Origin of the sequence: Noviherbaspirillum sp. (assembly GCF_035627455.1) — a bacterium.
Taxonomy (GTDB): domain Bacteria; phylum Pseudomonadota; class Gammaproteobacteria; order Burkholderiales; family Burkholderiaceae_D; genus Noviherbaspirillum.
This window is the reverse complement of record NZ_DASPLS010000022.1, coordinates 1-53,196: the sequence shown is the minus strand read 5'-3', so window position 1 is coordinate 53,196 and position 53,196 is coordinate 1. Positions and strand designations below refer to the sequence as shown.

Here is a 53,196-nt window from a genome sequence, read left to right as displayed (position 1 = left end):
TCCGTCATCCGCGCGCCAGCGGGTTCGGCGTCGGCTCCGCGATCTTCGTCAGCAGGTTGCGGTCGGTGTGGTGGAACGGCTCTTCCTTCCCGCGGATCATCAGTACCGTGTCCTCGTCGTAGCCCCAGCTGCCGTCGTCGTTGATCGTCACCTTGATGCGGAACTCGACGGTGCGGAACGCATGGTGCAGGAAGGGGTTGCTGCGGATGCCGGCATGTTCCGATTCCTCGCGCGCGACCAGCTCGAATTCCTTCGCATCCGCGCTCGCCCGTCCCGACGCCATCGCGATCATCCCGCGCGGGATTGCCAGCGTATGGATGACGCTGCCGCTGGCCGGCTCCCACAGCCAGTAGCCGACCTGCTCGTGGTAGGTCTTCACCTGCTCCGGTTTGGTGATGTGGGTGTGGTAGCGCAAGCCGTAGAACAGTTGCGGGCCGTTGGTGACCGGGTCGATCGGCTGCAGTTCGATGCGCTCGACGAAGGCCTGCTGGCGCGGGCCATCGGCCTTGGGCTTGACGTCCAGGCCGCGCGTGCCTTGCCAGACGCCGGCCATCGCGCGCAGCGGGCCGAGGTTGTCCAGGGTGTTGATGTCGAAGCCGGATGGTTCGGTGTAGATATCAGCGGGGAAGTTGCTCATCTGTTTGGGGCATAGGTCGTTATTGCCAGCCGGGATTGTAGAGCGAAATGCGGCGTGCCGCGAATCGGCGGCGTCACGCTTGCGCCGGCAAACCGTCCTGAATCGTCAAAACCGTGGAGAGCGCATAAGATGGCGGAAATGCCGTGCACGATCTGCAGAATCACGCCGGACGGTACCGTCACCACGGTCGCCGGGACGGCCGCGCAAACCGGCATCCGGCCGGGCAGCCTGCCGGGCAACCTGTGTACGGCCAGCGGCATGGCGTTCACCGGCCGGAACACGCTGACGATCAGCGCCGGCGGCGCGCTGCTGAACATCGTGTTGCCGTAACACCGCCGCTGGCCTTCCAGGGTCAACATTCTGGCCGCGCAGGACAAGCGGCCGCGCTTCGCATACGCATGCCGCAACCCTAACATCTGATACCTGAAGTTTCTGCATTAAAGAAACTTCCGGGCCGCAACTTTGTCTACCACCCGCTTCCTCGGGGGGGCGCAAGTGCTGCGCGTCCCGACTCCGTCTCATTGCCGAAATACGTCCATGTCCTGCCCTACCCGCAACAACATTCCACTCTCCGCGCTTGTGCTGCTGTCCACCGTCCTTGCGCTCGCCGCCTGCGGCGGCGGGGGCGGCGGCGCGCCGGCCCCGGAATCCCTGTCAAATGCACCGACGAATGCCGCGCCCGATACGCCGATCGCGACCGAATCCGCGCCGAAAGGCGCTACCGTCGACCTGAAGCCGCTGAACCTGCTCCCGCTGGATTCGGACCAGGCAAGATGGGAATACGACATTACCGATGCACTCGGCCGTTACCTGTACGCGGGCGTGCGCCAGGTCGCAAAACCCGCATCGAACGCCGGCTATTCGGCGCTGCTTTCCGAAACCGAAAGCACGCAGACCGACAGCTCGCGCCTGATCGCGCGCGATGACGGCATCTATGTCGACTACGCATCCGATCCGGAACTGCCGCCGCAGGCGGCGCGCCAGATCGGCCAGGTGCGCGAGTTCGCCTATGCGGCATATGCCGTAGACGAGCCGCGCGTGGTGCTGCGCCAGGGGGTATGGGACCAGGATCTCGACGGCGACGGCAAGCATGAAGCCTTCCGCTTCGAGTTCACGCAGGTCTACCGCGGCATGGCGCCGCTGACGGTGCCGCTGGCGACCACCAACGCGGCCCGCTTCACCAATACCTACCGCTTCTCCGTCACCCGCTCGAAGGCCGGCGACACCGACGGCTTCGTGCTGCGGGAAGAGGTCCATCTCGCGCCCGGCCTCGGGCCGCTGAAGATGGTGCGGCAGGAGGAAAGCCTGAGCGGCGCGGTGGTGTACGGCCCGCACACCTGGACCATCGCGCGCATGCAGAATGTCGGCGCGCAGCAGCCCTCCACCACGCCGGGCACGACCCCGACCACCACGCCCACCACCACGCCGGCGCAGCCGGAAAGCCCGTCGACGCCGACCGTGCAGAGGATCGAGCTGCCGCACAACGACCTGGTGTACGACGCCGGCCGCAACCGCTACTACGCATCGCTGCCGTCCACCGTGACCGGCAACGGCAATGCGATCGCCACCATCGATCCCGCCACTGGCGCGGTCGCCTATTCCGCCGCGATCGGTTCGGAACCCGGCCGCCTCGCGCTGTCTCCGGACGGGAAATTCCTGTACGTCGCGCTGCAAGGCGCGGGCGAAGTGGTCAAGCTGTCGCTGCCCTCGCTCGCGGTCGCCGCACGCGTCAGCCTGGGCAGCGATGCGTTCTACGGCACCTATTTCGCAGAAAGCATCGCAGTCTCGCCAGCCAATTCGAATGTGTTCGCGGTATCGCTGTACAGCAAGGCAGTGTCGCCGCGCCACCGCGGCGTGGCGCTCTACACCGGCGCCGGCTTCGCGCAAAAGCGCACGCAGGACCATACCGGCAGCAACCTCATCGTCTTCAGCGAGGATGGCTCCGCGCTGTACGGCTACAACAACGAGACGACCGAATTCGGCCTGCGCCGCATCGCGGTCGCGCCGGACGGGCTGACGGAGCAGAAAGTGGTGTCGGCGTCGCGCGGCTTCGGCGGCGCGAAGATGACGGTGCGCGGCGGCATGGTCTACCTGAAAGGCGCGGTGTTCGATGCCGCCGACCTGACGCAGAAGGGACAGTACCTGAGCGTCGCCGCGACCTGCGAAGCGCTGGCGCCAGGCGCAAAGACCGCCTGCCTGCCGCCCTACATGTGGACGTCCGACAAGTCGATCTCGATTCACGACACGGCAGCGATGACGACGCTCGGCAGTCTGCCGCTGCCGGCGGCGCTCGCGCAAGACCTCAGCGCGCTGGTCAACCTTGTTCCCGGCCCGGCCGGCCAGATCGCGATCACGCACCGCGGCTGGCAAAGCGATGCACGGCCGGCGCTGTACCTGTTGTCCGACAACAGCCTGAAATAATCCGCTGCGCCCCCCCTGCGGCGCAACAATTTCCCCTTGGATCCATGCGGCGGCGGAAGCGCGGCCGCATGGAATCTACCGGCGGGCGGAATGTCTTACCGCCTGTACCGACTGGGGGACGCGCCGATCATGGAAAAGCCGGAAATCACGCAGGAAGACCTGGAACGCTATGCCGAGCGGATGGCGCGCGCCATTTCCGATCTCGACTGCCCGGAATGCTGCGAGCAGGGCTGGAAGTACCAGTATGTGGAACTGAGCTGCGCGCTCTACCGGGAGGAATGGGAGTGGCACTGCCTGGCCGTTGCGCTTCGTAGCTACCGGCTCAGGACGAAAAACCCGGGGCCGTGACGCGGCCCTTCCTGCCCTTCAGCCTATCCCGAGCCGCTGCAGCCGCCGCTTGAACGCGTGCCGCGAAATGCCGAGCCGCTCGGCCGCATGCCCCTTGTGGCCGCCTGCATCGCGCAGCGCGGCCATCATCATCTCCCGCTCCGTGGATGCCAATGCATCGCCAATGCTGGACGCCGCACCCGGCATTGCTGCCGGCGCGGCCGCTGCGCTCTCCCCGTTCGCCTGCAGGATTTCCGCCGGCAATGCGTCCGCCGGCACTTCCATGCCGGGATGCAGGATGGTGAGCCGCTCGATCAGGTTCTTCAGTTCGCGCACGTTGCCCGGCCAGCGGTAGCGCAGCAGCGCCGCCTGCGCATCCGGCGAGAGCCGCATCGGCGCGCTGCCTTCGCCGCGCCCGAACGCCTGCGAAAAATGCGCAATCAGTACCGGCACGTCGGCCGGGCGCTCGCGCAGCGGCGGGATGTCGAGCTGGATGACGTTGAGGCGGAAATACAGGTCCTCCCGGAACGCGCCGTCGCGCACCGCGGCGGCAAGGTCGCGGTTGGTGGCGGCGACCACCCGCACGTCGGCGGTCTGGCTGCGGCCGGAGCCGATCGCGCGGTACTGGCCGTTCTCCAGGAAATGCAGCAGCTTTGCCTGCAACGGCAGCGGCAGCTCGCCGATCTCGTCGAGGAACAGCGTGCCCTTGTCGGCCAGCGCCACCAGTCCGACGCGGCGCTGGTGCGCGCCGGTGTAGGCGCCCTTCTCCGCGCCGAACAATTCCGCCTCGATCAGCTGCTCCGGCAGCGACGCGCAATTGATTTCGATGAAGGGGCCGCAGGCGCGCGGGCTGGCGGCATGGATCGCGCGAGCAACCAATGCCTTGCCGGTGCCGGATTCGCCCAGCACCAGGATGCGGGTCGCGGCGCTGGCCGCGACCCGGTCGATGGTTGCCGCCAGTTCGCGCATCGCCGGGCTGTCGCCAATCAGGCCGGCGTTGCGCAGCGACGCGCCGCGATGGAATTCCAGCTCGATTGCCATGTGGCGGCGGTCGAGCGTGCTGCGGATGGTCATCGACAGGTCGTCGAGGTCGAACGGCTTGGTGATGTAGTCGGCCGCGCCCAGCTTGACCGCCTTGACCGCCGCGCGCGTGTCGCCGTGCGCGGAAATCATGATCACCTGCGCGTCGCATTTCTGCGCTTTCAGCGCCTCCAGCACCTCCAGGCCGGACATGTCGGGCAGCTTCAGGTCGAGCAGGATCAGGTCCGGCGCGAATTCCGCCGCCGCCCGCAGGCCGTCGCCGCCGGTGCCCGCGCCGCGCACCGCATGCCCCTCGTCTTCCAGCGCGAAGCTGAGCGAACGCACCAGGTTCGATTCGTCGTCAATGATCAGGATGCTTGCCATCGTTGTCCTTCATGATCGGGAAGAAGATACGCACCGCGGTGCCGCTGCCCGGCACGCTTCGGATGTCGAGCCGCCCACCGTTGATCTCCGCCAGCTGGCGCGAAATGCTCAGGCCCAGGCCGATGCCCTTGCTCCTCGTGGTGTAGAACGGGTCGGTCACGCGCGGCAGCACGTCGGCCGGAATGCCGTGCCCACGGTCGCTCACTTCCAGCACCGCCATGCTGCCTTCGCGCGAGGCGCGCAGCACTACCGCGCCATCCTCGTCCGACGCCTGCAGCGCATTGATGCCGAGGTTCAGCAGAATCTGCACCACATGGTCCGGATCGGCGCAGAACCGCAGGTCGCTGTCGCCCTGCACCGACAGCGCCACGCCGCGCGCGGCGGCGTCCGGCTCCAGCAGCAGCGCGACGCGGCGGAATGCGTCGCGCACGACGACTTCCTGCGGATCCGGCGGACGCGGCCGGCCGAAGTCGAGCAGTTGGCTGACCACGCGCGCCAGCCGGTCGATCTCGCCCTCCACGTCGGACAGCAGCTGCAGCCGGCGCGCATCCGCCTCGCGCCGCGACAGCGCCTGCACCGTGGTTTTCACCGCCGCCAGCGGGTTGCGCACTTCATGCGCGATGGAGGTGGCGAATTCGCCGAGCACCGCCAGCTTCTCCATGCGCACGATGCGCGCGAGGTGCTGCTCGAGGCGCAGCGCCATCGCGTCGAAGGCGCGCGAGACGGTGGCGATCTCGTCCTCGCCGTGGTCGGCGATGCGGTACTCCAGCCGGCCTGAGGATATCGCATAGGCACCGGCGAGCAGCTGGCCGACGCGCTGGCGCAGCCGCAGCGACATGCGGTAGAACAGGATCACCAGCAGCACCGCGCCGACCAGCACCGCGATGAACAGCGCGCGCCGCGCGCGCTCGAAAGGCTCGAGCAGCTGCGAGGGCTCCACCTGCAGCATCGGCCGCCAGCCGGGAAAGATCTCCGGTCCGGACACCAGTTTGCCGCTCGGGTTCACCAGGTGGCCGACGCGGTTGAAATAGCCGGCGGGCGTCTTCAGCACCGGCTCCAGCGCACCCGCCGCGGGGTCGGCGCCCATCAGTTCGGTCAGCGACGCCAGCCGCACATGCAGCGCGACGTGGCGCGCAGCGCCGGCGTCGTTCGCGGTTTCGCGCAGCGGATAGCGCACCAGCAGCCAGCCGGAATGGCCGTCGACGGGCGGCGCCGGCCCGACCAGCTCGATATCGCCCACCCGTGTCTGCGGCAGGCCCGCGGCCTCCAGCGTCGTCTCGCCCCAGTAGGGCGGGCCGGAGGCGGCCTGCCCGGGGATCACCTTCTGCAGGCTGTCGTCCGCGGAAAAGAACAGGATGCCGAACAGGTCGGGCAGGTCCGATTCCACCTGCAGCAGTGCGCTGACCTGCTCGTTCGGCGCGCGCTGCTCGGAAGCGAAGGCGGCGATCCCGGGAAAATTCGCCAGCGTCTCCGCCTGGTAGCGGCGCGCCTCGACGAAGCCGGCGATGCGGCTGGCGGTCGCGGTCAGGTGGGCGGCCAGCTTTTCGTCGATCACTTCCTGGAAAGCGGATTCGGCGAAGCGGTCGTACAGCAGGCCGATCCAGACGACCGGCACCACCGACGCAAGGAGCGACAGCACGAGATAGCGGCGGACGATGCTTTTTTCGATGGCCATGGGACGCGATGGGGCGGATTGCGAGCACGGCGCATCGGTTCGCGCTCCTTCCGATTGCAAGGTGGAGGGAACACGGTGGCAATGCGCGACTGCCCGGGGCCGACTCTCTCGCAAGGAGCATGCCTTCCTCCGGGCAATTCTCGCGCTGCAAGGATAGCGCGTTTCCACCGGCCTGCCGCCGTTTGTGAACACCTTGCCAACACATTTCCGAGCGGTTTCCGCTCATCCCGCGCCCCGCCGCCGAGCGCCTTCCGCTCGCGCGAGCGGGGCAAGCCGTTCGGCGCCGACCTCGCATGCGAGGCGCCGCGCCAGCGCCGGCGCGCCCTCGCGCCCGGTTTGCGCGCGATGGCACAGCGCTTGCGATTGTTGCAGCGGACAAACACGCGAGACCGCTGCATCGCCCGATCACTGACAATAGGGCCTTTCGTTTGTTTGCCCCAGGAGGAGACGATGTCCCATTCACTACAGCTCGATCGCAAGCGCGGATGGCCGGGCCGGCGGGCCCGTCGGCTGTGCTGCGCGCTGGCGCTGACGCTGGCCCTGCCGCTTGCGGCATCGGCGCGGGTCGAACTCGGCGCGCCGGCCGGCAAGGCGGATGCGACGATCGGCTGCATGTATCCGCTGACCGGGCGCGCGGCCAGCTACGGACGCGACAGCATTGGCGGCATTCGCGTGGCACTGGCCGACATCGAGGCCGAACTCGGGAAGCAGGCGCCGAAGCTGCGCATTCTGATCGAGGACGACCGCTCCAAGGCATCCTTCGCGCAGCGCATCGCACGCGATTTCGTGCGCCGCGACGGCGTGCGCTTCCTGTGCGGCATCGTCAGTTCCGGCGTCGCGCATGCGGTCACACGGGTGGCGAAGGAACAGCGCGTGCTGCTGATCGGCACCGACCACGCCTCCTCGCGGCTGACGATGGAAGACTTCCATCCGTACTACTTCCGCCTGTCCAACGACACCTACGCGTCGATGGCCGCCGGCGCCCGCTACTTGGCCGACCTGCAGAAGAAGAGCGGCTGGAAGCGCCTGGTGTTCCTCGGCTCCGACTACGACTACGGCCACGTATCCTGGTACGACCTGAAGAGCAACCTCGACCGTCTCGGCGTGCGCTACGAAGTGGCCGGCGAATACTGGTCCAAGCTGTACGAACCGGACTACTCCGCCTACATCAACGAGCTGGCCGCAACCAAGGCCGACATCGCGGTGGTCGGCCTGTGGGGCGGCGACTTCGTCACCTTCCTGAAGCAGGCGATGTCGAACGGGCTGCACACCAAGATGCGCATCGCCAACTTCGACACCGGCGGCAACTACGAGGTGCTGCTGTCGCTCGGCCAGCACGCGCCGAGCGGCCTGATCCTGTCGGCGCGCCATCACAACAACTGGCCCGACACGCCGCGCAACCGCAAGTTCGTCGCCGACTTCCACAAGCTCGAAGGCCGCTATCCCAACTACGCCGCCGAAGGCGCTTACGCCGGCATTGTCGCGATCGCCCGCGCGCTCGCTACGGCCGGCAGCAAGGCCGGCACCGACGAGCTGGCACACGCGCTCGAAGGCCTTCGGCTGCCGTTGCCGGAAGACCCGGAAGGCTACACCTCCACCATCGATCCGGTCCTGCACCAGGTGCAACAGGCCCAGGCGGTCGGCGAAGTCGTGCCGGATGGCCGCTTCGCGCCGGCGCAGGTCATGCTCGGCAACTGGACCGTCTATCCGGCCGAGGAACTGCGCCCGCCGCAGGAACTGATTCAACAGCGCCGCAACAGCCGGCGCCTTCAACCTCTCGTTCAACCACCACCCAGGAGAAGCAGTCCATGAGCGTTCAGCGCCCCACCACTCGTCAGACCGGCATCGCCGTTGCCGCCATTTCCCTCGCTGTGTCCGCAGCTTTCGCGCCGGCCGCCCAGGCCGCCGAAAACGGCAAATTCCGCATCGGTATCGTCACGTTCCTGTCTGGCGGCGCCGCCGGCCCGTTCGGCGTGCCGGCTGCGAATGCCGCCAAGCTGACCGTGGAGGCGCTGAACAAGGGCGCATTGCCCGCTCCCTACAACAAGAAGGGCATCAACGGCCTCGAAATCGAGACCGTCCTGATCGATGAAAACGGCGGCGCCACCAAGCAGGTCGAGGAATTCCGCAACCTGGTCCAGCGCCAGAAGGTCGATGCCGTGATCGGCTACATCTCGTCCGGCGACTGCCTCGCCGTCGCCCCGGTCGCCGAGGAGCTGAAAGCGCCGACCATCTTCTTCGACTGCGGCACGTCGCGCCTGTTCGATACCGTCAAGAACCCGAAGTATGTCTTCCGCACCGGCCTCGACGCGGTGGTCGATAACGTTGCCCTGGCACGCTACGTCGCCGAGACGCGCCCCGACATCAAGACCGTTGCCTCGATCCAGCAGAACTATTCCTGGGGCCAGGACTCGTGGAACGACTTCGTCTTCACGCTCAAACAGATCAAGCCGGAAATCAAGGTTGTGTCGGAACAGTGGCCGAAGCTGATGCAGGGCCAGTACGGCGCTGAAATCTCCGCGCTGTCCGTCGCCAAGCCCGACCTGATCCACTCCAGCTTCTGGGGCGGCGACATGGAAGCCTTCATGCTGCAGGGCTCCGGCCGCGGCCTGTTCGACAACCGCACCGTCGCCCTCACCTGCGGCGACACCGGTGTCGAACACTTCAAGGGCCAGGTCCCGAACGGCGTGATCGTCGGCGGACGCGGTCCGTTCGGCCAGTTCGCGCCGAAGAATGCGCTGAACGACTGGTTCCGTCCGAACTTCACCACGCAGTTCAAGGAATCGCCGACCTATCCGGCCTACAAGATGACCCAGGCCATCCTCGCGCTGAAGGCCGCGGTCGAAAAGACCGCCAAGCCGAACGCCATGCCGGCACCGGAACAGATTACCGCCGGCCTGAAAGGCCTGACCTTCGAAGCGCCGAGCGGCACCGTCAAGATGTCCAGCGCCGGCGGCCACCAGGCGGTGCAGGGCGTGTCCTACGGCGAGTACCAGTATGACGCGAAGACCGGCAAGGCCGCGGTCACCAAGGTCAAGAGCTACGCCGCCGAGTGCCTGATGCCGCCGGACGGCACGACCGCCGTGGACTGGATCAAGTCGGGCATGCCGGGCGCGAAGTGCAGCTGAGCCGGTAACACCCCCTGCCGGTTCCCTCCCCCTCCGGCAGATCTACCAGATAAAGACCTAGGGTGCGCGCCGTTGCAACGGAAGCGGAGCGCACCCTACGGAATCATCTGGATGATCTGCCAGGGGGAAGGAGCTGTCCGGTTGCCTTGCCAAGCTTTCCCCCGACCTCCCCCGGAATTTCCCATGAACACACTCTTCGCGATTTTTATCGACGGGATGATCTACGCCTCCTGGCTCTTCCTCGTCGCCGCGGGTCTCACCGTGATCTACGGTGTGATGCGCATTCTTAACATGGCGCACGGCAGCTTCTATGCGATCGGCGCCTACAGCGCCGCGTCGCTGGTCGGCTGGTATTTTTCCGGCGACGGGCAGAGCGCGCCCTACTGGAGCTACGCGCTGCTGCTCGCCTGCGCGCTTGCCGCCGGCATCATCGTCGGCCTCGTGCTCGAACAGGGCCTGTTGCGCTTCATGCGCGGGCGCGACGAAATCCTGATGGTCATCATCACCTACGCGCTCCTGCTCATCCTCGAAGACACCACCAAGCTGATCTGGGGCGTCGACCCGTATTTTGCCTTCCAGCCCTACCGCCTGCTCGGCCAGACCGCGGTCGGCGGCGTGCTGAGCTTCGCCAACTATGACCTCGCGCTGGTAGCGGTGTCGCTGCTGGTCGGCCTGGCTGCCTGGTATGCGCTCAACCGCACCAACAAGGGCCGCCTGTTGCGCGCCGTGATCCACGACCGCGAAATCGCGATGGCGATGGGCGTGAATGTCAATGTGATGTTCGCCGTCACCTTCGTGATCGGCGCGGTGCTCGGCGCGCTCGCCGGCGCGCTGACCGCACCGGCGATCTCGGTGACCCCGGGCATCGGCGTCGAGGTGATCGTGCTGGCCTTCGCCGTGGTCGTGGTCGGCGGCCTCGGCAGCATCGGTGGCGCCGCCGTCGGCGCGCTGCTGGTCGGCCTGACCCGCTCCTTTGCCGTCCACGTCGCGCCGGAGATCGAGCTGTTCGTGATCTACGGCGTCATGTTCCTCGTCCTGGCCGTCCGCCCGCAGGGGCTGTTCGGGCAGATTCTCGCAAGAAAGATCTGAAAATGCGTACCGAACTTGCTCTCGTCGCGGCGGCGCTGGCCGTCGCCGCCGCCGGCTGGCTGTCGCCGGACTGGCTCTCCTTCCTGCTCACGCTGGCCTTTGCCAAGGCGCTGGTCGTGGTCGGCGTCGTCGTGCAGATGCGCGTCGGCCTGGTCACCTTCGGCCAGGCGCTGTTCTACTGCGTCGGCGGCTACGCCGCCGGCCTCGGCGCGCAATACCTCGGCATCCGCGACGCGTTCGCGCTGCTGGCCATCGGCGCCGGCGTGGCCGTGCTGGTGGCCGGGGTGTGCGGCCTGCTGCTCGCCCGCTACCGCGACATCTTCTTCGCGATGCTCACCATGGCCTTGTCGATGATCCTGTTCGGCGTGCTGGTGAAGTCCTCCGCGCTGGGCTCGACGGACGGCTTCAATGTCTCGACGCCAACCTACTTCGGCTGGGAGCCGTCGCCCGAGGCGGCCAAGCGCGGCGTGTTCCTGCTGACGGTCGCCGTCAGCGGCGCGGCAGCGGTGATATTCCATCGCCTGATGAACTCCGGCCTCGGCCTCGTCACGGAAGCAATCCGCGAAAACGAAATCCGCGTCGAATACCTCGGCGTGTCGCCACGCGCCGTCATCTACGCCAACTACCTGGCGGCGGCGGCGGTGTCCGCGCTCGGCGGCGGCCTGACCGCGCTGGCGACCGGCCACATCGATCCGGACATGGCGTTCTGGACCACATCGGGCGAATTCGTGTTCATCGCGATCCTCGGCGGCACCGGCCACGTCGCGGCCGCGTTCGTGGCAGCCATCGTGTTCGCCGCGGTGCGCACCTTCGCCATCCAGGAAGCGCCGCATACCTGGCAGCTCACGCTCGGCGTAGTGCTGCTGGTGCTTATCATCTTCCTGCCCAAGGGCCTGTGGAGCCTGGTCAGCCGCAAGAAGCACGGCGCCACGCACGCAGCGGACAACAACCCGGCCGCCAGCCCGGCCGTCACCCCGGAGGCCACAGCATGAGCGCCATTCTCGAAACCATCGGCCTGCAGCGCACCTTCGGCGCGGTGGTCGCTGCCAAGGACATCAACGTCCGCATCGACAAGGGTGAAGTGGTGGGCGTGATCGGCTCCAACGGCGCCGGCAAGACCACCTTCATCAACATGGTGACCGGCTACCTGCCGCCGTCCGGCGGCAAGATCCTGTTCGAGGGCCAGCACATCGTCGGCCGCGAACCGCGTGCGATCACGCGCATGGGCATGGCCCGTTCCTTCCAGGTGGCGCAGCTGTTCCCGCAGCTGTCGGTGCTGGAAAACGTGATGGTCGCGCTGATTGCCGCCGAAAGCCCGCGTCCATCCTTCTTCGCCGGCTTCGACAATCCGTCCCGCCGCAAGCGCGCTCTCGAAATCCTCGACGAGTTCGGCGTCGCCCATTACAAGGATGCGCTGGTGTCCGCCGTGCCGCAGGGCGCGCGCAAGCTGATCGACATCGCGATGGCGCTGGTCAGCAACCCGCGCATGCTGCTGCTGGACGAGCCGACCTCCGGCGTGTCCGTGGAAGAAAAGTTCCCGCTGATGGATACCGTGATGGCGGCGGTGAAGCATCACGGCACCACGGTGCTCTTCGTCGAACACGACATGGACATCGTCGCCCGCTACGTGTCGCGCATCCTGGCGTTCTACAGCGGCGAAATCATCGCCGACGGCACGCCGATGAAGGTGCTGTCCGACGAGCGCGTGCAGGAACTGGTCATCGGCCATCACATCGTCCCCTCAGAAATCCTTGAAGGAGCCGCAGCATGAGCGCTTCCCTGCTTTCGATCAAGAACCTGAACGTCTCCATCGACCGCATCCCGATCCTGCGCGATGTGTCGCTCGAGGTGCCCAAGGGATGCATGGCCGGCCTGATCGGCCGCAACGGCGCCGGCAAGACCACGCTGATGCGCTCCATCATGGGTCTGATGCCGGCCGGCTCGAAGTCCATCACCGTCAACGGCGAGAACCTGTCGGACATCGCGCCGCACGGCCGCGCGCCGCGCGGCATCAGCTACATGCCGGAAGACCGCCGCCTGATCCCGTCGCTCACCGTCGAGGAAAACATCCTGCTGCCGGTATGGTCGATCGGCATCCGCGACTGGCAGCAGCGCCTGGACTGGATTTACACCCTGATGCCGGAGGTGGCGGGCTTCCGCGAGCGCCGCGCGCTGCAGCTGTCCGGCGGCCAGCAAAAGCTGGTGGCGCTGGCGCGCGCGCTGATGCCGGGCCGCACGCTGCTGCTGCTCGACGAGCCGTTCGAGGGCGTGGCGCCGGTGCTGTCGCGCCGCCTGACCGAGGTGATCGGCTCTCTGCGCGACCAGGGCATGTCCATCATCCTGTCCGAGTCCGACGACTCGCATTCCGCCGACCTGGTCGACCGCGTGTTCCGCATCGAGCGCGGCGTGGTCACTGCCGGCTAACCGAAAGAAAGGGTTTACATGTCCCAGTTCATTTTCGAAACCGCGCCGAAGATCGTGTGCGCACAGGGCGCGGCAAACGGCCTCGGCGAACTCGCGCAGCAGCTCGGCATCAGCCACCTCTACCTTGTCACCGACCGCTTCCTGCTGGACGCCGGCCTGCTCACGGGCGCGCTCGCCAGCCTGGACGCCGCCGGCATCCGCGCCACCGTGTTTGCCGACGTGCAGGCCGATCCGCCGGAAGCCAGCGTGCAGGCGGCGGTGGAGCAGGCGATCGCGGCCGGCGTCGACGGCGTCGCCGGCTTCGGCGGCGGCAGTTCGATGGATACCGCCAAGCTGGTCGCGCTGCTGGCGAAGACGCCGCAGGCGCTGCCCGGAATCTACGGCGTGGGCCTTGCGCGCGGTCCGCGCCTGCCGCTGATCCAGGTGCCGACCACCGCCGGCACCGGCTCGGAAGTCACCGCAATCTCGATCCTGACCACGCCGTCGAATGAAAAGAAGGGCGTCGTCTCGCCGCTGCTGTATCCGGACGTGGCGCTGCTCGACAGCCTGCTCACGCTCGGCCTGCCGCCGCGTGTGACCGCGATGACCGGCGTCGACGCAATGGTGCACGCGATCGAGGCCTACACCACGCGTCACAAGAAGAATCCGCTGTCGGATGCGCTTGCGCTGCGCGCGCTGACGATGTTGTACGACAACATCCGCATTGTGATCCGCGACGGCAACGATGCCCGCGCGCGCGAAGCGATGCTGCTCGGCTCGCTGTTTGCCGGCATGGCGTTCGCGAACGCCCCCGTGGGGGCGGTGCATGCGCTGGCCTATCCGCTGGGCGGCCACTACCACCTGCCGCACGGGCTGACCAATGCGCTGGTGCTGCTGCCGGTGCTGGAGTTCAATCACCCGGCCGCGGCGAAGCTGTACGGCGAGCTGGCGCGCGCGATCCTGCCTGGTCAGCATTTCTCGGACGACGACGAAGCCGCCGGCGCCTTCATCGGCGCGATGCGTGCGCTAGTGGCGGAAATGCCTTTCGAGCAGGACCTCAAGAGCGCCGGCGTACCCGAAGGCGACCTCGAAATGCTGGCGAAGGATGCGATGAACGTGCAGCGGCTGCTGGTGAACAATCCTCGCGAGGTGACATACGAGGACGCGCTGGCGATGTACCGGGCAGTGTATTGAAAAAGCCACGGGACTGTAGCGCCGGATTCGCCACGCTCAAGCTGCGCTACGGTCCTGAACGACAGGGAAAGACAACAATGACCATCCAACTCAACGACCCTACCCTACTGCGCCGGCAAGCCTACATCGACGGCGCCTGGTGCAACGCCGATGCCGGCGCCACCCATGAAATCCGTAACCCGGCCAATGGCAAGGTGATTGCGCTGGTGCCTGACATGGGGGCCGCAGAAACCCGGCGTGCGATTGCCGCGGCGGATGCTGCGCTGCCGGCCTGGCGCGCGAAGACTGCGAAGGAGCGCGCCGCCATCCTGCGCCGCTGGTTCGATCTCATCCTCGCCAGCCAGGAAGACCTGGCGCGCCTGATGACGCTGGAACAGGGCAAGCCGCTGGCCGAAGCGCGCGGTGAAGTCGCGTACGGCGCGTCCTTCATCGAATGGTTTGCCGAGGAAGGCAAGCGCGTGTACGGTGACGTGATTCCGTCCCCGGCCGGCGACAAGCGGCTGGTGGTGATCAAACAGCCGGTCGGGGTCACCGCGGCGATCACGCCGTGGAACTTCCCGATCGCGATGATCACCCGCAAGGTCGGCCCGGCGCTCGCCGCCGGCTGCACTTCGGTGGTCAAGCCGGCGGAGGCGACGCCGCTGTGTGCGCTGGCGCTGGCCGAACTCGGCGAGCGCGCCGGCATCCCGCAGGGTGTGCTCAACGTCGTGACTACGGCTCGTCCGGCAGAAGTCGGCACGGAACTGACCGGCAACCCGACGGTACGCAAGCTCAGCTTCACCGGTTCCACCCCGGTCGGCAAGCGCCTGATGGCACAGTGCGCGGAAACGGTGAAAAAAGTGTCGCTGGAGCTCGGCGGCAATGCGCCCTTCATCGTGTTCGACGATGCCGACGTCGATGCAGCGGTGCGCGGCGCAATGGCATCCAAGTACCGCAACGCCGGCCAGACCTGCGTCTGCGCCAACCGGCTGATCGTGCAGGACGGCATCTACGACCTGTTCGCGGAAAAGCTGGCGCAGGCAGTTCGCGAACTGAAGGTCGGCGACGGCATGGAAGACGGCGTGCAGATCGGCCCGCTGATCAACGACGCGGCAGCCGGCAAGGTGGAGCGCCTGGTGGAGGATGCGCTATCCAAGGGCGCGCACGCAATCGCCGGCGGCAAGCCGCATGCCCTCGGCGGCAACTTCTTCACGCCGACGGTGCTCACGGATGTCACGCCGGCGATGATGATCGCGCAGGAAGAGATCTTCGGACCGGTCGCGCCGCTCTTCCGGTTCAAGACTGACGAGGAAGCGGTGGCGCTGGCCAACAACACCCGCTACGGGCTGGCCGCCTACTTCTATTCGCGCGACATCGGCCGCGTCTGGCGCGTCGCCGAGCAGCTCGAATACGGCATGGTCGGCATCAACGAAGGCATGATCTCGAACGAGGTCGCGCCGTTCGGCGGCATGAAGGAATCCGGCGTCGGCCGCGAAGGATCGCGCTACGGCATCGACGAGTACCTGCAGATCAAGTATCTGTGCCTGGGCGGGATGCAGGCCTGAGGCGGTACCGGCGCGTGGCGGAGCGGCAGCATGCTGTTGCCGCCGCGCGCATCTTTTCCTCCATGAAGCGCAGGAAGGCTTCCACCTTCGCCGGATAGGTGCGCGCCCTGGGCAGCATCGCGTAAATGCCCGGCAGCGCTGCCGCGCCGTTCCGTTTCCCCGGAACGGCGACTTTACGCTCTGGGACGGCCTGGCGATCTGAGATTTTGCAGCGGAAACGAGAGGCGGCGCTGTGGCCGGCCGACCGGCATTCCGGTGGCCTGAACACCAGGGCGCGGCGGTTCGATTCGACGGCGCAGTGCGGCTGGCGGCGGCGCGCAGTGCGCCGCGCACGATCCGGTTACAGCCTTGCGTCCGCCTTCAACTGCCGCACGGCCGCCACCATGTTGACAAAGGCGCGGGTGCAAGGGGTGCCGTTGCCCAGCATCGCCTTGGCCTGGTCGTATTCGCCGAGGTTGATCTGGCGCACCACCTTTTCCACTTCCGCATGGAAGGCCGCATGCGCGTCGACCGCGGGCTGGAAGCTCTTCACAAACGGGAACTTGCGCTCGCCCTCGCCGTGCAGCCAGTCGCCCAGCATGCAGCCGTCCAGCTTGCCTGCCGACTTCGGGTCGAGCTGATGCTGGCTGGCGATCGCCGCAAGCATCCGGGTCCGCAGTTCTCCTTCCTTCGCGAGTGCTTCTTCGAGATTCATGATGGTTTTCCTGTTATTTTGATATGGCCCCGCCTGGCGTCGACCGCGGGCCGTGCTTGTGTGCTTGTGCGCACGCGGCGGCGCAGGCCGCCGCGTGCGATTTCATCATAACAGGGTCACCACCCGATGTTAAGCCGGGGCAAGCCCCGGCCGGCCTCAGGCCGCCGCGAGCGCGCGGTCGAGGTCTTCGATCAGGTCATCCACATGCTCGATGCCGACCGACAGCCGCAGCATGTCTTCCGACACGCCGGCCTTCGCCAGTTCTTCCGGATTGAGCTGGCGGTGCGTGGTGGATGCCGGATGCGTGGCCAGCGACTTGGCGTCGCCGATGTTGACCAGGCGGGTGAACAGCTGCAGCGCGTCGAGCACGCGCGCGCCGGCAGCGCGCGGGTCGGCCTTGTCCGCGGTCTTCAGCCCGAAGGACAGGATGCCGGAAGCGCGGCCGCCCAGGTACTTCTTCACCAGCGGATAGTCGGCATGGTCTTCCAGGCCGGCATAGTTGACCCAGGCAATCTTCGGATGGCGGGAGAGGTATTGCGCGATGCGCTGCGCGTTGTCGCAGATGCGTTCCATGCGCAGCGCCAGCGTCTCGATGCCCTGCAGGATCAGGAAGGCATTCATCGGCGCGATCGCCGCGCCCATGTTGCGCAGCGGGACCACGCGCGCGCGGCCGATGTAGGCGGCGGCGCCGAGCGCTTCGGTATAAACCACGCCGTGGTAGGACACGTCAGGCTCGTTCAGGCGCTTGAAGCGTTCCTTGTGCTCGGCCCAGGGGAACTTGCCGCTGTCGACGATCGCGCCGCCGACGCTGTTGCCATGGCCGCCGAGGTACTTGGTCAGCGAATGCACCACGATGTCGGCGCCGTGCTCGAACGGGCGGCACAGGTAGGGGCTGGGCACGGTGTTGTCGACGATCAGCGGGATGCCGTGCGCGTGCGCGATATCGGCCAGCTTCGCGAAGTCGGTGACGTTACCGAGCGGGTTGCCGATCGATTCGCAGAAGATTGCCTTGGTGCGGCCGTCGATCAGCGGCGCGAAGGTTTCCGGCTTGCGCGGATCGGCGAAGCGCACCTCGATGCCGATCTGCGGGAAGGTGTGCGCGAACAGGTTGTAGGTGCCTCCATACAGGGTGGAAGCGGACACGATGTTGTCGCCGGCCTCGGCGATGGTCTGGATCGCATAGGTGATCGCGGCCATGCCGGATGCCAGCGCGAGCGCGCCGACGCCGCCTTCGAGCGCGGCGATGCGCTTTTCCAGCACGTCCTGGGTCGGGTTCATGATGCGGGTGTAGATGTTGCCCGCGACCTTCAGGTCGAACAGGTCGGCGCCGTGCTGCGCATTGTCGAAGGAATAAGCCACGGTCTGGTAGACCGGGACGGCGACCGCCTTGGTGGTCGGGTCCGGGGAATAGCCGGCATGGACGGCAAGGGTTTCGAGTTTCATTGTTATGGGCCCTGGGATGGTTGATTTGCAAGGGCCGCGCGGCGTTGCACCGCGCGGCGGGAAACGACCTTGCGATTATAGGGGCCGGGTTGTCGCTACGACAAATGCGAATTGCTCATATCCTTAGTCCGTTGCGGCACGCGCGGCTGTCGGCGCCGTCCTGACTTGTAAAGACGGAAGAACAACCGTCAAGGACAGCAGGGCGTGCAGACCGGCGGCATTAAAACCGCATCTCCATCCCCTGCGCCATCAGCCACAGGTTGAACGCGGTGATCGCGCCGACGAAAGCCAGCACCGGCAGCAGGCGCAATGCGACCGCGCCGCGGCTGCCGGCCAGCTGGCCGCGGCCGCGGTTGCGCACGATCTGCACTGCCAGCCAGAAACCGAGCACCATCAGGCCGGCCTGCAGCGTGTACATCAATTCGTCGGGGAAGATCGGGCTCATCATCTGGTTGTGCTTGTCCATCGACGACACCGGCCCCAGCCCGATGCCAAGCGGATTGAGCAGCAGCGCGAACAGGTCAGCGCTCTCGCGCGAGATATGGTCGAGGTTGTGCGCGAGGTGGTAGACGAAGGCCAGCGGCAGCGCGGAAAAGGAAAACGCGGTAAACAAGCCGCGGTAGGACGTCGCACGCCGCGCAGCGAGCCAGCTCACGCCGACCAGCGCCGCATACACCACGCCCACTGCCGCGAAACTGCCGAGCATCGCCAGCGTGAAGCTCATGTACGGCGCCCCGCTCTCGCCGATGAAGCCCGCGACGGCGACGATCCAGTCGCGCCAGAACGGCATCATGGTCAGACCGTGGAAGATGGTGATCCCGAGCAGCAGCAGCATGAACCATGCACCGTCCCACTGCGGCCGCGCCTGGTCCTTCGCCTCGCTGCCCATCGGGCGCAGCTGCCACGACACGTTCTGGTGCGGGCAGCTCTGCATGCAGCTGCCGCAGGACAGGCAGTTGGTGTTCTGCGAGAAGCGTCCGACCACCAGGTGCGTCGGGCAGGGATCGATTTCCTTCGAGCCGTTGTAGCACTCCAGCGTTTTGCAGGAATCGCAGGTCTTCTGGTCGACCGGCCGTACCGCGACCGGCGCCAGGCGCGCATAGTAGCCGAGGGTGCGGCCCACCGGGCACACATAACGGCAGAAGGCCTTGCGCTCGAACAGCCACTGGAACAGCAGCGACAGCCCGAGCATCACCAACGCCATCAGCGCGGTCGCGAACGGCTTGGAGGTGACGCCGATGCCGGTCTCCAGCCAGGTCAGGCCGATGAACATCAGCAGCGCGAGCCACACGTTCTGCAGCCAGCGCGGCACCTTGCCGTTGCGGCCCGGATGCGGGTTCGCGCGCTTCCACAGCTTGCGGCGGATCAGCCAGTTCGACAAGGTATTCCACGGGCAGATCGCGCACCAGGCGGTGCCGAGGAAGAACACCGATACCACTACCAGCGGCCACCACAGGTTCCATACCAGCGCGGTCGCGAGGTTGTGCTCGGGGTAGACGGTGCCGAACAGGCCGGCGACGACCACCATGATGAAGACCGCCACCGACACGATCTTGATCGCCAGCAGCGGATAGGGACTGCGGTTGAGGAAGCGCACGAACGGGCCGACCAATGGCAGGGTCGCAAGGTTGGCGGTGCGCGGTTCCTTCTCGGAAGGCAGCTTCGCGCACAGGCTCCACAGCGCGATCGCCAGCATCGCCAGCGCCGCGGGCAGGATCCACTCTCCCGGCAGGCCGGGGTGGAGCATGGTCATTTCTTCATGCGCTTCGGCTCCTGAATCGGTGGCGTCGTCGGCCGGAGCGGCATGGCCGGCGTGGGCCGACTGCGCGTCCGGGTCCGCGCTTGCAGGATTGCCGTGCCCGTGGTGCGGGTCGTCCGTGGCTGCGGCGGGAGCTTGGGCGGGCGCTGCGCCCTTTGCAGGCGCGTGCTGCTTCCCGGCGGCCGCGGGCACCTCCTCGAGGCCGCCATGGGCGTATGCGGGCGCGGTGACGGTCTGCGCGAGCAGCAGCATCGCGGCGAAGAGGAGGTTTTTCATGATGGGGATTGCCGTATGCAGTTCGGGGCGTGGACGCTCTACCAGTCCGGAACTTGTTCCTGAAAATATTTCCCTGTTTGGATTAGTTTATCCCAGGCAAGTTCCGATGCCTGCGCGAAGTAAGGAAACCCATATTCCAGATCAAGCGGGCGTCCTTTAGGCCGAACGCCTGGCATGTTCCGATGACACCGGGCCAGCGCTCGACGCACGCATCGAGCGTCGTCGGCGAAAAGTGCAGACGCCGCCGCCCGTTGATGATGTGGAATTTACTTCGGCATCGCGTCGTTCAAGAAGCGGATCAGGTCCTCTATACCCGCCGCAGTCGTTTCCCCGCTCGCGACGTTACGGTTTATGCAGCCCCGGCCCTTGCATGCTGGTTTGGCATAGAATTCGCTGCTTACCTGGTCCCAGCCGTGGGTCGCATTGTCGAACACCTTGACCGAAAATTTCGCTTGTTGATCGACGGGCAAGCTCTTGACCATCGTGTCACAGGCCTTCGGATCGCGATCGTCATAATCATCATTTGCACCTGCGTAGATCCTGATCGGGGCGCTGCCATACCTCTCGTAAACGGTGCTCGGGATGCCCGGAGTCGACGGTTTCTGGGCGTTGAAATGGGAGACGAAATAGCAGACCGGGTACATCGGGGCCGCTGCCGCAAAATGCTGCCCCCCGCCGAATGCCTGCTCAGCCCATTCCGTGGCCGACAGCAGCGCGACCAATCCGCCGTAGCTGCCGCCCATGACGGCGATGCGTTTATTGTCGACGTCCGGCAAACCCGACAAGTACTTGAGGGCGCCGTACACATGGGGCACGTAGACAGAGGGGCGCTGGGCAGCGCCGGACGCGTAGTAGAACATGACAACCTCGAGAGTGACGAAACCTCGTTCGCTAAGCGCGTTCGCATACTGGTTTGTCTGGGTCTTCTGGAACCCGCCGCCATGATGTAGCAGGACAACGGCGGGCGCCTTTCCGGTTACCGCAGGCCTTGTGAGAACGGCCTCGACCGTGGTTCCGCCGCCGGCGGACGGGAAATTAACGGTCTCCGACGCGAACGCTGCCGTGGAGAAGAAGCCCAGCAGCATCGCGAATGCACGAACATGTTTCATCAGCACCTCTATGTAGTTGTTTGTCGTTGTTGTCGGTCTCCCGGAGCACCGCAGCGGCGGCAGCCGCCCCGATCGGGAAAATCAGTTTTAAGGCTGCAACGGTACAGATCCGGCTCCGCAATTGTGCCTGATAAAGAGCGGCGTTAGCCCGATTGAATCTGTCTTTCAGATCAGTCGTCTGTTCCGGCACGGCGGTCACGCCTATGCTTACCGTAAACGAGACTTCACCGAAGAGCAGCCAGGGGATAACCCGCTATCATGCATCTGATCCGTTCTGCAACGAGCATCGATGTTCGCATTCGGAAGCAGCACGGATAGCGGCTTGCCCGCTCTCTGCGTGCGCGACAGCTCGTTCTTGAAAATCCCGGGGCTCAAGCGCTGCCCGGCGGCGATAGAGGCTGGTGTTTGACGGTTGGGGCGAGTTGCGCCGGAGGGGAAGCACGGAGGGCAGCGACGCGTCGCTTGGTGGCGCGCGCTTCATCAAAGCGGGCGGGAGGCGGCCATGAAGGCCGCCAGCGGATCGAGGGGCTGTACCCGGATGCGTCTTCATCCGGCATATGCGCCGCGGCGCGCGCTTCCGGCCCCGTCCCGGCAATCGATGCCGGGACGGGACAGGTGCATCAGAACTCGCCCCAATCCTCGCCGGCTGCCTGCGTTGCCAGTGCCAGGCGGCGCCGTTCCAGCGCGCGCACGGGTTGCCTGGTGACGGCCGGCGCGAAACGGGCATCCGGGACGCGGGCCGGTTGCGGCGCCGGATCGCTCGCCGCCGGCGCCGACAGCTTGAACACGCTGACCGTGCGCGCCAGCCGGGCAGCCTGGTCCTGCAAGGATTCGGAAGCGGCGGCCGCCTCCTCGACCAGTGCGGCGTTCTGCTGGGTTACCTGGTCCATTTGCGAAATCGCCTGGTTGATCTGGTCGATGCCGGCGCTCTGCTCCTGGCTCGCGGCCTGGATCTCGGCCATGATGTCGGTCACCCGCCCGATGCTGTCGACGATGTCGTTCATCGTCGCGCCGGCCTGGTCCACCAGCTTGCCGCCGGTCTCCACCTTCTCGACCGAGTCGACGATCAGCGCCTTGATTTCCTTCGCGGCCGCGGCAGAGCGCTGCGCCAGGTTGCGCACTTCCGACGCCACCACCGCAAAGCCCCTGCCCTGCTCGCCCGCGCGTGCCGCTTCCACCGCGGCATTCAGCGCCAGGATGTTGGTCTGGAATGCAATGCCGTCGATGACGGTGATGATGTCTGCGATCTTCTTCGACGATTCGTTGATCGCCCCCATCGTCGCGACCACCTCGCCTACGACGGTGCCGCCCCTGCTGGCGACCTCGGACGCGGATACCGCGAGCGCATTGGCCTGGCGAGCATTGTCGGCGTTCTGTTTCACGGTGGTGGTCAGCTCCTCCATCGACGACGCGGTCTCTTCCAGCGAGCTGGCCTGCTCTTCGGTGCGCGATGACAGGTCGGTGTTGCCGACGGCGATCTGCGACGAGGCGGTGGCGATGGTTTCGGTGCCGGCGCGCACGTCGCCGACGATCTTGACCAGGTTGTCATTCATGTCCTTCAGCGCCTTGAGCAGCTGGCCGGTTTCCTCGGTCGTCGTTACCTCGATGCGGCTGGTCAGGTCACCGGACGCTACCGTTTGCGCCACTTTGACCGCGGCGTCGATCGGACGCGTGATGCTCGCGGTGACATAGGTTGCAACTGCGACCGCGGCGACCACGGCGGCGATCGCGACGACCAGCATCACCAGCCCGGCCTGCGACACGGTGCGCACGCCGTTCTCCACGCTCTTTTCGGCGACCTCCTGATTCAACTGGACGATCTTGTTGAGCGTCTCTTCGGATTTCGAAAAGAGCGGCACCGAGGTGTCGTATTGGGCAAAGAACCTGGAAAACAGCTCTTTCTGCGCCTGCTCGCTGGTGCTCCGCGCGAGTGCCTCGATGGTCGCAGCGATGTCGGCATCGGCGCGCTTCCACGCTTCCCATTCCGCCACGAACTGCTTCCACAGCACTGCCTCCTCATCCGTCTGCGGCAGCGGTTCGTATTGCCGCCAGCCCGCATCGGCATTGGCCCACGCCTTCCTGCGCAGTTCGATCACCTCGGCAAACTGCTTCTGCGCGCTGTAATTGTTTTCGTAGATCGCGGCGGTCAGGTTGGCCGCCTTCAACGCCGTCTGGGCTTCGCTCAGTGTCAGCAAGCCGTTCACCGACGGCAGGCGGACCCGGCCGACCTCTTCCATGTCGTTGCCTACCTTGTATATGCCGACATAGCCGGTCATGCCCAGCACGCCCATGGCCAGCAGCAGCACGGTGACAAGTGTGAACAGCTTGTGTTTGATCGCGAGATTCTTGAACATGGTGATTCCCCTTGATGGATTACGCCGCGAGTTTTTTTGCGAGGCCAAGCTCGCTGGCGAGAAGCTTGTCGATGTCGACGAGGATGAGCATGCGTTCGCCGACCGTCCCGAGGCCGCAGATGTAGTCCGCATGGATGGCCGACGTCATCTCCGGCGCCGGCTTGACCTGGTCGCCGGCGAGCGCGACGACATCGGACACCGCATCGACGACGATGCCGACCACCGTGTCCTGCACGCGCAGGATGATGACGACGGTGAACTGGTCGTAGCTGGGCGCGCTGAGCCGGAAGCGGATGCGCATGTCGATGATCGGCACGATCTCGCCGCGCAGGTTGATCACGCCCTTCAGGAAATCCGGCGCGTTCGCGATCGCCGTGGTCGCTTCATACCCGCGTATTTCCTGCACCTTCAGGATGTCGATCCCGTATTCCTCTTTCCCGAGCCGGAAAGTCAACACTTCGGAACGGGCGCCGTTCGGGCTGGATGTCATCGAATTCTCCTCATTCATCGGTTTTCCCTTTTGGTTGCTAATTTCGCGCAGGCCCGCGGACCTGGCGCGTCGCCGAAGGCAGCTTGAAGACGGAAATGGCTTGCGCGAGCTTCGATGCCTGCTGCTCGAGCCCGGCGGCGGCCGATGCCGCGTCCTGCACCATCGCGGCATTGCGCTGGGTCATCTCGTCCAGGTGCGCCACCGCCTGGTTCACCTGGCTCACGCCCTGGCTTTGCTCGCTGCTGGCCACCTTGATTTCGCCCATGATGCGGCTGACGTCTTTAACCGATTCGAGGATGCGCTGCATCGTGCCCCCCGCTTCGGCGACGAGTTGTTCCCCGGCATCGATCTTTTCCGCCGAGCTCGTGATCAGCGCGCGGATCTGCCTGGCCGCGGTGCCCGACTTTTCGGCCAGCGCGCGCACTTCCGCCGCGACCACCGCAAATCCCTTGCCCTGCTCTCCTGCCCGCGCGGCTTCCACGGCGGCATTGAGTGCGAGGATGTTGGTCTGGAATGCGATGCCGTCGATCAGTCCGAGGATATTGGCGATCTCGCTCGACACCCGGCTGATTTCCGCCATCGTCGTGCCTACCCGGTTGACGGCATCCTTGCCTGCCTCGGCGACGGACGACGCCGAGGTGGCAAGCCGGTCGGCCTGCTCGGCGCTGCCGGCGTTCTGCTTGACGGTGCTGGCGAATTCTTCCAGGCTCGCCGCAGTTTCTTCCAGGCTGGATGCCTGGGTTTCGGTGCGGGCCGCCAAATCCACATTGCCCTCGGCCAGCGCGTGCGTTTCGCTGCGGATGGAGTCGACGTTGCGCCGTACGTCGCCGATGACGGCGACGAGGTTGACGTTCATTTGCTGCAGCGCGCGCAGGAGTTCCCCGATCTCGTCATGGCGCCGCGCTGCGAACGTGCTGGTGAGGTCGCCGCCGGCAATCGCACTTGCGACCACGGTGGCCTCACGCAAAGGCTGGAAAACGGTTTGACGGAGCGTGAACCACAGCCACGCCAGCGTGCCGGCGCCCGCCGCCGCTGCCGGCGCGCCCCAGCCGCCCTGCATGCCGGGCCAGGTCGATGCCGCCCCGAGCGCGATGAACAACAGCATGGGCAGGCCAAGCAGCACACCCGCGCGCATCCGGATCGGCATGTTGCGAAGGCGCTCGCCCCATCCTCCCAGTCCGGTTTTCACGATTTCGCCGCGGCGCACGGCCAGTCCTTGTGCCTGTCCCTGCCTGAGGCGGCGATAGGCCGCATCGGCCGCCTCGACCTGCGCGCGCGTCGGCTTTGTCCGCACCGACATGTAGGCTACCGTCTTGCCGTTCTCTTTCACCGGCGTGACGTTTGCGTACACCCAGTAGTGGTCGCCGTTCTTGCGCCGGTTCTTCACCAGTCCGGTCCATTGCCTGCCGCGCTTGAGGTTGTTCCACATGTCCGCGAATGCCTCCGGCGGCATGTCGGGGTGGCGCACGATGTTTTGCGGCGCGCCCAGCAGCTCGTCTTCACCGAAGCCGCTCACTTCGACGAAATAGGGGTTGACGTAGGTGATCCTGCCCTTGAGGTCGGTTTTCGACACGATCGACTCACCGTCCCGAAGCGGATACTCGACATTGGTAACGGGCATGTTCATGCGCATGGTTGCTATCCCTGCTAGGTGGTTGAGGGCGGCGGGCCTCCGTCTTTCCGGCCATGGTCTGAACAGCGACAAGAGGCCCGCGTCCGTCCGAATTCCTCGGCATGCGAAATCATGCATTCGGGAAACTTTTGCGGAAATCGGCGCTTCCTTAAGTTGCGGTGGGAAGACATGTAACGGCGGTAGGAGGAGTCCTACGGCCGGCAAGCGAGCGGGAAAGGGAATATGTTGGCTTGGACAAGATTTCAGATTGGCAATATCATTACCATAAAGTAATTATGGTTATTAACTGATCATCCAAGCGAGCCAACTCAATGCCTCAGGGATACGCGGTAAGGACCTACCCGCTGCACCGCTTACAGCAGCTTCTGGGGCTGCTCACCCTCGCGTTCCTTGCTGCGCGTTTCTCCCCGACGTTTCAGCTCCTGCAGGGCGTGCATGTGATGCCGCTTTGGCTGCATAACTTCGTGGAGATGTTTTCCACCGCCGTCGCGCTGCTGATGTTCGGCGTGGTATGGAATGCGTACAGCCGCGAACGGTCGGGCAACATGGTCTTCCTCGGCTGCGCTTTCCTCGCCGTCGGCCTGATCGACTTCGCGCACCTGCTGTCCTACAAGGGAATGCCGGACTTCATCACGCCGGCAAGCCCGCAGAAGGCGATCTCGTTCTGGCTGGCGGAGCGCGCCGTCGCCGCCGGCGCGCTGCTCGCGGTCGCGCTGCGCCCATGGCGCCCGCTTTCGGACAGCCGGCGCCGCTACATTCTCCTTGCCGGCAGCCTCGCGCTCACCGCCTTCGTCTACTGGGCCGGCCTGTTCCACCCCGACGCCTGGCCGGTATTCTTTGTCGACGGCGCCGGCCTGACCGACGCCAAGATCCTGGCCGAATACGCCACCATCCTGGTGCTCGGCGCCGCCGCCCTGCTCTTCCATCGCAGCGCGCGGCGCGCCGACCCTGCTTTTGACGCCGGCAGCCTGTTCGCTGTCGCCGTCATCAGCATCCTGAGCGGCTTGTGCTTCACTTCCTACACCGGGGTGAACGACGTGTTCAACCTGCTTGGACATGTGTTCAAGATCGTCGCCTACCTGTTTCTTTACCGCGCCGCGTTCGTGGCCTGCGTGCGCGAGCCGTTCCGCAAGATGCATGTCGAGATCGGGGAACGAAAGCTGGCCGAAGAAGCGCTGCGCGAGCTCAACCAATCCCTCGAACAGCGCGTCGCGCAGCGCACCGTGCAGCTGGAACTGGCGAACAAGGAGCTGGAAGCGTTCAGCTATTCCGTCTCGCACGACCTGCGCGCGCCGCTGCGCGCCATCGACGGCTTCAGCCAGATCCTGCACAAGAATTACATGGAACACCTGGACGACAAGGGCCGCGACTACCTGGCGCGGGTGCGCCGGGCCAGCCAGCGCATGGGCGAGTTGATCGACGACATGCTCCTGCTGGCACAACTGAGCCGCAAGGAAGTCAGCCGCCAGCAGGTCGACATCAGCGCGCTGGCCCGCGCCGTGCTCGACGAACTGAAGCAGGCTTCGCCGGAGCGCCGGGTCGAAACCCGCGTCGCCGACGGCATGGCGGTCGACGCCGACCCGAAGCTGATCCGCATCGTGCTCGAAAACCTGCTCGGCAATGCGTGGAAATTCACCGGCAAGACCGCCGATGCGCGCATCGAGGTCGGCCGCGCCGACCGCGACGGCATGTGCGCAATCTTCGTGCGCGACAACGGCGCCGGCTTCAGCATGGCGTATGCGCACAAGCTGTTCGGCCCCTTCCAGCGCCTGCATGCGGCCAGCGAGTTCGAGGGTTCCGGCATCGGCCTGGCCACCGTACAGCGCATCATCCAGCGCCACGGCGGGCGGGTCTGGGCCGAGGGCCGGGAAGGCGAAGGGGCGACGTTCTATTTTTGCTGCGACACGCAGACGGGAGAAGCGGTGCAATGAACAAGAAGATGGTGATCCTGCTGGTCGAGGACAACCCGGACGACGAGGAACTCACGCGGCTGGCGTTCGAGGAGAGCCGGCTGCTGAACGAAGTCGTGGTCGCGCGTGACGGGCAGGAGGCGATCGACTACCTGTTCGATCCGCGGCACGAGCTGCCGAACCTGATGCTGCTCGATCTGAAGTTGCCGAAAGTCGACGGCCTGGAGGTGCTCAAGCGCGTTCGCGAGCATCCGCGCACGCGCATCCTGCCGGTCGTCATGCTGACCACGTCGAAGGAAGAAAGCGACCTGATCGCCAGCTACCAGCTGGGATGCAACAGCTATATCCGCAAGCCGGTCGAATTCAAGGAATTCATTGATGCGGTACGCCAGCTCGGCATGTACTGGCTGGTGCTGAACGAACCTCCACCGATCTGGAACTGATGCCACCCCCTACCCTGCACCTGCTGCACGTCGAGGACAATGCCGACGACGCCGACCTGCTGCGCGCGGAACTGGAAGCGGCCGGGCTCGAACTGCGCTACACCCGGGTCGAGACCGCTGCCGCGATACAGGAAGCGCTCGCGACCGGGCGCTGCGATGCCGTGGTCACCGATTTCAACCTGCCGTCGTTCGATGCCTACGGCGTGCTCGGCCTGCTCCGCGAGAGCGGGCGCGACATCCCCCTGATCGTCGTTTCCGGATTCATCGGCGAGATGGAAGCGGTCGCCCTGATGAAGGCCGGCGCCAACGACTACGTGATGAAGGACAACCTGGCCCGGCTCGCGCCGGCGATCATGCGGGAAATCGAAGAGGCGGCGCTGCGGGAGCAGCGGCGGCAGGCGCAACGCGACCTCGAAGAGTCGCAGCGCCAGCTGCAGGAACTGTCGGCCTTCCTGCAGCAGGTCCGGGAAGAAGAGCGCACGCGCATCGCCCGCGAACTGCATGACGAGCTGGGCCAGGCACTCACCGCGCTCAGGATCGACCTGAACTGGCTGGACGAGAAGCTGCCGGCGCGGGATCAAAAGATCAGCGACAAGCTTGCCGCGATGGCGGCGCTGCTGAACCGTACCGTCGACGCGATCCGCCGCATTTCGGAAGACCTGCGCCCGGGCATGCTCGACGACCTGGGACTGGCCGCCGCCATCGAGCACCATGCCGCGAAGTTTGCCGAGCAGACCGGGATCCGCTGCGACCTCGCGATGAACCGCGACCATTTCGACCTCGACGACCAGGCCGCCACCGCGCTGTTCCGCGTCCTCCAGGAGTCGCTCACCAACGTCGCCCGCCACTCCGGCGCGACCGAGGTGACGATACGACTGCAAGAGCTCGACAATGAGATCCTGCTGATCGTCAAGGACAACGGCTGCGGCCTCCCTGAACCTTGTCCGGGCAGGAAGAAGACGTACGGACTGCTCGGCATGAATGAGCGCATGAAGCTCCTGGGCGGGATGCTCGACATCTCCAGCAATCCGGGCAACGGCACCCGCGTCGAGGCCAGCATCCCCGTGCGCGGCACATCCAAGGAAACAAGATGATCAAGATCCTGATAGCCGACGACCACACCATCCTGCGCGACGGATTGAAGCAGATCCTTTCCGAATGCAGCGACATGCGCGTGACGGGAGAAGCCGACAACGGCTTCGACGCGCTGTCCCGGATCCGGTCGGAACACTTCGATGTCGTCGTGCTCGACATGGCCATGCCCGGTAAGAGCGGCATCGACCTGCTTAAGCAGATCAAGACGGAACAGCCGAAGCTGCCCGTGCTGGTGCTGAGCATGCAGAAGGAAGACCAGTACGCGGTGCGTTCGCTCAAGGCGGGCGCCGCCGGCTACCTGTGCAAGGACAGCGCGTCGGCCGACCTGGTCAGGGCGATTCGCAAGGTCGCGTCCGGCGGCCTCTTCATCAGCCCGGCGGTCGCCGAAAGCCTCGCGCTCGGGCTGACCAGCAACCGGGAAGAGGCGCCGCATACCCTGTTGACGGACCGCGAGTACCAGGTGTTCCAGATGATCGCATCCGGAATGGGGGTCACCGCGGTCGGCGACACGCTGAACCTGAGCGTCAAGACCATCAGCACGCACAAGACCCGCATCATGCAGAAGATGAACTTCTCGAACAATGCCGACCTGATCCGCTATGCGATCAGGCACGGCCTGGTCGATGAAAACCGCGAAGTGGAAAGCTGATGCGCCGCCTGCCTTGCCGATTGTCGGAATCCTCCTATGGCCGCTTCGCCTCCTCCCACCGCAGGATAAGGCTTCGCCGATTGTCAATACAGCCCGGATAGGACACCATGGCAGCGCGATATCTTGCTAACGCCTGTCATGAAAGTATTCCTGGTCGAGGACTCGAAGCTCATATTGGAACATCTGCGCGACATGCTGTCGGCGTGCGAGGGCGTTCAGCTTGCGGGGGAAGCGGACACCGAGCAGGACGCGATGGGCGGCATTGCGGAAACCCGGCCGGACCTGGTGATCCTCGACCTGTCGCTCGCCCACGGCAGCGGGCTGGAAGTGCTGCGGCAGACCAGGCAGTCGTTGCCCGCGACCGCGGTGGTCGTGCTGTCGAACCGGGTGGGTCCGCAGTATGAACGACGCTGCCTGGCGCTGGGCGCGGAACGGTTTCTCGACAAGACACGCGACTTCGGACGGCTGAGGACAGTCGTCGAAGCGTTTGCACGGCGCCTGGTGCAGGGATCGGAATGAACGGCGACGTGGGCCCGCAGCGGGCGCAGGGATGCGCACACGCAGCATTTCGCAAGCATGTGGTCCGCAAGGCGCCTACCCCTCTCCCCTCGGATGAAGAATGCGGCTCCCGTCCGTCCGGCGCAAGCGAGGCATGCTCCAGACATCACGGAGCACATGTCCATTCATGTGCTTCGCCCGATCGCCTGCAGGTATATTCTCGCGATCTGCCTGTCCTGCATCTTCTTGACGATATTCAGATCAACAGTTCCACGGGACGTATGGCAAGCTGTCACGACGTTATTTTCCCAGGTGACATCGCCGTGAAAAAATCCGTGCTCAGCTCTTAATTGCCCGCCAAATGCGCGTACATCGGGAAATTGCTTTGGTTGTCGACTGACCTGTTCCATGAACGCATGCAGATTTTTCTTTTCCTGAAAGAAGAAATCCCTATTTCCTGTTTCCATGTCAATGGCAGGCCCGCAAGAATGTTGTTGCCTGACACGGGCCGACTTGTCTCCATTCATGAAGTAAAGTGTCGGCAAAGTGTCAGGTATCGTGGTTGCAAAGACCAGGTATTTCGCTTGAAAAATATCCGGCACCTGCTCTGGAAACCGCTGCATTGACGTCGCTGCGTGCCACATTATCTCGACAGCGCGATATCCTTCATCGGACTCAAAGTTGTGTCTGACATCTCCCCACGCCCAGTTCATCAGAATCACCCGCGTTTTCACGTCCGGTACCTGGGCAAGGATTCTGCCCAGATCTACTTCCTTGCCGTCCCGCAGGAGGTTCAGTGGAACCGGCTGCCTCCGCACGCCCTTTTCTTCAACGGCTGACGTTCCCTCCCGGGGCTTGTTTGTCTTGCGGGTGACCGGTCTTTGCAGCGGCGGCTCCTGGTAGTCGGGTGCCTGCCACGGAAAATCTTCCCACATCAAGCCCATCTTGTCCCGGTAGGTAAGCGGATTCCCGCCAGTCATTTGATACCAATTCAGTCTGCTCCCTTGGAATTCCGAAGGATCGGGGTTGGGCCACCGCATCATGTCGGGCATGTAGGAACGGAAACCGTAAAAGGCGAGGCCGCTGTCGTCCCTTTCTTCCCCCGAGTACTGCCTCGTCTTGGTCGCCAACCCACCCTGGGCGGAGAGATCGTCCGCGGCGCTGACGGCCAGGCCGCCGTATGGATAGAAGATCTGGCAGCTGTCGACGTCGCCTGAGTCATCCAGCTCGGTCAGGCAGGAATCGATCCGGTCGCCCAACGTGTAGAAACTGCGGGTTACCGGTGCGCCGCCGGCTTGCAGGATTCCGCTCTGGATGCGCAATTGCTGCGCATGCCCCAGGCTGATGCGCAGTTCCTGGTAATCGCATTGCACGTTCGCGTTGCTGACTGTCTCGCCGTCGTAACCGATGCCGACATCCGGGTCGGACTGTGTGTAACTTGTGCGCCGCTCTGCATCGCCGAGGCAGGTCACGGTCGTGAGCCGGGTGACAAGCCCGCGCGCGTCGGTCGTGATGCTGACCTTGCGGCTGCGTGCGCTGCCGTCGGCATTATGGACGCTGTACTCGATGACGGTCGCTTCCTCGTCATCGGGCGACGGATAGCTGGTACGGGTGATCTGATTGCGATAGTCCCAGGTGATGGCGCCGAGGTTCGCATTCTTCAACTGGTTTCCGCATGCGTCGAAGAGTCCTTGCTGGAGGAAGAACGCGTCGTCGATATAGGTGCCGTCGCCGGTGCCGCCCAATATTTGGTAATAGGCGCCGGAAATGGACCGGTTGGAACCGGACGATACCTTCATGTCGGCGCTGCAAGCGCTGCTCAACATGCCGTTGCAGTAGTGGATCAACGAGGTGATATTGCCGCCATCGTCATGCATGTAGAACTGCTGATAAGGAACAAGGGAGCTGCCGGCATCGAATCCGATGGCCTGGTTGAGCTTGTTGCCGGGAGAACCGTCGACCGGGCTTGCAGCCGGGCACTGCATGCCGTTGGCGCGCAACAAGCGGTAGAGCGCATCATAGGCATACGTCGACACCGCGACCCTGTCCTCCCGGAACACGGTGGCGGGATACGCGTCCTGGAGCGCGAGCACATTGCCGGCCGGGTCGAAGACATAGCGCATGTCCTGCAGCCGCCCGGGATCGTCGCTGCCATCGATCCATCCGCCGCCGGACGCGCGCGCCGCGCCGGCCGCAGGCGTGCTGGTGCTTGCATAGCGCTGCGTCGCCTGCCAGGTCCTGGGATCGTAACGGAACGCGGCCGTGAACAGCGTGCTGCCCGCATCACCGTTGTCCGTGCCTTTGGCAAGGGACAGGATCTGCCCCCTGGCGTTCTGGGTGAACACCCCTAGGCAACGCGTTCCATTCGCCGAGACCGTATCCGGCAGGCCGCTCGGCAGGTAGGCCGAGCGCAGCTGATTGCCCTGCAGATCGACCGCTTCGAGGCCGCGCCCGAAGGCATCGTAGCGCTGCAGGGCGGCGCTGTAGCCCTGCGACTGCAGCCCCGCCTGTTCCGGCACGCCGTCACTCAAGGGCGGCACATCGACGACGGGCATGCCGTCGTCGCTGCCGGCATAGTCGAGGGAAAGATAACGGACGGCAGCACAGGGCTCGCCGGCCAGGGTGACACCTTGCACGTCAAGGTAGCCATCCTGGGAAAAGGATTGCCAGGTTCTCCCGCGCAAGTTGAGCGCCTGCGCGTCCTCCAGGGACATGCCGTCGCCATAGGCAACGCGGGATGCCACGGTGGCACCCGGGCTACCGCGTCGGGAAATGCCGGTGGAAACGAGGCGGTGGACGACATCGAAAGAATGCGTATCGACGAAGCCGCGGGCGTTGCAGCCGAACCAGCGGCGGCCGAGCGCGTCGGGCAAGCCAAGTTGCAGGCCGCCGTCGACATGCTGCCGTTGCAGGATGCCGCCGGTAACGGCGTGGGAAAAGGAGGCCGAGAGCAGCGGTGTCGTCATGTGAATGCGATCCAAAACCAGCAATCATGCCGACGCGGCGGTGTAACGCTAATACTGCATTTGCAGTATATTGCCCGCGCGCCGCGCGAAGGCAGACAGGCTGCACATTCCAGCGACTCCCCCTCGCCGTCCCGCGCTGCAGGGACAGGGGCGACGGCCAATTACCCCGACAAGCGCCGCGTCCGTTGCGGATCGCTCATGCTTGCGGGTGAAATTGGTGACACAGACCCTATTTGCAGCATCCGCTTCGCGCACAGCCGCTTTCCGGCGCACGAAGCGCTACACTCTGACTTTATTCCCCCCTTCCGCATCCCGATGACGTTTTCTTCCCTCGGCCTGGCCGATCCCCTGCTGCGTGCACTCGAGGCGCTCGAATACAAAACACCGACGCCGGTGCAAATGCAAACGATCCCCGCGATCCTTGCCGGGCGCGACGTGATGGCGGCGGCCCAGACCGGCACCGGAAAGACTGCCGGCTTTGCCCTTCCCCTGTTGCAGCGCCTGTCGACGCAAGGCCCGCAGGCCGCAAGCAATGCGGTACGCGCAGTCGTGCTGGTTCCCACGCGCGAGCTGGCGGTGCAGGTGTACGAGAGCATTCGCGCCTATGGCCGGCACCTGCCCTTGCGCGCTGCGGTAGCCTATGGCGGCGTCAGCATCAACCCGCAGATGATGAAGCTGCGCAAAGGCCTGGACGTTCTCGTGGCCACGCCGGGGCGCTTGCTCGACCTGCATGGCAAGAACGCGGTCAGGTTCACGCAACTGCAGACGCTGGTGCTGGACGAGGCCGACCGCATGCTGGACCTCGGCTTCTCGCGCGAGCTGAATGCCTTGCTGGCGTTGCTGCCGAAACAACGGCAGACCCTGCTGTTCTCCGCGACCTTCTCCGATCCGATCCGTGCCCTCGCCGCCATCCTGCTGGCAGACCCGCTGTGCATCGACACCAGCCCGCGCAACACCACCGCGGCCGGCGTCAGGCACTGGATGGTCCCGGTCGACAAGAAACGGAAGGCAGAACTGTTCCTCCATCTGCTGCAAAGGCATGGCTGGGGGCAGGTGCTGGTCTTCGTCAAGACGCGGGTCGGCGTGGAGCAGCTGGTCGACGCGCTGGCGATGGAACGCTATCAGGCCGACGCCATCCACGGCGACAAGCCGCAGCCTGCCCGGTTGCGCGCGCTGCAACGCTTCAAGGCGGGCGACGTGCAGCTGCTGGTCGCGACTGACGTCGCCGCGCGCGGTCTGGACATCGACGACCTGCCGCATGTCGTCAACTTCGACCTGCCCATCGTCGCACAGGACTATATCCACCGGATCGGCCGCACCGGCCGCGCGGGCGCAACCGGGGAGGCGGTTTCCCTGGTGTGCGCGGATGAAGTGCAACAGCTCGCGGCGATCGAGGCATTGATCGGGCAAACCTTGCGGCGCGTCGACGAGCCGGGCTTCGAGCCGGACCATCGCGTTCCCGTCACCGACGCCGCCGGACGGGTGCTGAAAAAGCCGAAGAAACCGAAAAAGCCCAAGGCGGGAAAGGCAACGGCGCCCACATGAGCCGCGCGCCTGTCATTCACCCGCACGAGGTGGAGTTCAGCGCCATTCGCGCCCAGGGCGCCGGCGGGCAGAACGTCAACAAGGTCTCCAGCGCAATCCACCTGCGTTTCGACATCCGCGCGTCGTCGCTGCCCGAGCCGGTCAAGGAGCGCTTGCTTGGCCTGAACGACCAGCGGATCACGAGGGACGGCATCGTGGTCATCAAGGCGCAGACCCACCGCAGCCAGGAAAAAAACAAGGAAGAGGCGCTGCAGCGCCTGCACGAGCTGGTCGCCAGCGTTTCCGTGTTGCCGCGCACGCGCCGGCCGACGAAGCCGACCCGCAGCGCGCAGCGCAAGCGCCTTGAAAAGAAGACCATCCGTGGCCAGATCAAGGCCATGCGCGGGAAAGTCCCGGACTAAGGATGCATTCCCGTGGGGGGCTTCCGAGAACGCGCCGGAACGGGGCCGGCTAGCGCCCGCTCACGCCAGGGCCGCCTTCGCCGCTTCCTCCGGCGTCAAGCCGTCATAGAACATGTCGGTGAACCACTCGACCTGTTCCTCGATATGCTCCTGCGCCTGCGCGAGCGTCGCGCCGCCTTTTACGAGAAATCCTTCCACCTCGGTACACCACCGGATCAGCGCCTCTGTTTCCGGATCCAGCTTTTCTTTCTTTGCCATGGCATTTCCCGTTCGGCTTTCATGACTGCCCATCATAATGCAGGTTGACCTGTGCGGGTATGGCATCGGTCATCCATGACAAAGCCTTTTACTGATTGAAAGATCTGGTGTCGCGAAGACTGGCGCATTGTCAGCGAGTGCAGCAGCAGGAAAAGCTGCCCGGCGCCTCTCCGCAGAGGAAAACGCCTTGCCCTCAACGCGTATCAGCCGACCTTCGGCAAGCGTTCCAGCGCCGCCCGGATCTCCTCTTCCGGATACGCATAATCCTGCAGGCTGCCGGAAAAGCAGGAGTCACGGGCGCCCATGTCGAAATGCCCGTGGCCGTACAGGTTGATGAACAGCGTCTTCGCTTCCCCGGTCTCCTTGCAGCGCCTGGCCTCGCCGATCACCGCGGCGATCGCGTGGCTCGATTCCGGCGCCGGGATGATGCCTTCGGTGCGCGCGAACCACGCCACGGTTTTTACCGGTTTATTTCTTCTCCACCGGCAGGCCGGCCTTTTCCCATGCGAGCATGCCGCCCTGCACGTTGTGTACGTTCCTGAAGCCCTGCTGCGCGAGAATGCCGGACGCCTGCGCGGAACGATTGCCGGAACGGCAGATGACGACGACCGGCTTGTTTTGATGCGCGCCGATTTCGCCGAGGCGGTTTTTCAGCTGGCCGAGCGGGATCAGCGTGCTGCCGGGCGCATGGCCGGCGTCGTATTCGCTCTGCTCGCGCACGTCGAGCAGCAGCGCGCCCTGCCTTGCCATCGCCTGCCCCTGCTGCACGTCGACGGTGCCGAAGTCGGCGGCGAAGGACACCATGCAGCAGGCGGACAAGCCGCCCGCGAGGAGGGATTGGATTACCGTACGCCGTGTTTGCATCGCAGCCGCCTTGTCGTGTTGACGCGCGCCGCCGCAAGGCGTCTTCGCGCGTGATCGGATAACTAAAAGTGCCCTGCCTCGCATGAGGATCGTCCTAGTCTATTGACCAGGAACAGGAAGACGCTTGATTCAAGTCAAATTATGCGAATGGCAGGGTCTGCAAAGCGGCGGCGATCCGGTCAGAGCCAGCGCCGCGTGGTACGCATGTAGTCCGCATACGCGGCGCCGTGCTGTTTCGCAAGAAACTCTTCCTCCAGCCGCACCTGGAACTGGATGAACACGTCGGCCGCGAGCGCGGCGGCAACCGTGACCGCATTCGGGCGCAGCAGCACCAGGCTCAGCAAGCTGAAGCGCATGCCGAGGAAGACCGGATTGCGCGACCAGGCGAACACGCCGCCGGTGACCAGCTCCGTGCGGTTCTTGCGGTCGAGGCCGATGCGCCACGACATACCCATCTGGTACTGCGCGGCCACCGTCCACGCCAGCGAGGCGCTCAGGCCGGCCCAGCCCGCCGCAGCCACGAGCGGGTGCGCCAGCCACGGCAGCACGCCGAGGAGCCGGTCGGCGTCGGCCCAGAACGCCTGCGCCAGCACATAGGCCGCAAGCGCCAGCAGCACCAGCCGGAAGCCGGACGTGACGAAGCCGTGCGCATCGTCGCCGGAAGGCAGCACGTAGGGATTGACGCCGGTCCGGCGCCAGACGCGCACCGACGGCCAGACGAAGGCGGCGCCGAGGTAGGCCAGGAACAGGAAGGCAAGCAGCTGACGTTCCATCATCGTTCTCCTTTCACGTATGCCGTCATTACAATCCCTGTAGTAACTACAGGGTCAAGCATGATCCGGGAGGGGAGGCAAAGCGATGCACGGAAAGCGGCCGGCGACTGGCTGCCGGCGGCGCGCAGCCAGCCGCAGAAAATGCAAAACGGCGTCGACGGAAAAAGAAAGCCTCCGCCCGGGCAACGTCGCCGCGCCCGGGAAGGCTGGCGGCGACAAGCTAGATCACGCCCTGCGCAAGCATGGCATCGGCGACTTTGACAAAGCCCGCGATGTTGGCGCCGTCCACGTAGCTCAACCGTCCGTCGTCGCGCCTGCCGTATTCGAGGCAGGCTGCATGGATGCCCCGCATGATCTGCAGCAGGCGCGCATCGACTTCTTCGCGCGGCCAGGACATGCGCTCTGCATTCTGGCTCATCTCCAGGCCGGAGGTCGCCACGCCGCCGGCATTGCTGGCCTTGCCCGGCGCATACAGCACGCCGGCGGCTTCGAATGCCTTTGCCGCGTCGATGGTGGAAGGCATGTTCGCGCCTTCGGCCACGCACAGCACGCCGTTCGAAATGAGGGTGTCGGCATCCCTGGCATCCAGCTCGTTCTGCGTCGCGCAGGGCAGGGCGATATCGACCGGAACATGCCACGGGCGGACCCCGGCTTCGAAGCGCGCGCCGGTGCGGTCGGCGTAGTCGCGGACGCGGCCGTACAGGTGGTTCTTCACCTCCATCAGGATCGCGAGCTTTTCCGGAGTGAATCCGTCTTCGTCGATGATGGTGCCGCTGGAGTCGGAGACGGTGACGACCTTGGCGCCCAGGGCCATCGCCTTTTCCACCGCGTATTGCGCCACATTGCCGGAACCGGACACGCTCACGCGCATGCCGTCGAAGGAGCGGCCGCGCGTCTTGAGCATTTCATCGGCGAAGTACACGGTGCCATAGCCGGTCGCTTCCGGGCGGATCAGCGAACCGCCGAAGCTCAGCCCCTTGCCGGTGAAGACGCAGTCGGCGCGGTTGCTCAGCTTTTTCATCATGCCGGCCATGAAGCCGACCTCACGGCCGCCGACGCCGATATCGCCGGCCGGCACATCGGTGTCGGCGCCGACGTGGCGGAACAGTTCGGTCACGAACGCCTGGCAGAAGCGCATCACTTCCCCGGGGCTCTTGCCTTTCGGGTCGAAGTCGGAGCCGCCCTTGCCGCCGCCCATCGGCAGCGTGGTGAGCGCGTTCTTGAAGGTCTGCTCGAACGCCAGGAACTTCAGCACCGACAGGTTGACCGACGGATGGAAGCGGATGCCGCCCTTGTACGGGCCGATCGCCATGCTGTGCTGGATGCGGTAGCCGCGGTTGACCTGCACCTGCCCATGGTCGTCCACCCAGGAGACGCGGAACATGACCACGCGCTCCGGCTCGACCAGCCGGTCGAGCAGGCCCTGCTCGGCGTATTTCGGGTGCCGCTCGATGTAGGGCCAAAGGCTTTCCATGACCTCGCTGACGGCTTGCAGGAACTCGGGCTGGCCGGGGTTGCGGTCGGCGACATGTTGCAGGTACTGATGAACGGAAGTGTATTTCATGGCAGTGTCAGCGGTAGTGGGCAGGTTGCAGGTCGCACCATTTTCGCCCACATTTCGGTTTTGGTGCACGCCGGCGCCTCGGGCTGGTGCAAAAAAGATGCCGTGGCGCATCAATTTGGTGCGTGCTGCGCGCCTCCCCTCCCCTTCCTGCCGCCCGGTCGAAAGCCGTTACATGACCTGCCCGGGCCGCGGCTGCTCAACCGGCCCGGGGCTTCCCGGGCTCGCTGCATCCTAGAGTTTGCGCAAACATCATCGCATTTGGCGCGCCGGGACAACTCCATGTCGTAATAAACCAATACAAGCGCACATCCTTCTTTCTAACCTGCGTCGACGGCCTGGCAAGGCAGAGCGGCGCTGCGCATCTCTGCCGCCCTGCACCAATTTCGTTCCCTGATACCCCTGCATGCATGCAGCGGCTTGAAGGCGCGTCCGCGTGTCATGCGCCGGCGCCCCCGCTGCCGCACGACGCTTGCAGGCCCGTTCGGCCAGGACGCCGCAGCACACCCGAGCGACGCAAAACAGACGTTACAAAACCAATAGGAGGAGAAACAAGATGGATAGACGCAGATTTCTGAAAGGCGCGATGTACTTCACCGTCGCGAGCGCGGGCGGCACGCTTGCCGCCTGTGGCGGCTCGGCCGATGGGGGGGCGGCGCAAGGCTCGCTCGCGCTGGGCGTAAGCGGGTCCTCGTCACCGAAAAAGACGTTCGCCTTCCCGCAGGGGATCGCCAGCGGCGACCCGAAAGAATCGAGCGTCGTGTTCTGGACGCGCTGCGTCAGGAGCAATGGATCGGTCAGGCCGGTCGAACTGCGGCTGGAAGTGGCGACCAACCCGTCCTTCCAGGAGCTCGTCGCTGCGGTTCCGCTGGTTGCGGTCGCCGAGTATGACTTTACCGTGCGGGTCAAGCTGCGCGACCTGGTCCCCGACACCCGCTATTACTATCGCTTTATCGCCGATTCCGATGTCAGCCACATCGGCAAGACCAGGACCGCGCCCGCTGCCGGCGCCGACGTCGCGCAGATGAAATTCGCATGGCTGACCTGCCAGGACTGGACCGTCAACCACTGGGGCGCGATGGAGCTGCTGGTGGAAGAAGAGGTCGATTTCCTGGTCCACCTCGGCGACTATATCTACGAGACCGTCGGCGCATCCTTCCAGGCCGGGAAGGCGGAACCGGCGCATGGCCGGATCACCCTGCCCGACGGCCTTGCGTCGCCGTCTGGCGGCGTCTATGCCAGCACGGTCGACGACTACCGCACTTTGTACCGCACCTATCGCAGCGACGAACGCTTGCAGGCGCTGCACCGCAAGTTCCCGATGATCGTGATCTGGGACGACCATGAATTCTCGGACGACAGCTGGCAGGACCACCAGACCTACAGCAACGGCAACAAGCAGGAAACCCCGCGCCGCCGCAATGCGAACCAGGCGTGGGCGGAATACATGCCGATCGACTTCGGCGATGTGTCCTTCGACCTGAACAACGGCGCCTACGACAACATCCGCATCTACCGCGACTTCCGCTTCGGCAACCTGATGCATCTGGTGATGACGGACCAGCGCCTGTACCGCGACGACCATGTCGTCAACGAAGCCGCCTATGCGCAGATGATCGGGCACGATCCGGTCAACGGCAACGACTCCGTCGGCTCGCGCTACTTCGTGCCGCAGCCCCTGCTGCGCGTCTTCGAGGAGAGGATGACCGCCGCCCGCGGACGCGTCCCCAGCATCCTCGGCACCACGCAGACGCAATGGTGGAAGAACACGATGAAGAATTCCGGGGCGACCTGGAAGATCTGGGGCAATGAAGTCACGCTCAACCGCATGTGGCTCGACATGCGCACCATCGCGCCGCCTCCCTACAACAACCTGTATGTGGTCAATGCCGATGCCTGGGACGGCTACCCGTCGCACCGGGCCGAGCTGATGACCTACCTCAAGACGGAAAACATCAGGAACGTGGTCGCCATTACCGGCGACCTGCACGCGTTCCAGTGCGGCGTGGTGCGCGACAACCCCGATCCGGCAACCGGTACGCCGGTCGCGGTCGACTTCGTCGCCGCCGGCATCAGCAGTTCCTCGTTCTATTCGTACGTGAAGGCCGGCGCCGGTTCCACGCCGCTTGCCGCGCTTGTCGCCACGCCGCAAAGCTTCGACCAGGTGCTGCGCATGAACAACCCGGACTTCGCCTATATCGACCACCATGCGCAGGGTTACGCGGTGGCGACGGTGACGCCGACGTCGTTCACGGTGCTGTTCAACAAGGTCAATCCTTTGACCGAGACCGGCACCAAACCGGCGACGCTGCTGGCCAAGCGCACCCGCATCACCCTGCAGGCAGGCAGCACGACGCCGCTGGTGGAAGACAACGTGGCCTGATGCGGCGCCGCGGTCGTTACAGGCTCCGGCCTGGACACCGGTGCGGCGCAAGGGTTTGCGCGAAAAAAAGCCACCGGAACCTCCGGTGGCTTTTGTCTTTGCGTCCGGTGTCACTATGCATGTGGCCGATCGTCCTTAGGATCAACGCGTTATTGGCTTTTTTCCTGCGTTTCTCGCGTCGCCCACTCGATGGCTTCTTCCATCCGGTCATCTCCCCAGAAAATCTCCTTGCCGACTGCGAACGTCGGAGCCCCAAAAATGCCAAGCATGCGGGCCGCTTCAGTTTCACTGGCGAACAGTTGACGAATGTCTTCCGAGTTGGCAAGCGCAATGACGGCGGCCGGGTCTTTCCCGATACTGGCAAGCACCTCAGACAGCGCTTTTTCGTCCTCCAGGTTTTTATGCGCCGAGAACCAGGCCCGATACGCGGCCTTGCTGTATTCCGGCGCCCACCCTTCGCGGGCGGCCGCAACCGCAATACGGTTCGGCAGGTTCGGCCTTTCTATCGGATACGGAGGAACGCCATTCCAGCCGATGCCGAGTCGCGTTGCGCGGCGCTCGACGTCGCGCCACATGTAGGCGCATTTCACTGGCTTGCCATGGAATGGATGCTCCGTCATCACTCCCCGGCCATTGAACGGACGCCAGTTCACGGTTACCCCCGCCCGTCGTGCCACCTCATCGATGCGCATCACGCTCAGATAGGTGTATGTGCTTCCGATAAAGTAGAAGAAGTCGAGTTGCGGCATGATTGTCGTCTCCAGGTTTTGTTTTGCCGGGGTGTGCGCAGCTTCCGCGGCCCGGGAACTTGTTGGACGACCATACCGCTAAACAATCAGCGGGCATTGACGAAAATCAGTTCAACCCGAGCCTGGATGCGAACGCAAGATACGCAGGTTTTGCGGCATCTGGTAGTAACATCCTTTGCCGGATGGCAGACTTGCGCATGGAAGGGGACCGCGGCCAATACATGCAGCTCTGAAACAAAACGAGCCGGCTTGCCGATGCGCGATGGCCCGGGCATTGCTTTACACCCGGAGAAGTGATGCGCATGTGCAGGAACAAATTCGGCCAGGATGTTCCCGGCGTGGTCTAATGCCTAGGATTCTTTTCACGAGCGTTGCTGAATGACGAGATTCTTCCACCACACCCGAAGGCACCCGTCCGCCATCTTGCTGCTGGTGCAACTGCTCGGCGTGCTGCTGTACCCGTTTATCGAAGACACGGAAATCGGCCGGACCGGCCTCAACGTGTTCGGGGTGATCGTGCTGGGGATGACGATTCGTACCGTTCACAGGACACCCGGACCGACCTGGATAAGCATGGCGCTGGCGGTGCCCATCATCCTTCTCCTTGCGCTGCAAACAATCTTCGAGATGCCCGGCCTCCTGCCCTGGTCATCTGCGCTGGAAGCCCTCTTTTACTTCTTTGCCGCACTCAGCCTGATCGCCTACATGATGGAGGACGACCAGACGACGGTCGACGAACTGTATGCGGCGGCTGCCACCTTTACGCTTCTTATCTGGGCATTCACCCACCTCTTCGTCATGACCCAGGCGCTGCAGCCCGGCGCCTTCTCCGAGGACGGCACGATCCGCACCTGGTCCGACCTGAACCACCTGAGCTTCGCGCTGCTGACGGGCACCGGCATGGGCAGCATCGTCGCCGTGTCGTCGCATGCGCGCTCGCTGGCGAGCATCGAGATGATGGCAGGCCTGATGTATCTCGCCGCCGTCGTCACCCGCCTGATCGGTTTCACGATGCCGCCGAGAGTGGCGCCGGCGAAGAAAGAAACGGAACGCGCCAATACCGGGCAGCATGACTAGAACGCATTGCCGGATGCACCCTTGCTGCGCGCCAAGGATCTGCGGCAGGGTTGAAAACCCCAATCATCACGACAACATTTCTGCGCGCTCTTGCAGCATTGCCGGCAACACCTGCCCCTGACGAAGTCCCTGTCGACGGCGGCCGCCAACTCCTTTGGCACGCAGGCTGACGCCTGCATAGGGAATAGCGAACGCAAACCGCAATGTAAAACTAGGTAAAGGCGCTCGCGTTGCCGGTGCTCCCACATAAACTTCAGCACTGTTATGCACTGCCAAAAGTACTCCCCGAAACGGTGACAGGCGATCCCACGCCTAGCCTTCCGTAGAAACTTCAATCAGCCAATAGCATCCGCCAGTCCTGGACAAGTCGTTCTTGTTGCGGGCAAAAGATTCACCAATCGCCTGACGGCGGCAAGCAATGCAGTTGTTTTGCTGCAGCCGCTTGACGCGCGCATGGCATTCCCGACCTTAAAAACAGCCAATAGGAAGATCGCCATGAGATTTTGGAGTTTTTCACTTCTTTCATCCCTGGGCTTAAGCCTCGTCCTTCACGGCGCATCCGCGCAAACCGTAGTCACCCCTTTTCCGACATCGCCACCTGACCCGGGCAATATGTTCACGCGCATGTTTCCCGAGCTGGCGTCCTTCGCTGAACAGACTGATAGTGCGCGGCGCGCAGTCCAGTTACTTGGGGCAGCCGATGGCATGCTGAACGCGGAAGACAACCTGACCGACCCGGTACAATCCATTCTCAATCCAGCCGCTTTCAGCCCGCACAACGCGGATAATCCTGATGTGACGGCAGGAGTGACCTTCCTTGGTCAGTTCCTGGACCACGACCTGAGCCTGGACAAGGACTCGCCGCTGAATAAAAACGTTTCCCCGGAAAAGATACTGAATTTTCGTACTGCGGCGTTCGACCTTGATTCTGTTTATGCAGGCGGACCGCGGGAATCGCCGCAATTCTATGACACCAGCTCGGGGCGCATTAAGTTCATCGTGCAAGCCATTCCCGGCTCAAGCGCATTTTCCAGACATGGGGCCGTGCGAAACGATGTGCCGCGCGATAGCGCGGGAAACGCCATCATTGCCGACAGCCGCAATGACGAGAACATCATTGTCTCGCAACTCCATCTGGCCATGCTGTCGTTCCATAATGAAGTGACGGATTACCTGGCCGGGCAGCCTGCATATCAGCAGGCGTCCGCGGATGAGATCTTCAAAGACGCACGTCAGCTCGTCACCTGGCATTACCAATGGATCGTTCTTCATGAATTCTTGCCGAAGATCATAGGTCAGGATCGTGTCGACCAGCTTCTTGCAAACGGCTTGAAATACTATCAGCCGAAACATCGTTCAAGTCGCGTCCGCGCCAATGACGGACAGGACAGGGCACTGCTTCCGATTGAATTCGCCGTCGCCGCATACCGGTTCGGCCACTCCCAGGTGCGGCCCAGCTATCGGGTCAATTTCGGCCCGACCGGCGGCTCGCCTTTCTTTGCCTTCGTTTTTGACGACAACTTGAATCCCTACGCATCCGATCCGGATGACCTGCGGGGCGGCAAGCGCGCACCGAGGAGATTTGTCGACTGGCAGACGTTCTTCGATTTCGGGGACAATAATGTGCGGCCGAATAAACGCATCGATACCAAACTGTCTTCCGTGCTATTGACCTTGCCCGGCGCAAAGGCGCCTGCTCCCGGACTTCCGCCGGATGGCTTGCAATCACTCCCGGCCCGTACCCTCACACGTCACGTGAATTTCGGTTTGCCCTCGGGGCAGGAAGTCGCAAAGAAGATGGGCCTTCCGGCTCTTACGCCAGCACAACTTAGCGACCTGGCACCTTACACCCTGGACAGCCGACATACCCTGGATACTTCAACGCCCCTGTTCTTCTATATCCTGAAGGAAGCGGAAGTGATGGAGAGCGGGCTGCGCCTCGGCCCGGTCGGCGCGGGAATTGTCGGCGAAGTGTTTGTTGGAATGTTGAAAGCCGACGAGTCATCCTACCTCAGCGCAAAGCCGGACTGGAAACCCACGCTGCCGTCGGCCCAGTCGGGACGCTTCATGATGACCGACCTCCTGACATTCGCCGGTGTCGTGCCTCCGTTGTGAACCGGGCTGCCATGCGCCGCTCAGTGCCGTGCCAGTCCGATCGGCGCGCGCTTTCGCATGTCGAAGGGGAAGGAGCAGGATCCGTAGCGTCGACAGCAATAGGCGTGACGAACCCCGGGCATGATACCTGCGACCAGCGGCGTACGGGTCCCGAATGGGTGGCGGAGTCGTCATTAACGCATTGGGACCTGGCGCCACCCCGGCGCGTGCCGCATCAGCGTGGAGCGAGCAATGAGAATCCTGTTGGTCGATGATGATATCGCGCTTGCCCAGATGTTGCAGGACTATCTGCAACGCGAAGGATTTGACGTTCTTACGCTGAACGATGGAAAAACGGTTGTCGCCGAAGCATTGTCCGACCGCTGCTGCATCGTCGTTCTTGACATCATGATGCCAAGAACGAATGGCCTCGAACTGTTAAGGCGTATCCGCACAGCAAGCCAGATCCCGGTATTGATGCTGACCGCCAAGGGCGACGACTCCGACCGCATTACCGGCCTGGAGCTTGGCGCGGACGACTATGTGCCAAAGCCTTGCACGCCGCGTGAATTGACTGCAAGGATACGGGCAATTCTCCGCCGCACCCAATTACTCGGCGCCGACGGCGGTCTGGACGTCCCGCTCGTGGTCGGCCCCCTGCGGCTGTGGCCTGGACAGCGGCAGGTTGACTTGCACGGGCAGCCTGTTCAGCTGACCAGCACCGAGTTCAGTCTGCTGGAGGTACTGGTCCGGAATGCAGGCCGCCCGGTGAGCAAGAACGAGCTTTCGGAGCAGGGCCTGGGACGCGCAACCACCCGCTATGACCGGAACATCGATGTTCACATCAGCAGCCTTCGCCGCAAGCTTGGCCTGTCGAAGGATGGCAAGTCCTGCCTGCACACGGTCTACCGGTTCGGCTACCAGATCCTCAAGGAGTAGGCAATGGGACGCTTATTCTGGAAATTCTTCATTGCCATTTGGGCGGCGCAGCTCGTCGGTACGATGTCGGTCATGTTCCTTGTGCAAACCGTGAACCGTTTCGAGGAAACCGGCCGGCCACGAGCGGTAGCGAATTCGCCGGTGAATTTCCTTGTCGACTCGGCTGCGGCGACGCTGCGCAATAGCGGAACCGAGGCCTTGCACAGGATGCTCGAAGAGGTTACCAAGCAAACCTTGATCGTGCTGGACGAAAACGACCGCGACCTCCTTGGCAGGCCAGTGGACAAGGCCACGCTGCAATGGGCCCGGGATGCAACCTGGCAGGGGCGGAATGCCGACAGCGTGCGCCGGGTCAGCTCGCCGGAAGGCCGTCATTATCTGCTCTTTATCCAGGATTCGGTCCAGCCGCATGCGCTAAACGATACCGCTCCGCCGCCCCCGCACGGCGCAAAACTGCTTCCGACAGAGCCGTTGCTGGCTCACCTGCTGGCCAGCCTGATCGTTGCTGCGCTTCTCGCTCACTATCTTTCGCGGCCGATACGCAGTTTGCGCACGGCGATCCGGGCCATGGCGTCCGGACAACTCCAGGTGGCCGTTGACGACGACGCGAAGCGGCGAAAAGACGAACTGGCGGATTTGCTGCGCGAGTTCGAACACATGGCCAGCAAGGTCGGCACGCTCGTCGCCGGTCAACGGCACCTGTTCCACGACGTTTCGCATGAATTGCGCTCGCCGCTGACCCGCATGCAGGTCGCGATCGGACTGGCAAAGCAGCAACCGGAAAAAGGCGAGGAGCTCATGGACCGGATAGAACGCGAAATCGTTCGGATCGACCGACTGATAGGAGAGTTGCTGGCTTTGTCGAGACTTTCGGCTGCCGAAATCAGGATAACGGATGAAGAATTCGGCATTGATGAAATCCTCGCTGAAGTCGTGGAAAGCGCGCGATTCGAGGGGAAAGCCAAAGGGCAGGCAGTACATTGGCCGCAAGATACCGGTGTGTGCATCAAAGGAAGCCCCGAACTGATGCACCGCGCGATTGAGAACGTGGTCCGCAATGCGATTGAGCACACTCCGTGCGACAGTACGATACTGGTCGAAGCGGACATCGAACCGGAGCGCGGATTGCTAAGAATTTCAATTTCCGACACCGGGCCGGGCGCGCCTGATACGGAGATCAGCATGATTTTCGATTCGTTTTTCCGCGGCGCCGGATCGGATCGCAACGGGGGGAGCCATGGACTGGGCCTGTCGATTACGAAACGCATCATCGACGCGCATCGTGGCGAGGTTCAAGCCCGCAACCTGCCGGAGGGGGGCTTGTGCGTGGAGATCTTCCTGCCGGTTTCCCCTCGCACTATGGCGTGATGCCATCGGATCCGGGTCAAAAGTGATTCCGGGACTGCGGCACAAAGCGCAGAAATGCAGTCTCGAACCAGTCCCGGCAGGGACTGCGCGGACAGACGCGTTGCGAATGCCCCTCCTGATCTCCAGCGTGCAGTCGTAGCCGCCGCACAAGCCACTCCTTCATGGAAGCGGGTATGATGCCCGCATCGCTATCCAGACGCGTGACCAACTTGAATGCTCGCCAGGCCGGCGGTATGAAGGCGGCCGCTTTCCTGGGCCTCTACTTCGAACAGGGTAAATCATGACGAAAGACGGACACCTTTCTCCCGAGGGATTTGAAGCGCTCCGCATGCGGTTTCAGAAGCAGTCGCGCAAAGCGCAGGCTTATTACACGGTCATGCACAAAGTCCGGGAATTTGCGGGGAACGATGACGCCGCCAGCGCCTGGATGAATGAACCCTTATCCAAATTCGACGGCAAGACGCCCGCTCAGCTGGTCAGCGATGGCCGCGAGGACGAAGTCCTCGGGTACATTGACTCACTCTAGCGCGGGTTTTCCGGCTCAACCCGTTCCTGCATGCGTGCCTGTGATGAATGCGGCCTGCGGCTTCGCAGACAGGCATCGTGCCCCAATTACCGCCTTCCACCCAGGCATATTACGATTTGATCAGTGAGGCGTATGCAGATCGTCATCGCATCGGACATCCACGGAACCAACGACCGCCTGCGCGCCCTGTTCGCCAGGCTCGGAGACCGCGTCGTTTTTCTGTCTCCCTGGGAAAGCGATGGCTGCCCCTACCAATCGGAACAGGAGGCGGTCCGGGTTTTTCACTCGGCAGACGGGCTGGTACGCTACGAGCGCAAGATAGCCATGGCAACCGCCGCAATGCCGTCGCTACTCATCGGCTTCAGCGTCGGTGCTGCAAGCATGTGGCTCCATACCGCGAACACACTCTGCCACCCGCACAGCCAGGCCTTCCTGTACTACGGCTCGCGCATACGCGAACATCGCGCGATCAGCCCTCGCTGTCCGGTGTCCCTGGTGTTTGCCGAACACGAAGCCTCCTTTCAACCCGAGGCACTGGCAAACGAACTGAGCCGTCCTGGCATCACGTGTTCAATCATTCCGCGCACCTCGCACGGATTCATGAATCCTCTCTCCGGCAACTTCAATGAGGAGCTAGCGCTGCAACAGATCGAGCACTTGAAGCGCGTGGCCCTTGAACGCGCATTGCCGTAATTTCACGCGAGCGCTTGCACATCCCTCCTTTCGCCCAACCGGTCATTCGTTGCAGGCGCGAACGGCTTAGCACAGGCGCAGGCCAAGCTAATTCGTCGCGACCTGCTCGCGTATCAGCCGGTATGGCTCGTCGGATGCCGCCATGTCCCCCTGAAACGGCTTGTCGAAAATTGCCACCAGCGCGAAGATCAGCGCGAGCGAAACTGCCAGGAAGGAGGCCAGCAGGAAGTGGATCCTGCGGTTCTCGATGCCGAACAGAAGCACAAAACACACCGTGAGGATGCCGCCCGCAAGGGTGACAACCCACACTTCGCCGGCGATTCCTTCGCTCGCAAGGAAAATTCGTTCGCGCCGGGCGTCGTAGAGCTTGTTCAAGGTCTGCACGAGCTGCGAGTAGTAGGCCGTCTCGCGCGGGGTGCGCGGCTCGTACCGGCTTACCACCCGGCTGAGTTCGGCCAGCGTCTGCAGACCCAGCGTGGTCCTTTGCCCTTGCATCTGCGCGGGCCATTCCTTCGAGATGACATCCTCCAGGTATTGCGCGGCCAATTGCTTCACCGGGCTTTCGATTTGCGACGAAGTCGCCCTCGCGAGGCGGACGATATCGCCGATCAGGTTCGCCTCGTTTTCCACGACCTGCTCCGCATGGTCGAAGCGGTTGATGCCGATTACCAGCACGGACGCGATGATCAGGCCATAGAACGCGGCCACCACGCCGACGATGAAGCCGATCACGTCGTTATGCTGGCGCCGTATCCTGAAAGGGATCGCCGTGTGTATCAACATCATCAGGAGAAACGTGAGCAATACGGAGGCGCCCACATGGAGGGCGATCTGGAAAGCGGAGGGCAGCGAGGCCAGATGGTTCAGCACGGCCGGATCCTGCGTATCGCCGCGGCTGCCGCCGGCGCCGGCGCGCGCGGATCGATCAATCCGCGGCGCGCCATCGCCGGTCCCGCTTGCTCGACTTGCTTGCTGTTATTCATGCTGAACCGGTGTCATCGGGAATTGACCACAATTCTGGCCATGCCCCGTTCGACCTGCCTTGTTCCGAATCAGTGAATTGCGGTCACCCGCAGCACGGAAACCGGATATTTCCCCACGGCGAGGGCAATCCTTGCTCAGCGGGTAAATGCGAACGCGCCAAGATGGGCAATGACATGGGCGAGCATGGCTGCCTCCAGGCCATACCGCCAAAACAGGAAACCGGCAACAATCCCGAAAGCCGCGTTGGCAAGCACGATATAGGCAGACAGTGATGCCGGCAGCGGCCCCAGCATGGCCGCCACCACGGGCAGGTGCAACGCGCCGAAAGCCAGCGCGCTGAGCAGGATCGGCAGCCAGACAATCAGCGCCGAAGGCGTGCCGGCGCCTCCCTGAAAGAGGCGCCAGCCAATCCACACCATCGCTGTCATCAGCCCCCATCGCACCAGGATTTCCTCGGTAATGCCGCCATACAGGACACGTGCGACGAGCGGGAAGGAAAAGCGCTCCTGAAGGCTGGCCAGCTGTTCGGGCGCAAAGCGCGCGAAAGCAACCAGTATCGCGGCCCCCAGGACACCGCCGATCACGCCGGGCAGCAATTGCGAACGCAGCCCATCCATATCCAGCCTTCCATCGGCGGCCGCCTGCAGGACGGGCGCATGCAGCCCGACTTGAGACGCCAGTTTCGCTCCGGTCCAGGCCGCCAGCGCCAGCAGCAGCGCACTTTGCACGGCACTGGTGATGCTGATGACGGATTGCGGCGCGGGCAAGGGCCGCCCTTCCAGCAGGAGCGGCAGAACAAGCCAGGAAATCGCTGCGACACCGGGTATGCCGGCAAGCCAGATGAGGAAGAAATGTTTTGTCATGCTCGCAATTTTACGGTGTCACATCGGGATACACACTAGTGGCCGCCCTCTGTTCTTGATTTAGGGAGATAACTTGACGGCCGGCCGGCGCCTCCGACGACTGCCGCTTGACTTTGACGTAGCGTCAGGCTTTATGCTTGTCGCGCTAAGGAGGATGCAGATGCTGCTCAAAATTGGTGAACTTGCCAGACGCACCGGGCTCACGGTTCGCACCTTGCATCATTACGATGCGATCAAGCTGTTATGCCCATCCGGCCGTACGGCATCCGGGTACCGGCTATACGACCGGCGCGACATCGAGCGCCTGCATCGGATCCAGGCATTACGGCGGCTCGATATCTCGCTGGCAGAAATCGCCACTTTGCTCGAAGGAGATAGCGCTGACCTGGAAACGGTCATCGGGCAGCAGGTCGCCGCCCTCGACCGGCAGGTGGCGCGCGCCGTCGAGTTGCGCAAGCGCTTGAAGGCGCTGCAAGAGCGTATCCGCGCGAAGGAAGAACCCGGGCTCGACGACTGGCTGTCCACGCTGGCGATGATGAACTTTTACGACCGCTACTTCACGCCCGAAGAGCACGATCAGTTGCGCCGGCATGGCAGTGTCGACGACGGCGAGTTCCACCGATTGAAGGAACAGATGCGCGATCTGATGGAAACCGGCGTGCGGCCTGACGATGCGCAGACCCTGGCGCTTGCAAAGCGCTGGATCGAACTCTCGCTGAAGCATATGGCCGGCGACGCGCGCCTGATCCACAAGGCGGATGTGCTGCACCGCACGGAAGCGGACGTGCCTTTGATCACCGGCATCGACTCCGCACTGCTCGATTACATCACGCGGGCGACCGCGGAATATCGCCTCAGCCTGTATGCACGCCATCTGGATCCGTCTTACCTGGCAGCGGCACGGGAAAGATTTATCCGGCATTACCTGAAATGGCCGGCACTCTTTGCGCAGGCGCGCGAACTCCAGGAACAGGGCACCGACCCGCTGGCGCCGGCGGCGCTCGATCTTGCCGCACGCTGGATTGCGCTGTTCGCTGCGGTCTGGGGCAACGACGTACGGCTGCACGAGCAGGTTCTCAAGGCCAACCAGCAAGAACCCGAGCTGTTCGCGGGGCTAGGCATGGAAGACGCCGCGATGCAACTGGTTCGCCGCAGCATCGAGCATTTGAAAACACGCCAGGGCATGACTGCTTGACCGGGATGCATTACTGGGAAAGCATTACCGCCGCCGGCGATGCCAACATCACGCTCCCCGCCGCCGCATTGATCGCGCTATGGCTCGCCGCGGCGCGGATGCCGCGCCTGGCCTTATCGTGGTGCCTGATATTCGGCGGACTTCTCGTGCTCGTCGGCGCCACCAAGCTGGCGTTCATCGGATGGGGCCTCGGCATCCGGGCGCTCGATTTTACCGGCATCAGCGGGCATGCTTCACGGGCAACGGCTGTCATCCCTGTTCTGGTCTATCTGCTGTGCCAGACCTGGCAGGCCGGCCGTCTCCGCTCTGCGGTCGCCGCGGCTTACGCGGCAGGCGCGCTTGTGGCCTGCTCGCGCGTTGCCATCGGCGCCCATTCGGAATCGGAGGTGATGATCGGCTTTGCGCTGGGCGGTGCGGCCAGCGCAGGCTTCATTCGTCTGGCATCGGCGCAGACGCCGCTCCGCATCAGCGGCTGGCTTGCGGGGCTTGGCGTACTGATGTTATGCGGGCTGACGCAACTTGACCCGGCGCCCACCAAGGCGTGGCTAAAGAACGCCGCACTGTATTTATCGGACCGAAGCGAGCCGTTTCAGCGCGGCGACCGGGCATCGCCGGCGCGTTAGGCAAGGCCTGATGTACAGTACAGCTGGTGCTTGCTGCCGATTCCTGCAGCCGGCCCCGTTGAACGAATACCCTTTACATCGCTGGATGCGCTTGCCGCGCACCGGCCAACTGAAGCGAGACAAAAATGCCCCACCTTACCTTGGAATACACCGGCAATCTTGCAGGCCTCGACGTGAGAAAGTGCTTGTTGGAGCTGAACCGGGTACTGGTTTCAACCAACCAGTTCGATGAAATTGACATAAAGAGCCGGGCGCTCAAGTTCGACGACCATGCCGTCGGCGTCCACCCCGAACGCCGTGCTTTCCTCCATGCGAAGCTGTCCCTTCTCAGCGGAAGATCCACGGAAGTGAAACGCGAGATATCGGCTGCGTTGCTTGAAAGCTTGCGCCAACTCTGCGTGGCACAGGATCAGATCCATGTCCAACTCTGCGTGGAGATTCTGGAGATCGAGCGGGAATCCTACGCAAAAGCGGCATGCTCTCCTAACCCGTCGATGCACAATACGGAGCAGGCGGGCAAATGATAGCTGCCTCCAACGGCCGCCCGGCGGAGTGCCGGCCGCGGCCGTCCATCCCGGTGCGGGACAGCCATTCCTGCACTGCTTGATGCGCTGGATATGCGACACGGCAACAAAATCCTTCAGATGGCCGCTTCACCGGCCGTGCCTGCCAGCCGCCGGCATGCCTGCGCCGTGGCAAGCGGTGATGTCCCATCACGTGGTGCCGCCTGGCCAGTCTTGAGCCGGCGCAAAGAGCGCGCCCCTTATCCTGTCATGTTCGAAGCCGGGCAGTAAAACGAATCCGGGAGCCCATCCAAGGGGAACCAGAAGGAGACAGCCATGACGATTATGGTGCAATGGATCACCCGTCCGATACCCGGCGCTTCGCTACCCGAATTCATTGAACAGGCCAAGCGCGGCATCAGTTTCTGGACGAAGTACAAGGAGGCCGGCGCCGAGATGAGCTTCTGGGCAACCACCGGCGGAGAATGGGGCGAATTCGTTTTCCTTGCCAGGTTCCCCAGCTACGCCGCATACGGCGCGTGCCATGACAAGATGCTGGGGGATCCGGAATTCGCAGCGTGGCAAGCGGCTGCGCTGGGGTCCGGCACGGTCGATCTCATCAAGAGCAGCATTTCGAGGGAAATACCGCTCTGACC

General features: G+C 64.1%; 48 protein-coding genes. 29 read left to right on the top strand and 19 right to left on the bottom strand.

Features of this window, described 5'->3' with window-relative positions:
• Positions 1 to 4: 4 nt before the first annotated feature.
• Complete coding sequence (locus VEC01_RS04275) at positions 5 to 637, bottom strand: FABP family protein (protein WP_324899092.1); 633 nt, start codon at positions 635 to 637, stop codon at positions 5 to 7.
• Between the two features lie 129 nt (positions 638 to 766).
• Between VEC01_RS04275 and VEC01_RS04270 the strand changes: the two genes are divergently transcribed.
• The 3 genes from VEC01_RS04270 to VEC01_RS04260 all read left to right on the top strand — a co-directional run bounded on the left by VEC01_RS04270 (position 767) and on the right by VEC01_RS04260 (position 3,406).
• A complete protein-coding gene (locus VEC01_RS04270; protein ID WP_324899091.1) occupies positions 767 to 967 on the top strand; it encodes a hypothetical protein in 201 nt (66 codons plus the stop codon).
• 207 nt (positions 968 to 1,174) lie between these two features.
• Entirely contained in the window at positions 1,175 to 3,058 is a 1,884-nt protein-coding gene (locus VEC01_RS04265; RefSeq protein ID WP_324899089.1) for a hypothetical protein, read from the top strand.
• Between the two features lie 90 nt (positions 3,059 to 3,148).
• On the top strand, positions 3,149 to 3,406 hold the full coding sequence (locus tag VEC01_RS04260; RefSeq protein WP_324899087.1) for a hypothetical protein: 258 nt from the start codon (positions 3,149 to 3,151) through the stop codon (positions 3,404 to 3,406).
• An 18-nt stretch (positions 3,407 to 3,424) separates the two neighbouring features.
• On the opposite strand, the gene VEC01_RS04255 is transcribed toward VEC01_RS04260, so the two are convergent.
• Both VEC01_RS04255 and VEC01_RS04250 read right to left on the bottom strand, forming a co-directional pair.
• Positions 3,425 to 4,789 carry a sigma-54 dependent transcriptional regulator gene (locus VEC01_RS04255; protein WP_324899086.1) on the bottom strand — a complete coding sequence of 455 codons (1,365 nt, stop codon included), beginning with the start codon at positions 4,787 to 4,789 and terminating at the stop codon, positions 3,425 to 3,427.
• A complete protein-coding gene (locus VEC01_RS04250) occupies positions 4,767 to 6,464 on the bottom strand; it encodes a sensor histidine kinase (RefSeq protein WP_324899084.1) in 1,698 nt (565 codons plus the stop codon). The genes VEC01_RS04255 and VEC01_RS04250 overlap by 23 nt, the downstream gene beginning before the upstream one ends.
• 450 nt (positions 6,465 to 6,914) lie before the next feature.
• Here VEC01_RS04250 and VEC01_RS04245 point away from each other — a divergent pair, with 450 nt between their 5' ends.
• The 8 genes from VEC01_RS04245 (at position 6,915) to VEC01_RS04210 (ending at position 15,822) form a co-directional block, all read left to right on the top strand.
• Positions 6,915 to 8,276 (top strand): ABC transporter substrate-binding protein, encoded by a 1,362-nt coding sequence (locus VEC01_RS04245; RefSeq protein ID WP_324899083.1) that lies wholly within the window; start codon positions 6,915 to 6,917, stop codon positions 8,274 to 8,276.
• Complete coding sequence (locus tag VEC01_RS04240) at positions 8,273 to 9,592, top strand: ABC transporter substrate-binding protein (RefSeq protein ID WP_324899081.1); 1,320 nt, start codon at positions 8,273 to 8,275, stop codon at positions 9,590 to 9,592. Before VEC01_RS04245 ends, VEC01_RS04240 begins: the two co-directional genes overlap by 4 nt.
• Before the next feature lie 183 nt (positions 9,593 to 9,775).
• Entirely contained in the window at positions 9,776 to 10,681 is a 906-nt protein-coding gene (locus VEC01_RS04235) for a branched-chain amino acid ABC transporter permease (protein WP_324899079.1), read from the top strand.
• A gap of 2 nt (positions 10,682 to 10,683) precedes the next feature.
• A complete protein-coding gene (locus VEC01_RS04230) occupies positions 10,684 to 11,673 on the top strand; it encodes a branched-chain amino acid ABC transporter permease (protein WP_324899077.1) in 990 nt (329 codons plus the stop codon).
• Positions 11,670 to 12,452, top strand: a complete 783-nt coding sequence (locus VEC01_RS04225; RefSeq protein ID WP_324899075.1) for an ABC transporter ATP-binding protein — start codon at positions 11,670 to 11,672, stop codon at positions 12,450 to 12,452. Before VEC01_RS04230 ends, VEC01_RS04225 begins: the two co-directional genes overlap by 4 nt.
• Positions 12,449 to 13,105, top strand: coding sequence for an ABC transporter ATP-binding protein (locus VEC01_RS04220; protein WP_324899073.1), 657 nt, complete (start codon positions 12,449 to 12,451; stop codon positions 13,103 to 13,105). The genes VEC01_RS04225 and VEC01_RS04220 overlap by 4 nt, the downstream gene beginning before the upstream one ends.
• 18 nt (positions 13,106 to 13,123) lie before the next feature.
• The gene (locus VEC01_RS04215) at positions 13,124 to 14,278 is read left to right on the top strand and encodes an iron-containing alcohol dehydrogenase (RefSeq protein WP_324899071.1); all 1,155 of its coding nucleotides are present in this window, start codon (positions 13,124 to 13,126) and stop codon (positions 14,276 to 14,278) included.
• A 77-nt stretch (positions 14,279 to 14,355) separates the two neighbouring features.
• A complete protein-coding gene (locus VEC01_RS04210; RefSeq protein ID WP_324899069.1) occupies positions 14,356 to 15,822 on the top strand; it encodes an NAD-dependent succinate-semialdehyde dehydrogenase in 1,467 nt (488 codons plus the stop codon).
• Between the two features lie 340 nt (positions 15,823 to 16,162).
• Here VEC01_RS04210 and VEC01_RS04205 read toward each other — a convergent pair whose 3' ends face one another.
• The 7 genes from VEC01_RS04205 to VEC01_RS04175 all read right to left on the bottom strand — a co-directional run bounded on the left by VEC01_RS04205 (position 16,163) and on the right by VEC01_RS04175 (position 25,574).
• Complete coding sequence (locus VEC01_RS04205; protein ID WP_324899067.1) at positions 16,163 to 16,516, bottom strand: CZB domain-containing protein; 354 nt, start codon at positions 16,514 to 16,516, stop codon at positions 16,163 to 16,165.
• A 156-nt stretch (positions 16,517 to 16,672) separates the two neighbouring features.
• Positions 16,673 to 17,959, bottom strand: coding sequence for an O-acetylhomoserine aminocarboxypropyltransferase/cysteine synthase family protein (locus tag VEC01_RS04200; RefSeq protein ID WP_324899065.1), 1,287 nt, complete (start codon positions 17,957 to 17,959; stop codon positions 16,673 to 16,675).
• A gap of 220 nt (positions 17,960 to 18,179) precedes the next feature.
• Positions 18,180 to 19,994: a 4Fe-4S binding protein gene (locus VEC01_RS04195; RefSeq protein WP_324899063.1), complete on the bottom strand. Its 1,815-nt coding sequence runs from the start codon at positions 19,992 to 19,994 to the stop codon at positions 18,180 to 18,182.
• 266 nt (positions 19,995 to 20,260) lie between these two features.
• On the bottom strand, positions 20,261 to 21,103 hold the full coding sequence (locus VEC01_RS04190) for a dienelactone hydrolase family protein (RefSeq protein ID WP_324899062.1): 843 nt from the start codon (positions 21,101 to 21,103) through the stop codon (positions 20,261 to 20,263).
• Between the two features lie 620 nt (positions 21,104 to 21,723).
• Positions 21,724 to 23,457 carry a methyl-accepting chemotaxis protein gene (locus VEC01_RS04185; protein WP_324899060.1) on the bottom strand — a complete coding sequence of 578 codons (1,734 nt, stop codon included), beginning with the start codon at positions 23,455 to 23,457 and terminating at the stop codon, positions 21,724 to 21,726.
• A 19-nt stretch (positions 23,458 to 23,476) separates the two neighbouring features.
• Positions 23,477 to 23,947, bottom strand: coding sequence for a chemotaxis protein CheW (locus tag VEC01_RS04180; RefSeq protein WP_324899058.1), 471 nt, complete (start codon positions 23,945 to 23,947; stop codon positions 23,477 to 23,479).
• 37 nt (positions 23,948 to 23,984) lie between these two features.
• Positions 23,985 to 25,574 carry a methyl-accepting chemotaxis protein gene (locus VEC01_RS04175; protein ID WP_324899056.1) on the bottom strand — a complete coding sequence of 530 codons (1,590 nt, stop codon included), beginning with the start codon at positions 25,572 to 25,574 and terminating at the stop codon, positions 23,985 to 23,987.
• A gap of 317 nt (positions 25,575 to 25,891) precedes the next feature.
• On the opposite strand from VEC01_RS04175, the gene VEC01_RS04170 reads away from it, so the two are divergent.
• From VEC01_RS04170 to VEC01_RS04150, 5 genes are all read left to right on the top strand, one after another.
• Positions 25,892 to 27,511, top strand: coding sequence for an MASE3 domain-containing protein (locus VEC01_RS04170; protein ID WP_324899054.1), 1,620 nt, complete (start codon positions 25,892 to 25,894; stop codon positions 27,509 to 27,511).
• Positions 27,508 to 27,933 (top strand): response regulator, encoded by a 426-nt coding sequence (locus VEC01_RS04165; protein ID WP_324899052.1) that lies wholly within the window; start codon positions 27,508 to 27,510, stop codon positions 27,931 to 27,933. The genes VEC01_RS04170 and VEC01_RS04165 overlap by 4 nt, the downstream gene beginning before the upstream one ends.
• Positions 27,933 to 29,027: a hybrid sensor histidine kinase/response regulator gene (locus tag VEC01_RS04160; RefSeq protein ID WP_324899051.1), complete on the top strand. Its 1,095-nt coding sequence runs from the start codon at positions 27,933 to 27,935 to the stop codon at positions 29,025 to 29,027. The genes VEC01_RS04165 and VEC01_RS04160 overlap by 1 nt, the downstream gene beginning before the upstream one ends.
• Positions 29,024 to 29,677 (top strand): response regulator transcription factor, encoded by a 654-nt coding sequence (locus tag VEC01_RS04155; RefSeq protein WP_324899049.1) that lies wholly within the window; start codon positions 29,024 to 29,026, stop codon positions 29,675 to 29,677. The genes VEC01_RS04160 and VEC01_RS04155 overlap by 4 nt, the downstream gene beginning before the upstream one ends.
• 138 nt (positions 29,678 to 29,815) lie before the next feature.
• Positions 29,816 to 30,196: a response regulator gene (locus VEC01_RS04150; protein ID WP_324899047.1), complete on the top strand. Its 381-nt coding sequence runs from the start codon at positions 29,816 to 29,818 to the stop codon at positions 30,194 to 30,196.
• Positions 30,197 to 30,360: 164 nt separating this feature from the next.
• Here VEC01_RS04150 and VEC01_RS04145 read toward each other — a convergent pair whose 3' ends face one another.
• Positions 30,361 to 33,141, bottom strand: coding sequence for an RHS repeat-associated core domain-containing protein (locus VEC01_RS04145; protein WP_324899046.1), 2,781 nt, complete (start codon positions 33,139 to 33,141; stop codon positions 30,361 to 30,363).
• Positions 33,142 to 33,456: 315 nt separating this feature from the next.
• Here VEC01_RS04145 and VEC01_RS04140 point away from each other — a divergent pair, with 315 nt between their 5' ends.
• Both VEC01_RS04140 and arfB read left to right on the top strand, forming a co-directional pair.
• The gene (locus VEC01_RS04140) at positions 33,457 to 34,686 is read left to right on the top strand and encodes a DEAD/DEAH box helicase (protein WP_324899044.1); all 1,230 of its coding nucleotides are present in this window, start codon (positions 33,457 to 33,459) and stop codon (positions 34,684 to 34,686) included.
• On the top strand, positions 34,683 to 35,087 hold the full coding sequence (gene arfB, locus VEC01_RS04135) for an alternative ribosome rescue aminoacyl-tRNA hydrolase ArfB (protein ID WP_324899043.1): 405 nt from the start codon (positions 34,683 to 34,685) through the stop codon (positions 35,085 to 35,087). Before VEC01_RS04140 ends, arfB begins: the two co-directional genes overlap by 4 nt.
• A gap of 60 nt (positions 35,088 to 35,147) precedes the next feature.
• Here arfB and VEC01_RS04130 read toward each other — a convergent pair whose 3' ends face one another.
• From VEC01_RS04130 to gdhA, 5 genes are all read right to left on the bottom strand, one after another.
• Positions 35,148 to 35,345, bottom strand: a complete 198-nt coding sequence (locus VEC01_RS04130; RefSeq protein ID WP_324899041.1) for a hypothetical protein — start codon at positions 35,343 to 35,345, stop codon at positions 35,148 to 35,150.
• 203 nt (positions 35,346 to 35,548) lie between these two features.
• A complete protein-coding gene (locus VEC01_RS04125; RefSeq protein ID WP_324899039.1) occupies positions 35,549 to 35,800 on the bottom strand; it encodes a hypothetical protein in 252 nt (83 codons plus the stop codon).
• A 13-nt stretch (positions 35,801 to 35,813) separates the two neighbouring features.
• Positions 35,814 to 36,209 (bottom strand): rhodanese-like domain-containing protein, encoded by a 396-nt coding sequence (locus VEC01_RS04120; RefSeq protein ID WP_324899038.1) that lies wholly within the window; start codon positions 36,207 to 36,209, stop codon positions 35,814 to 35,816.
• 179 nt (positions 36,210 to 36,388) lie between these two features.
• Entirely contained in the window at positions 36,389 to 36,985 is a 597-nt protein-coding gene (locus tag VEC01_RS04115; protein ID WP_324899036.1) for an isoprenylcysteine carboxylmethyltransferase family protein, read from the bottom strand.
• A 217-nt stretch (positions 36,986 to 37,202) separates the two neighbouring features.
• On the bottom strand, positions 37,203 to 38,546 hold the full coding sequence (gene gdhA, locus VEC01_RS04110) for an NADP-specific glutamate dehydrogenase (protein ID WP_324899034.1): 1,344 nt from the start codon (positions 38,544 to 38,546) through the stop codon (positions 37,203 to 37,205).
• Positions 38,547 to 39,099: 553 nt separating this feature from the next.
• Here gdhA and VEC01_RS04105 point away from each other — a divergent pair.
• The gene (locus tag VEC01_RS04105; protein WP_324899032.1) at positions 39,100 to 40,926 is read left to right on the top strand and encodes an alkaline phosphatase D family protein; all 1,827 of its coding nucleotides are present in this window, start codon (positions 39,100 to 39,102) and stop codon (positions 40,924 to 40,926) included.
• A gap of 149 nt (positions 40,927 to 41,075) precedes the next feature.
• Here VEC01_RS04105 and VEC01_RS04100 read toward each other — a convergent pair whose 3' ends face one another.
• Entirely contained in the window at positions 41,076 to 41,675 is a 600-nt protein-coding gene (locus tag VEC01_RS04100) for a 2-hydroxychromene-2-carboxylate isomerase (RefSeq protein ID WP_324899030.1), read from the bottom strand.
• Between the two features lie 378 nt (positions 41,676 to 42,053).
• Here VEC01_RS04100 and VEC01_RS04095 point away from each other — a divergent pair, with 378 nt between their 5' ends.
• The 6 genes from VEC01_RS04095 to VEC01_RS04070 all read left to right on the top strand — a co-directional run bounded on the left by VEC01_RS04095 (position 42,054) and on the right by VEC01_RS04070 (position 48,372).
• Entirely contained in the window at positions 42,054 to 42,752 is a 699-nt protein-coding gene (locus tag VEC01_RS04095; protein ID WP_324899028.1) for a two pore domain potassium channel family protein, read from the top strand.
• 453 nt (positions 42,753 to 43,205) lie between these two features.
• A complete protein-coding gene (locus tag VEC01_RS04090; RefSeq protein WP_324899026.1) occupies positions 43,206 to 44,867 on the top strand; it encodes a heme peroxidase family protein in 1,662 nt (553 codons plus the stop codon).
• 231 nt (positions 44,868 to 45,098) lie between these two features.
• Positions 45,099 to 45,785: a response regulator transcription factor gene (locus tag VEC01_RS04085; protein ID WP_324899024.1), complete on the top strand. Its 687-nt coding sequence runs from the start codon at positions 45,099 to 45,101 to the stop codon at positions 45,783 to 45,785.
• Positions 45,786 to 45,788: 3 nt separating this feature from the next.
• Positions 45,789 to 47,153 (top strand): sensor histidine kinase, encoded by a 1,365-nt coding sequence (locus tag VEC01_RS04080; RefSeq protein ID WP_324899022.1) that lies wholly within the window; start codon positions 45,789 to 45,791, stop codon positions 47,151 to 47,153.
• Positions 47,154 to 47,433: 280 nt separating this feature from the next.
• The gene (locus VEC01_RS04075; RefSeq protein ID WP_324899020.1) at positions 47,434 to 47,679 is read left to right on the top strand and encodes an antitoxin Xre/MbcA/ParS toxin-binding domain-containing protein; all 246 of its coding nucleotides are present in this window, start codon (positions 47,434 to 47,436) and stop codon (positions 47,677 to 47,679) included.
• A 132-nt stretch (positions 47,680 to 47,811) separates the two neighbouring features.
• On the top strand, positions 47,812 to 48,372 hold the full coding sequence (locus VEC01_RS04070) for a hypothetical protein (RefSeq protein ID WP_324899018.1): 561 nt from the start codon (positions 47,812 to 47,814) through the stop codon (positions 48,370 to 48,372).
• Positions 48,373 to 48,459: 87 nt separating this feature from the next.
• Here the strand turns inward: VEC01_RS04070 and VEC01_RS04065 are convergent, their stop codons facing one another.
• Together VEC01_RS04065 and VEC01_RS04060 are read right to left on the bottom strand one after the other, a co-directional pair.
• Positions 48,460 to 49,242: a DUF4239 domain-containing protein gene (locus VEC01_RS04065; protein ID WP_324899016.1), complete on the bottom strand. Its 783-nt coding sequence runs from the start codon at positions 49,240 to 49,242 to the stop codon at positions 48,460 to 48,462.
• Between the two features lie 248 nt (positions 49,243 to 49,490).
• Entirely contained in the window at positions 49,491 to 50,219 is a 729-nt protein-coding gene (locus VEC01_RS04060; RefSeq protein ID WP_324899014.1) for a CPBP family intramembrane glutamic endopeptidase, read from the bottom strand.
• A gap of 160 nt (positions 50,220 to 50,379) precedes the next feature.
• Here VEC01_RS04060 and VEC01_RS04055 point away from each other — a divergent pair, with 160 nt between their 5' ends.
• From VEC01_RS04055 to VEC01_RS04040, 4 genes are all read left to right on the top strand, one after another.
• Complete coding sequence (locus VEC01_RS04055) at positions 50,380 to 51,414, top strand: MerR family transcriptional regulator (protein ID WP_324899012.1); 1,035 nt, start codon at positions 50,380 to 50,382, stop codon at positions 51,412 to 51,414.
• Between the two features lie 5 nt (positions 51,415 to 51,419).
• Positions 51,420 to 52,037: a phosphatase PAP2 family protein gene (locus VEC01_RS04050; protein ID WP_324899010.1), complete on the top strand. Its 618-nt coding sequence runs from the start codon at positions 51,420 to 51,422 to the stop codon at positions 52,035 to 52,037.
• A gap of 125 nt (positions 52,038 to 52,162) precedes the next feature.
• The gene (locus tag VEC01_RS04045; RefSeq protein ID WP_324899008.1) at positions 52,163 to 52,561 is read left to right on the top strand and encodes a 5-carboxymethyl-2-hydroxymuconate Delta-isomerase; all 399 of its coding nucleotides are present in this window, start codon (positions 52,163 to 52,165) and stop codon (positions 52,559 to 52,561) included.
• A 315-nt stretch (positions 52,562 to 52,876) separates the two neighbouring features.
• Positions 52,877 to 53,194: a hypothetical protein gene (locus VEC01_RS04040; protein ID WP_324899006.1), complete on the top strand. Its 318-nt coding sequence runs from the start codon at positions 52,877 to 52,879 to the stop codon at positions 53,192 to 53,194.
• Positions 53,195 to 53,196 lie beyond the last annotated feature (2 nt).

Bases quoted from the DNA above. Each gene is read 5' to 3' on its own strand.
- VEC01_RS04055 (WP_324899012.1), top strand. From the start codon at position 50,380: ATGCTGCTCAAAATTGGTGAACTTGCCAGACGCACCGGGCTCACGGTT.
- VEC01_RS04235 (WP_324899079.1), top strand. From the start codon at position 9,776: ATGAACACACTCTTCGCGATTTTTATCGACGGGATGATCTACGCCTCC.
- VEC01_RS04200 (WP_324899065.1), bottom strand. From the start codon at position 17,959: ATGAAACTCGAAACCCTTGCCGTCCATGCCGGCTATTCCCCGGACCCG.
- VEC01_RS04075 (WP_324899020.1), top strand. From the start codon at position 47,434: ATGACGAAAGACGGACACCTTTCTCCCGAGGGATTTGAAGCGCTCCGC.
- VEC01_RS04105 (WP_324899032.1), top strand. From the start codon at position 39,100: ATGGATAGACGCAGATTTCTGAAAGGCGCGATGTACTTCACCGTCGCG.
- VEC01_RS04195 (WP_324899063.1), bottom strand. From the start codon at position 19,994: ATGAAAAACCTCCTCTTCGCCGCGATGCTGCTGCTCGCGCAGACCGTC.
- arfB (WP_324899043.1), top strand. From the start codon at position 34,683: ATGAGCCGCGCGCCTGTCATTCACCCGCACGAGGTGGAGTTCAGCGCC.
- VEC01_RS04040 (WP_324899006.1), top strand. From the start codon at position 52,877: ATGACGATTATGGTGCAATGGATCACCCGTCCGATACCCGGCGCTTCG.
- VEC01_RS04220 (WP_324899073.1), top strand. From the start codon at position 12,449: ATGAGCGCTTCCCTGCTTTCGATCAAGAACCTGAACGTCTCCATCGAC.
- VEC01_RS04205 (WP_324899067.1), bottom strand. From the start codon at position 16,516: ATGAATCTCGAAGAAGCACTCGCGAAGGAAGGAGAACTGCGGACCCGG.
- VEC01_RS04180 (WP_324899058.1), bottom strand. From the start codon at position 23,947: ATGACATCCAGCCCGAACGGCGCCCGTTCCGAAGTGTTGACTTTCCGG.
- VEC01_RS04080 (WP_324899022.1), top strand. From the start codon at position 45,789: ATGGGACGCTTATTCTGGAAATTCTTCATTGCCATTTGGGCGGCGCAG.
- VEC01_RS04185 (WP_324899060.1), bottom strand. From the start codon at position 23,457: ATGTTCAAGAATCTCGCGATCAAACACAAGCTGTTCACACTTGTCACC.
- VEC01_RS04270 (WP_324899091.1), top strand. From the start codon at position 767: ATGGCGGAAATGCCGTGCACGATCTGCAGAATCACGCCGGACGGTACC.
- VEC01_RS04170 (WP_324899054.1), top strand. From the start codon at position 25,892: ATGCCTCAGGGATACGCGGTAAGGACCTACCCGCTGCACCGCTTACAG.
- VEC01_RS04215 (WP_324899071.1), top strand. From the start codon at position 13,124: ATGTCCCAGTTCATTTTCGAAACCGCGCCGAAGATCGTGTGCGCACAG.
- VEC01_RS04115 (WP_324899036.1), bottom strand. From the start codon at position 36,985: ATGATGGAACGTCAGCTGCTTGCCTTCCTGTTCCTGGCCTACCTCGGC.
- VEC01_RS04045 (WP_324899008.1), top strand. From the start codon at position 52,163: ATGCCCCACCTTACCTTGGAATACACCGGCAATCTTGCAGGCCTCGAC.
- VEC01_RS04260 (WP_324899087.1), top strand. From the start codon at position 3,149: ATGTCTTACCGCCTGTACCGACTGGGGGACGCGCCGATCATGGAAAAG.
- VEC01_RS04240 (WP_324899081.1), top strand. From the start codon at position 8,273: ATGAGCGTTCAGCGCCCCACCACTCGTCAGACCGGCATCGCCGTTGCC.
- VEC01_RS04060 (WP_324899014.1), bottom strand. From the start codon at position 50,219: ATGACAAAACATTTCTTCCTCATCTGGCTTGCCGGCATACCCGGTGTC.
- VEC01_RS04265 (WP_324899089.1), top strand. From the start codon at position 1,175: ATGTCCTGCCCTACCCGCAACAACATTCCACTCTCCGCGCTTGTGCTG.
- gdhA (WP_324899034.1), bottom strand. From the start codon at position 38,546: ATGAAATACACTTCCGTTCATCAGTACCTGCAACATGTCGCCGACCGC.
- VEC01_RS04160 (WP_324899051.1), top strand. From the start codon at position 27,933: ATGCCACCCCCTACCCTGCACCTGCTGCACGTCGAGGACAATGCCGAC.
- VEC01_RS04210 (WP_324899069.1), top strand. From the start codon at position 14,356: ATGACCATCCAACTCAACGACCCTACCCTACTGCGCCGGCAAGCCTAC.
- VEC01_RS04225 (WP_324899075.1), top strand. From the start codon at position 11,670: ATGAGCGCCATTCTCGAAACCATCGGCCTGCAGCGCACCTTCGGCGCG.
- VEC01_RS04190 (WP_324899062.1), bottom strand. From the start codon at position 21,103: ATGAAACATGTTCGTGCATTCGCGATGCTGCTGGGCTTCTTCTCCACG.
- VEC01_RS04155 (WP_324899049.1), top strand. From the start codon at position 29,024: ATGATCAAGATCCTGATAGCCGACGACCACACCATCCTGCGCGACGGA.
- VEC01_RS04095 (WP_324899028.1), top strand. From the start codon at position 42,054: ATGACGAGATTCTTCCACCACACCCGAAGGCACCCGTCCGCCATCTTG.
- VEC01_RS04175 (WP_324899056.1), bottom strand. From the start codon at position 25,574: ATGAACATGCCCGTTACCAATGTCGAGTATCCGCTTCGGGACGGTGAG.
- VEC01_RS04100 (WP_324899030.1), bottom strand. From the start codon at position 41,675: ATGCCGCAACTCGACTTCTTCTACTTTATCGGAAGCACATACACCTAT.
- VEC01_RS04120 (WP_324899038.1), bottom strand. From the start codon at position 36,209: ATGCAAACACGGCGTACGGTAATCCAATCCCTCCTCGCGGGCGGCTTG.
- VEC01_RS04090 (WP_324899026.1), top strand. From the start codon at position 43,206: ATGGCATTCCCGACCTTAAAAACAGCCAATAGGAAGATCGCCATGAGA.
- VEC01_RS04150 (WP_324899047.1), top strand. From the start codon at position 29,816: ATGAAAGTATTCCTGGTCGAGGACTCGAAGCTCATATTGGAACATCTG.
- VEC01_RS04245 (WP_324899083.1), top strand. From the start codon at position 6,915: ATGTCCCATTCACTACAGCTCGATCGCAAGCGCGGATGGCCGGGCCGG.
- VEC01_RS04070 (WP_324899018.1), top strand. From the start codon at position 47,812: ATGCAGATCGTCATCGCATCGGACATCCACGGAACCAACGACCGCCTG.
- VEC01_RS04275 (WP_324899092.1), bottom strand. From the start codon at position 637: ATGAGCAACTTCCCCGCTGATATCTACACCGAACCATCCGGCTTCGAC.
- VEC01_RS04085 (WP_324899024.1), top strand. From the start codon at position 45,099: ATGAGAATCCTGTTGGTCGATGATGATATCGCGCTTGCCCAGATGTTG.
- VEC01_RS04230 (WP_324899077.1), top strand. From the start codon at position 10,684: ATGCGTACCGAACTTGCTCTCGTCGCGGCGGCGCTGGCCGTCGCCGCC.
- VEC01_RS04145 (WP_324899046.1), bottom strand. From the start codon at position 33,141: ATGACGACACCGCTGCTCTCGGCCTCCTTTTCCCACGCCGTTACCGGC.
- VEC01_RS04255 (WP_324899086.1), bottom strand. From the start codon at position 4,789: ATGGCAAGCATCCTGATCATTGACGACGAATCGAACCTGGTGCGTTCG.
- VEC01_RS04165 (WP_324899052.1), top strand. From the start codon at position 27,508: ATGAACAAGAAGATGGTGATCCTGCTGGTCGAGGACAACCCGGACGAC.
- VEC01_RS04140 (WP_324899044.1), top strand. From the start codon at position 33,457: ATGACGTTTTCTTCCCTCGGCCTGGCCGATCCCCTGCTGCGTGCACTC.
- VEC01_RS04250 (WP_324899084.1), bottom strand. From the start codon at position 6,464: ATGGCCATCGAAAAAAGCATCGTCCGCCGCTATCTCGTGCTGTCGCTC.
- VEC01_RS04050 (WP_324899010.1), top strand. From the start codon at position 51,420: ATGCATTACTGGGAAAGCATTACCGCCGCCGGCGATGCCAACATCACG.
- VEC01_RS04130 (WP_324899041.1), bottom strand. From the start codon at position 35,345: ATGGCAAAGAAAGAAAAGCTGGATCCGGAAACAGAGGCGCTGATCCGG.